At 68.0% G+C, this 57,671-nt stretch carries 46 protein-coding genes (1 of these 46 cut by a window edge); 16 read left to right on the top strand and 30 right to left on the bottom strand.

The window, feature by feature from the left end:
- Positions 1–628 precede the first annotated feature (628 nt).
- On the top strand, positions 629–1,012 hold the full coding sequence (locus tag MLP_RS17240) for a VOC family protein (protein WP_013864439.1): 384 nt from the start codon (positions 629–631) through the stop codon (positions 1,010–1,012).
- Positions 1,013–1,266: 254 nt separating this feature from the next.
- Positions 1,267–1,554, top strand: coding sequence for a hypothetical protein (locus tag MLP_RS17235; RefSeq protein ID WP_013864438.1), 288 nt, complete (start codon positions 1,267–1,269; stop codon positions 1,552–1,554).
- A gap of 12 nt (positions 1,555–1,566) precedes the next feature.
- Here the strand turns inward: MLP_RS17235 and MLP_RS26585 are convergent, their stop codons facing one another.
- The 7 genes from MLP_RS26585 to MLP_RS17200 form a co-directional block, all read right to left on the bottom strand.
- Entirely contained in the window at positions 1,567–2,127 is a 561-nt protein-coding gene (locus MLP_RS26585) for a PIN domain-containing protein (protein WP_013864437.1), read from the bottom strand.
- Positions 2,124–2,510 (bottom strand): helix-turn-helix domain-containing protein, encoded by a 387-nt coding sequence (locus MLP_RS17225; protein ID WP_013864436.1) that lies wholly within the window; start codon positions 2,508–2,510, stop codon positions 2,124–2,126. The genes MLP_RS26585 and MLP_RS17225 overlap by 4 nt, the downstream gene beginning before the upstream one ends.
- Positions 2,511–2,675: 165 nt before the next feature.
- Entirely contained in the window at positions 2,676–3,155 is a 480-nt protein-coding gene (locus MLP_RS17220) for a hypothetical protein (protein ID WP_156821196.1), read from the bottom strand.
- Positions 3,156–3,795: 640 nt separating this feature from the next.
- Positions 3,796–5,616, bottom strand: a complete 1,821-nt coding sequence (locus tag MLP_RS17215; RefSeq protein ID WP_049804579.1) for an ABC transporter ATP-binding protein — start codon at positions 5,614–5,616, stop codon at positions 3,796–3,798.
- A complete protein-coding gene (locus MLP_RS17210) occupies positions 5,613–7,196 on the bottom strand; it encodes an ABC transporter transmembrane domain-containing protein (RefSeq protein WP_156821446.1) in 1,584 nt (527 codons plus the stop codon). The genes MLP_RS17215 and MLP_RS17210 overlap by 4 nt, the downstream gene beginning before the upstream one ends.
- A gap of 5 nt (positions 7,197–7,201) precedes the next feature.
- Positions 7,202–7,657 (bottom strand): MarR family winged helix-turn-helix transcriptional regulator, encoded by a 456-nt coding sequence (locus MLP_RS17205; protein ID WP_013864432.1) that lies wholly within the window; start codon positions 7,655–7,657, stop codon positions 7,202–7,204.
- Positions 7,658–7,768: 111 nt separating this feature from the next.
- Positions 7,769–8,620 (bottom strand): helix-turn-helix domain-containing protein, encoded by an 852-nt coding sequence (locus MLP_RS17200; protein WP_013864431.1) that lies wholly within the window; start codon positions 8,618–8,620, stop codon positions 7,769–7,771.
- 132 nt (positions 8,621–8,752) lie between these two features.
- Here MLP_RS17200 and MLP_RS17195 point away from each other — a divergent pair, with 132 nt between their 5' ends.
- On the top strand, positions 8,753–9,787 hold the full coding sequence (locus MLP_RS17195) for an NAD-dependent epimerase/dehydratase family protein (RefSeq protein ID WP_013864430.1): 1,035 nt from the start codon (positions 8,753–8,755) through the stop codon (positions 9,785–9,787).
- Between the two features lie 23 nt (positions 9,788–9,810).
- Here MLP_RS17195 and MLP_RS17190 read toward each other — a convergent pair whose 3' ends face one another.
- The 3 genes from MLP_RS17190 to MLP_RS17180 form a co-directional block, all read right to left on the bottom strand.
- A complete protein-coding gene (locus tag MLP_RS17190; RefSeq protein WP_013864429.1) occupies positions 9,811–11,094 on the bottom strand; it encodes an RNA polymerase sigma factor in 1,284 nt (427 codons plus the stop codon).
- A 4-nt stretch (positions 11,095–11,098) separates the two neighbouring features.
- Positions 11,099–11,455, bottom strand: coding sequence for a YciI family protein (locus MLP_RS17185; RefSeq protein WP_013864428.1), 357 nt, complete (start codon positions 11,453–11,455; stop codon positions 11,099–11,101).
- Positions 11,456–11,727: 272 nt separating this feature from the next.
- The gene (locus tag MLP_RS17180) at positions 11,728–13,158 is read right to left on the bottom strand and encodes a hypothetical protein (RefSeq protein ID WP_013864427.1); all 1,431 of its coding nucleotides are present in this window, start codon (positions 13,156–13,158) and stop codon (positions 11,728–11,730) included.
- 57 nt (positions 13,159–13,215) lie between these two features.
- On the opposite strand from MLP_RS17180, the gene MLP_RS17175 reads away from it, so the two are divergent.
- From MLP_RS17175 to MLP_RS17160, 4 genes are all read left to right on the top strand, one after another.
- Entirely contained in the window at positions 13,216–15,876 is a 2,661-nt protein-coding gene (locus tag MLP_RS17175; protein WP_013864426.1) for a DUF6493 family protein, read from the top strand.
- Between the two features lie 34 nt (positions 15,877–15,910).
- The gene (locus MLP_RS17170; protein WP_013864425.1) at positions 15,911–16,675 is read left to right on the top strand and encodes a methyltransferase domain-containing protein; all 765 of its coding nucleotides are present in this window, start codon (positions 15,911–15,913) and stop codon (positions 16,673–16,675) included.
- 55 nt (positions 16,676–16,730) lie between these two features.
- Positions 16,731–19,997: an AAA family ATPase gene (locus MLP_RS26580; RefSeq protein WP_013864424.1), complete on the top strand. Its 3,267-nt coding sequence runs from the start codon at positions 16,731–16,733 to the stop codon at positions 19,995–19,997.
- A gap of 148 nt (positions 19,998–20,145) precedes the next feature.
- Entirely contained in the window at positions 20,146–21,267 is a 1,122-nt protein-coding gene (locus MLP_RS17160) for an ATP-grasp domain-containing protein (protein ID WP_013864423.1), read from the top strand.
- Positions 21,268–21,302: 35 nt separating this feature from the next.
- Here the strand turns inward: MLP_RS17160 and MLP_RS17155 are convergent, their stop codons facing one another.
- The 5 genes from MLP_RS17155 to MLP_RS17130 all read right to left on the bottom strand — a co-directional run bounded on the left by MLP_RS17155 (position 21,303) and on the right by MLP_RS17130 (position 27,876).
- Positions 21,303–21,956, bottom strand: coding sequence for a response regulator (locus MLP_RS17155; RefSeq protein WP_013864422.1), 654 nt, complete (start codon positions 21,954–21,956; stop codon positions 21,303–21,305).
- The gene (locus tag MLP_RS17150) at positions 21,944–23,962 is read right to left on the bottom strand and encodes a sensor histidine kinase (RefSeq protein WP_013864421.1); all 2,019 of its coding nucleotides are present in this window, start codon (positions 23,960–23,962) and stop codon (positions 21,944–21,946) included. Before MLP_RS17150 ends, MLP_RS17155 begins: the two co-directional genes overlap by 13 nt.
- Positions 23,963–24,655: 693 nt before the next feature.
- Positions 24,656–26,551, bottom strand: coding sequence for a DUF429 domain-containing protein (locus tag MLP_RS17140; RefSeq protein ID WP_156821194.1), 1,896 nt, complete (start codon positions 26,549–26,551; stop codon positions 24,656–24,658).
- Between the two features lie 56 nt (positions 26,552–26,607).
- Complete coding sequence (locus tag MLP_RS17135) at positions 26,608–26,862, bottom strand: hypothetical protein (RefSeq protein ID WP_013864418.1); 255 nt, start codon at positions 26,860–26,862, stop codon at positions 26,608–26,610.
- Between the two features lie 24 nt (positions 26,863–26,886).
- Complete coding sequence (locus MLP_RS17130; RefSeq protein ID WP_013864417.1) at positions 26,887–27,876, bottom strand: C45 family autoproteolytic acyltransferase/hydolase; 990 nt, start codon at positions 27,874–27,876, stop codon at positions 26,887–26,889.
- A 144-nt stretch (positions 27,877–28,020) separates the two neighbouring features.
- Here MLP_RS17130 and MLP_RS17125 point away from each other — a divergent pair, with 144 nt between their 5' ends.
- On the top strand, positions 28,021–29,058 hold the full coding sequence (locus tag MLP_RS17125; RefSeq protein ID WP_197536428.1) for a protein kinase family protein: 1,038 nt from the start codon (positions 28,021–28,023) through the stop codon (positions 29,056–29,058).
- Complete coding sequence (locus MLP_RS26575) at positions 29,055–29,810, top strand: class I SAM-dependent methyltransferase (RefSeq protein ID WP_013864415.1); 756 nt, start codon at positions 29,055–29,057, stop codon at positions 29,808–29,810. Before MLP_RS17125 ends, MLP_RS26575 begins: the two co-directional genes overlap by 4 nt.
- On the opposite strand, the gene MLP_RS17115 is transcribed toward MLP_RS26575, so the two are convergent.
- From MLP_RS17115 to MLP_RS17075, 9 genes are all read right to left on the bottom strand, one after another.
- Positions 29,797–32,916 carry an ATP-binding protein gene (locus MLP_RS17115; protein ID WP_013864414.1) on the bottom strand — a complete coding sequence of 1,040 codons (3,120 nt, stop codon included), beginning with the start codon at positions 32,914–32,916 and terminating at the stop codon, positions 29,797–29,799. The two genes, MLP_RS26575 and MLP_RS17115, sit on opposite strands and share 14 nt — an antisense overlap.
- 27 nt (positions 32,917–32,943) lie before the next feature.
- Positions 32,944–33,342 (bottom strand): cupin domain-containing protein, encoded by a 399-nt coding sequence (locus MLP_RS17110; protein WP_013864413.1) that lies wholly within the window; start codon positions 33,340–33,342, stop codon positions 32,944–32,946.
- Positions 33,343–33,445: 103 nt separating this feature from the next.
- The gene (locus MLP_RS17105) at positions 33,446–33,916 is read right to left on the bottom strand and encodes a VanZ family protein (protein WP_013864412.1); all 471 of its coding nucleotides are present in this window, start codon (positions 33,914–33,916) and stop codon (positions 33,446–33,448) included.
- A gap of 111 nt (positions 33,917–34,027) precedes the next feature.
- On the bottom strand, positions 34,028–35,098 hold the full coding sequence (locus MLP_RS17100; RefSeq protein ID WP_013864411.1) for a vWA domain-containing protein: 1,071 nt from the start codon (positions 35,096–35,098) through the stop codon (positions 34,028–34,030).
- The gene (locus MLP_RS17095) at positions 35,098–36,063 is read right to left on the bottom strand and encodes a VWA domain-containing protein (protein ID WP_013864410.1); all 966 of its coding nucleotides are present in this window, start codon (positions 36,061–36,063) and stop codon (positions 35,098–35,100) included. The genes MLP_RS17100 and MLP_RS17095 overlap by 1 nt, the downstream gene beginning before the upstream one ends.
- Positions 36,064–36,073: 10 nt before the next feature.
- Complete coding sequence (locus MLP_RS17090; protein ID WP_013864409.1) at positions 36,074–36,955, bottom strand: DUF58 domain-containing protein; 882 nt, start codon at positions 36,953–36,955, stop codon at positions 36,074–36,076.
- A 10-nt stretch (positions 36,956–36,965) separates the two neighbouring features.
- Positions 36,966–37,931, bottom strand: a complete 966-nt coding sequence (locus MLP_RS17085; protein ID WP_013864408.1) for an AAA family ATPase — start codon at positions 37,929–37,931, stop codon at positions 36,966–36,968.
- Positions 37,932–37,986: 55 nt separating this feature from the next.
- Positions 37,987–39,081 (bottom strand): S1C family serine protease, encoded by a 1,095-nt coding sequence (locus MLP_RS17080; protein ID WP_197536427.1) that lies wholly within the window; start codon positions 39,079–39,081, stop codon positions 37,987–37,989.
- A gap of 82 nt (positions 39,082–39,163) precedes the next feature.
- Positions 39,164–40,027, bottom strand: coding sequence for an alpha/beta hydrolase (locus tag MLP_RS17075; RefSeq protein WP_013864406.1), 864 nt, complete (start codon positions 40,025–40,027; stop codon positions 39,164–39,166).
- Between the two features lie 141 nt (positions 40,028–40,168).
- Here MLP_RS17075 and MLP_RS17070 point away from each other — a divergent pair, with 141 nt between their 5' ends.
- Together MLP_RS17070 and MLP_RS17065 are read left to right on the top strand one after the other, a co-directional pair.
- Complete coding sequence (locus MLP_RS17070; protein ID WP_172641589.1) at positions 40,169–42,889, top strand: AAA family ATPase; 2,721 nt, start codon at positions 40,169–40,171, stop codon at positions 42,887–42,889.
- 118 nt (positions 42,890–43,007) lie between these two features.
- Positions 43,008–44,000 carry an ornithine cyclodeaminase family protein gene (locus MLP_RS17065; protein WP_013864404.1) on the top strand — a complete coding sequence of 331 codons (993 nt, stop codon included), beginning with the start codon at positions 43,008–43,010 and terminating at the stop codon, positions 43,998–44,000.
- Positions 44,001–44,021: 21 nt separating this feature from the next.
- Here the strand turns inward: MLP_RS17065 and MLP_RS17060 are convergent, their stop codons facing one another.
- Both MLP_RS17060 and MLP_RS17055 read right to left on the bottom strand, forming a co-directional pair.
- Positions 44,022–45,029: an FUSC family protein gene (locus MLP_RS17060; protein ID WP_013864403.1), complete on the bottom strand. Its 1,008-nt coding sequence runs from the start codon at positions 45,027–45,029 to the stop codon at positions 44,022–44,024.
- 111 nt (positions 45,030–45,140) lie between these two features.
- Complete coding sequence (locus MLP_RS17055; protein WP_013864402.1) at positions 45,141–46,235, bottom strand: AI-2E family transporter; 1,095 nt, start codon at positions 46,233–46,235, stop codon at positions 45,141–45,143.
- A 164-nt stretch (positions 46,236–46,399) separates the two neighbouring features.
- Here MLP_RS17055 and MLP_RS17050 point away from each other — a divergent pair, with 164 nt between their 5' ends.
- Positions 46,400–46,888, top strand: a complete 489-nt coding sequence (locus tag MLP_RS17050; protein ID WP_013864401.1) for a DUF1269 domain-containing protein — start codon at positions 46,400–46,402, stop codon at positions 46,886–46,888.
- Between the two features lie 108 nt (positions 46,889–46,996).
- Here the strand turns inward: MLP_RS17050 and MLP_RS17045 are convergent, their stop codons facing one another.
- The 3 genes from MLP_RS17045 to MLP_RS17035 are packed head-to-tail and all read right to left on the bottom strand — an operon-like array spanning position 46,997 to position 49,961.
- A complete protein-coding gene (locus tag MLP_RS17045; protein ID WP_013864400.1) occupies positions 46,997–47,290 on the bottom strand; it encodes an antibiotic biosynthesis monooxygenase family protein in 294 nt (97 codons plus the stop codon).
- Between the two features lie 46 nt (positions 47,291–47,336).
- On the bottom strand, positions 47,337–48,818 hold the full coding sequence (locus MLP_RS17040; RefSeq protein ID WP_013864399.1) for a mannitol dehydrogenase family protein: 1,482 nt from the start codon (positions 48,816–48,818) through the stop codon (positions 47,337–47,339).
- 6 nt (positions 48,819–48,824) lie between these two features.
- The gene (locus MLP_RS17035; protein WP_041792807.1) at positions 48,825–49,961 is read right to left on the bottom strand and encodes a uroporphyrinogen-III synthase; all 1,137 of its coding nucleotides are present in this window, start codon (positions 49,959–49,961) and stop codon (positions 48,825–48,827) included.
- 216 nt (positions 49,962–50,177) lie between these two features.
- On the opposite strand from MLP_RS17035, the gene MLP_RS17030 reads away from it, so the two are divergent.
- Genes MLP_RS17030 through MLP_RS17015 form a run of 4 tightly spaced genes read left to right on the top strand, consistent with a single transcriptional unit; the run spans position 50,178 to position 56,988 of the window.
- Positions 50,178–52,682, top strand: coding sequence for a molybdopterin oxidoreductase family protein (locus MLP_RS17030; RefSeq protein WP_013864397.1), 2,505 nt, complete (start codon positions 50,178–50,180; stop codon positions 52,680–52,682).
- Positions 52,682–55,228: a nitrite reductase large subunit NirB gene (gene nirB, locus MLP_RS17025; protein WP_013864396.1), complete on the top strand. Its 2,547-nt coding sequence runs from the start codon at positions 52,682–52,684 to the stop codon at positions 55,226–55,228. Before MLP_RS17030 ends, nirB begins: the two co-directional genes overlap by 1 nt.
- Entirely contained in the window at positions 55,225–55,557 is a 333-nt protein-coding gene (locus tag MLP_RS17020; RefSeq protein WP_013864395.1) for a Rieske (2Fe-2S) protein, read from the top strand. Before nirB ends, MLP_RS17020 begins: the two co-directional genes overlap by 4 nt.
- Before the next feature lie 27 nt (positions 55,558–55,584).
- Positions 55,585–56,988, top strand: coding sequence for a nitrate/nitrite transporter (locus tag MLP_RS17015; RefSeq protein ID WP_013864394.1), 1,404 nt, complete (start codon positions 55,585–55,587; stop codon positions 56,986–56,988).
- A gap of 23 nt (positions 56,989–57,011) precedes the next feature.
- Here the strand turns inward: MLP_RS17015 and MLP_RS17010 are convergent, their stop codons facing one another.
- Positions 57,012–57,671: the 3' portion of an alpha/beta fold hydrolase gene (locus MLP_RS17010; protein WP_013864393.1), read on the bottom strand. 150 nt of this gene lie beyond the right edge of the window; 660 of the gene's 810 nt are visible here — the last part of the coding sequence; the start codon falls outside the window, past its right edge; its stop codon occupies positions 57,012–57,014.

Below are 57,671 nucleotides of genomic sequence, written 5' to 3'. Positions count from 1 at the left end.
TCTGCTTGGCGGTGACGCGGGTCCCCTCGGCTGGTGCGTCCAGTTCGTGGAGGCACCCTTCGCAACGACGTTGCCGACACATGTCGCCTGGCGTCGGTCTCTCCTCGCAGGATCGGCGAACAGGCGATCACCGTCTCCGCGCCACGCCCGTACTTCGCGTCCCTCAATGCGCTCCTCCCATTCGAGGACCCGTGGACGCGAGAGCTGTTCCTGCCGCTCGGCCGGTGGACGGGTTACCTGAACAACGGCGGCGATGGTGGCGACCCGACGGCATCCGTTGCGGTGACGGCGCATTCGCGAACGCTTCGACCGCGATCTGCTCCTCGCCTATCTGTCTGCCCTGGGCGTTGACCTGACTGATGACGCGAGGTGGGGAGACGGCGTCATCGTGCAGCAGGAGGTCTCATACCCCCGCCGTACCGTCACCCTCGAGCAGGCGCGCGCCGACCTTGGGCTGCTCGGCACGGGAGACTCAGGCAACGACCGGTGACCTGCCTTCTGACAGTTCCATTCGGGACTGGTCTGGACTAGCGTCAATCTCGAGCGAGCTGGTCCTGATCGAGGCAGCAACGCTCCCCGAGATGCGCACCCGCAGGGGTGCCACACCGGCGGCAGAGGGGAACCGATCATGCGCAAGGTTGTCCACTTCGAGATCCCGGCAGACGATCTCGAACGGGCGAAGAGTTTCTACGGATCGATCTTCGGGTGGGACCTTCAGACGATGTCGATGCCCGGCGGTGACTACACGGTCGTCAAGACCACCCCGGTGGATGAGCAGACGCAGCTGCCCTCCGAGCCTGGAGCGATCAACGGCGGGATGATGCAGCGGGACGATCGCATCCCGTCGCCGGTGATCACGATCGATGTCGATGCGATTGATGACGCGCTAGCGGAGATCGAGGCACGTGGCGGCACGGTCGTCACGCCGAGGACAGCGCTCCCGGGCATGGGTGTGTTCGCCTATTTCACCGACCCCGAGGGAAATGTGCTGGGCCTGTGGGAGACGACGTGAACTGAAGTCGGGGCGAGCGAGGGCTCGCGCTGGCGATCGATCCTGCTGGCTGAAGATTCTGACTGCCGAATGCGCTCGAGTACGCGGTTGCTGTTCTTGATGCGGAGAGCGACTTGCCGCTTGCCCGTGGGGCATGAAGTTGCTGCTCGATCAGAACTTCTCGTGTGGGCGGGCCATGATCGACCGAGGTTGAATCCGTCACGGGCGTTGCGCACCGACCCACGCGAAGTTGTCGTGTTGTGATTCCTTTCCGCATGCCGCAACAACTTCGCACAGGTAGGGCGGTATCGGCCGAGCCCGCTGGTATCGATGAAGACCCGCTGCAGGCGAGGCTGCCGGTTACTCTCCGACTGCGGCGCGCAGCGCTCGGCGGCGACATCCACGACATCCACGACGTCCTGGACGCGGATGCGGCGGTGGCGACTGTTGGGCAGCCCACGGAAGGCGAGTACGCCGTCTTCGCAGAGCCGGTCAACGAACTGGTGGGTGACTCCGAGGATGTCGGCGGCCTGCGCAGGGTGATTTGCCACCGCTGTTCCTGAGCCGACGATCTGTCAGACCGCGATCACACGACGGATCGCATAGAGCGCCGCTGGCCCGGCACTTCGCTCAAGTGTCGCGAGGATGTCTGTTTCGGACTTGGGGGAGCGTCGCACAGTCCTCGCGTGTGCGGCTCGCAGTTCGTTGGGGAAGTGGTCGGCGAGACGGGCAAGGAGTTCACCTGCCGTGAGCAGTTCGATCCCGTGATCGAACATCCAGTCTGCTGGGAAGTGCTTGATGTTGTCTGTCAGAAGGATGTCGGCGTCAGCCGAGAGGGCGGCGGCGAGTACGTGGCGATCGCCTGCGTCCATCTCGACGGCGTTGGCGATGGCGACGTCGGCTGGGCTGATGTCGATGAGCGCGTACTCGATGAAGCTGTTCATCAACTCTTCGAGCCGCGTCGTTGCGTTGCGATCGAGTCCGAGTTCCGTGCGGAGATTCCTCGACATCTCATCGAGGATCTGCTGGCTCCAGTGGATCTCGATGGCGCCGGCGTCGGCGACGTAGAGGAAGTAGTCGCGCAGGGTTCGCGAGAACAGGATGTTCGCGTCGGCGAGGACGACGGAGATCGTCAATCGACCAGACCGATCTGGTTGGAGAACTCCGCGAGCGCCTTCGCGGCCTTGTCGCGGCGCGCCTGGCGTGCTCGTTGGAAGCTGAGGATTGCCTCGGCAGGGATGCGGTGGTGAGTGCCGACCTTCACGTGGTCGATCTCCCCGGCTTCGATGAGCTTCATCAACGTCGGGCGGGACAGGCCGAGCATGGTCGCCGCCTCAGTGGTCGTGAACACCTCCTTGATCGGAATCACGACCGCGCCCGTCGTGCGCTCCGCATCCAGCAACGCGAGCACCTTCTCGGCACTCTTTCGAGGCAGGCTCAGCGTGATCCTTACGTCCTCTGCCGAACTGTCCAGGGCAGCGCGGAGCGTCTGGACATCGTCGTCAAGCAACTCCGACACACTTCCTCCTACATGAGGCGGGTGAATCAACTGCTCCAACTGTAACTCGCTTCACGGGAGCGCCGAGCGAAGCGAGTGCATCCCGGATGCTCAAGACGTAGAGCACCGGCCAGGTCTGGCCGGCGTAGTCGGAGACTCTGTTGGCAGCGAGATCCGACGACGCGGCTACTTGCGTACGTAGATCTCGACTTTGGAACCGCAACGCGCTTCACTGGCGAACATCTCTGCGGAGAGGGCGAAGACTCGACCGCGCTTCACCTTCTTGGTCTTGCTGCGATGGGTCTTGCCCGGTTTGAAGCCAGCCTTCTTGATGATCTTCTTGGTCTGCTTGACCGTCTTGTTCTTGACTGTCTTCGACTTCGGGACGACGCAGCGAGTGGAGGGGACCTTGGAAGTCAGGTTCCACGACACCTTCACGGTGTAGTTGTCGCTTTTCAGGGTCTTTGACGATTGGGAGACCCAGCGTGATCCGACCTTCTTGAAGTTGATCCACTCCGGCGATACGACAACTTTAGGATCGGAGTTGTTCACCATCCAGGAACTGAATAGGCCCTTGCGCGAGGGGTTGAACTGGTCCTGTTTGTCGATGACGTCATAAGTCTCATCGAAGCCGCCGCAGTCGCCGCCGTAGGTGACGATGGCCATGGACCGTGAGTCGTAGAGTCCGGCATATGCCTTGGCTTTCCAGACAGCTGATCGCGGCTGGGCGAGGAGAACGACACACCAACCACCGGCGGATCCCCGCCGATCCACCCGGTGATCGTTCGGTTGCGATGACAGATCGTGTCATCTGGGGTCGGCCACGTTTCCTCGTGGGTGTAGTTGATCGACTTTATGGTCGCATCCACCGACGACATTTCGCTGGACGTGCCGGAATACACCCATTGCATCGGTCCGGGGAGCGCCAACACCATGGAGGCGCGGTGATGGAGCGTATTGTCGCCCGACGCGTAGTCGGCAGTCTCGGTGACAGTTATCGTTCCGGCGACATCCACGGCCGACTTGGCCGCCTGTGCCTCAGGTGCGGTGACCGCGATCAACGCTGGTGCCAGGAGTGCGGCGACTGTCAATCCGAAGATCGTACGTTTCATCTTGTCCTCCCCGAGAGTCACCCGCGCCTCGGAACCGATAGCCCAAACCAGCCGAGACGATGAGCCTCATCGTAGGGAGTCCACACTGGGCCGTGGGTCGAAATCGAGAAGCCGAGAGTTGCGATGTCCTGCGAGATTATCGATAGCCGGCCTATCTGTGGGTCGGACAGGGTCGAACAGGAAATCAGGCGGGATCAGACAGGGTCGGCGTCGAGTTCCCGTCGACCGACGGTCCAGGCGGACCACAGGCGGTGATAGATGCCACCGCGGGCGACCAGTTGGTCGTGCGTGCCCCGTTCGACGATCTTGCCGCCGTCCATCACGAGGATGCTGTCGGCCTGGGATGCCTGGTCGAGACGGTGCGCCACCACCAGCGCCGATCGGCCCTGGGTCACCTCGTCGGCGGCATCCTCCAAGGCTCCGGCACCCGCCGAGCCCGCCTCGGCGGTGGCTTCGTCCATGACGACGATCGCCGGGTCGAGGAGCAGGATGCGGGCCAGCGCCAGTTGCTGCGCGGCTACCGGTTCCAGTTGGAGACCACGAGAGCCGACCACGGTGTCGAGACCCGAGGGGAGGCGATCGAACCACGAGTGGGCGTGAACCCGGTCGAGCGCCGAATGCATTTCCGAGTCGGTGGCGTCAGGTTTGGCCAGCGTCAGGTCCTGGCGCAGGGTGCCGGAGAAGACATGCACCTCCTGGCTGACCGTGGCGATCCGGGCGATGCGCTCGCTGTCGGAGAGTCTGGACACCGGATACCCGTCGACGAGCACCTCGCCCGCGTCGGGCACGCGCAGGCCTGCCAACAACGCTGCCACCGTGGTCTTTCCGGCACCTGATGCCCCGACGATGGCGATGGTCTCGCCTGGGTTGATGGTGAGGTCGACGTTGCGGACGGCCCAGCCGCTGCCGTAGCTGAAGCTGACATCGCGCAGCTCGACGCGCCCGACCGGAGCGTCGGCGCCGCAGTCGGGCACTGGTACCGGCGGATCGGCCACCACGCCGACGATCCGGGCGAGCGAGGCGTACCCGGATTGGATGACGTCGAGCACCCGCATCAGCGTGTTGATCGGACCGCTCAGCCGGATGATCATCAGCACTGCACCGGTCACCGCGCCCACGGTGAGGGCGCCGGTGGACACCAGGTAGTACCCGACCCCCAAGGTCATGGTCAGCATCAGGAACTCGATGCCCAGCATCCAGCTGTTGAGCACGAGCATGGTGGTGCGGGCCGTGATGCCCAGGCGGACGACGCTCCACGAGGCGTTCTCGATCTCGGTGTGCATCCGGTTCTCCATCGAGTACGCGCGGACTGTCGCACGACCGCGGATGGCCTCGAGCACCCGCCGAGCCCGCTCGGCCATCGCGGCCCGTTCGGCGGCATAACGCTTCGGGGCCCGAGCGAGGTACATCCGCGCAGCCAGGTAGTACACCGGCACGACCACGATCGGGATGACGATGAAGTGCCAGTCCAGCGCCGACAGCGCGACCACGGTGGCTGCGATCGAGAACAGCGAGGTGGACAGCGTGGGCAGGGTCTCGGTCACGGCGGCGGAGAGCTCCGCGACGTCATCGGTGGACCGGCTGACCAGGTCGCCGGTGCCGGCGTCCTCGACTTGATGGGTGGGAAGTCCCAGGGCGGTGCCGACCATGTCCTGGCGCAAGTTGGCGATCACGCGCTCGGACAGCCGCGACACCAGATAGAAGCCGACTGCGCTCATAGCCGCGCCGGCGACGGAGGCGACGACCAACTCGGCACCGATCCGCCACATGGCCTGGACCGCACCGTCACCAGTGACCAGGTCGACGATCTGTCCCATCAACTGCGGCACCAGCACGGTGGCGTACGAGCCCAGACCCAGCAGCGCCACCGCCAGCAGAAACCACCACCTCGCCCGGGGGATCGTGCTCAGCTGCCGCGCCAACTCGCGCCGGACCTGACCGACGGTGGCCAGCGGGAATCGCAATCCGGGATCCGCAGCGGGGGAAGGGACGCTGCCCGCGGTCGTCCTACTCATCCGGCGATCTCCCCGTCGAACCCGGCGGTGAGGGCAAGCAGGTCGGCGACGCTCACATGGTTGGTCGCCACCGCGTGCCAGGCAGGCGCCTCGCTGAACACGAGAGTGATCTTGTCGGCCCGTTGCCGCGACAGCCGATCGGCGATGTTCTGTTCGGTCACCGAGTCCACGGCCGTGGTCGGATCCTGCAGGACGAGGACCTCGGGATCGAACGCGACGGCACGGGCCAGTGCCACTCGCTGCCGCTGACCGCCGGAGAGCATGCGGCCACCTTCGCCCACGCGTTGCTGCGAGCCCGCGGGGATGTCGTCGCAGCAGGCGACGCGGAGAGCCTGCTCGGCGACGGCCAGGTCGGGGTACACATTGTCGGCAACGCTGCCGTCGAACAGGTCGGCGGCGTGCGGGGCGACGATGACCCGGGTCCGGGGCAACGCCTCGAGCCGGGCGACCAACTCGTGGTCGACACCGCGTACGACGGTGAGCCCGGTGGGCAGCGCGTCGATGAAGCGGCTGGTCCGCTCCGCGTCGACCTCCGAGGTGTGCTCGAAGCCGGCACCGAGGACCTCACGGATCCGCAGCCCGGACGCCTCCGCCGAGGCCCAGCGCGAGGCGAGGTTCTTGCCGAGCATCGTCATCGGGGTGATCAAGAACTGGGTCAGGCCCACGACGGTGATGAGCTGACCGATCGTTACGAGCCCATGGAACGCCAGTACACCCGCGGCGATGCCGAGAGCGGAAACGAAGATCGCCCCAGTGGCGTCGGTGGCGCCGTTGAGGCGCGCCTCGGCTGCGTTGGCCTCGACCGTCCTGGCGTACGCAACCCCGGACTCCTCCTCGTAGCGACCGCGGACGGTGAGGATCGCGCCCAGCCCTTTGAGGATCCGCAGTCCTTGGACCACATCCGCGGCGGTGGCGGCAGTCTGGGCGAGGGCCTGCTGGCGGACGACCGACCGGCGCTGCAGCGGGCGGCCGACTCGCAGGGCCACGATCACCAGCATCGGTCCGCCGACGAGGACGGCGAGACTGAGCCAGGGATTGATGGTGTACATCATGATCGCGCCGTAGGTGATCGAGGCCGCCTCGGCGACCGGCATCACCGTCATCATCACGATCTCGCCCACCCGCTGAGTGTCGGCGGAGGCGACCAGCAGCAGACCACCCGGCGTACGCTCCCGGCCCGCGAATCCGCGCGGATCCTGGATCCGGTCGGTGACCATGGTGCGCAGGTCGTGGCTGACCAACTGCTGGCTGCGGACCAGCATGAAGCGCGCGATCCAGTTCACTCCGACGGCGACCAGGTACAGGCCCGCCAGCACCAGGATCCAGAATCCCAATCGCTGCCACGACGGCGTCGCGATGGCCTCGTCCACGGCGTGTCCCACCACCACCGGCGTCAGACCGTTGCGCACGAACGCCGCTGCCATCGCGATGGAGGCGACGAAGCTCCACGGACGCTGCGAGAGGGCCACCTTGAGCGTCCATCGCTTGGCGTCCAGCGCGGGCAGCTTGGATCGTCGTCCGCCTGGACCGGGCAAGGCGGCATAGTCGGCTGCGCTCTCCGGCGCCCAGTTCCGAGTCATATCGGTCACGCGTCGTCGCCCATCCGCAGCAGGTCGGCCAATCGGCGCAGCGCGGGTGTCGCGGCGGTCAGGGCCGAGCGGTCGCTCTGATCGAGTTCGGCCCAGACGGACGAGAGCACTTCGGCGCGTCCGCGATGGAACGCATCCTGCACCTGACGGGCCCGCTCGGTGATCGTCAGCAGCACCGAACGTCGGTCGGACGCCGACCGCTCTCGGGCGACAAGACCGGCGGCCTCCAGATCGCGGAGCAGATTGCTGACCGTCGGTCGCGCCAGATCCAGCCGTTGGGCCAGCTCGGCGGGCGTCACCGACGGGTGGGCTCGGAGAGTGTGCAGCACTGCGACCTGTGCCTCCGGCAGTGCTGGCAGTCCTTGCTGTGCTCGGGTGGCCGCGACGGTCGCCCGGTTCACGGCACGTACCGCATCAGCCACGGCGAGGGCTTGCTCCGTCGTACTGCTCATGCCCTCGAGTATCTTAGTTTTGATACAAAACTACAAGCGGAGCGAGGTGTCCGAGCGCGGCGGGCGGATGGTTCGTCCTGACCGACCGGCGGGCAGCCGGTTCCGGCGTTGCTACCTGTCCTGCGTTGACCGATGGGACGGCTGAGCCGTCGGGAGCGCGATCGATCCGAGGACGCGGAGCTTCTCGGCGCTCTCGGTGCCGGGTTGGGCATGGTAGGCGACGAGCATGAGTCCGTCGGTGCCGCTGATGCCGAGCTTCTCGCGGTCCAGGTGGATGGTGCCGACTTGTGGGTGGGCGAAAGTGACGGCGGCCCCGCTGCGTGGGGCGACGTCGTGGCGTGCCCAGAGCTGTCGGAACAGCGGACTCGCCAGGGAGAGCTCACCGACCAGCTCGATGAACCGTGGGTCGTCGATGTCGGTACCGACGGATTGGCGGAAGCCCGCGATGATTGCGCCGGCCGCTCGCTCACCGTGGATGAACAGCGCCTGCTCTTCGGGGTCGAGGAAGACGTCGCGCAGTCGGTTTCTGCCGGTCCGCAGCCGCGGCGAGAGTGCGGCCGCGAGCGGGTTGGCGACCAGGACGTCCAGATAGCGACCCTCGACGAAAGCGGGCACCGGCAGCTCGGCGACAAAGCGCGTCGTGCTCGGCGGAACGGTCTCGCGGCGCGCCCGTCGGTTCCACCGGCGCGGGTGCTCGGTCGCGAGACTCAGGAGGTAGGAGTCGTCGTCGAGCTGCAGTACGCGGCCGATGGCCTGCAGCACTTGGGTTGACGGGTTGCGATCACGGCCTTGTTCGAGGCGGAGGTAGTACTCGGCGCTGATGCCCGCGAGCATCGCGACTTCCTCGCGACGCAGACCCGAGACTCGACGCTGCCCCACGACCGGGATGCCGACCTGGTCGGGCGTGACGAGTTCGCGCCGCGCCCGCAGGTATTCCCCGAGCAGGGACGGTTCGGTCGGCATATCTCCACGGTAGGCGACCGGGCGTTGGGCCTGGGTGTCCCTCTCGCTACCAGGATCGTCGCTACCGGAACCGGCGCCACTAGGACCATGAGGGATCTTGGCCGGAGCTCGTCTCGTACGCACGATCAGGGCATGACCGATTCTCTCGTCCTTGTCACCGGCGGCTCCGGCTTCATCGCCGGCCATTGCATCCTCCAGCTTCTCGACCGTGGCTATCGGGTACGCGCGACAATCCGCAGCTTGGCCAAAGAGGGGAGTGTGCGCGAGGTCTTGGCCCGTGCCGGGATGACCCGCGGCGACGCACTCGAGTTCGTGGCCGCCGACCTCACGCGCGACGATGGCTGGGCGGACGCGGTCGCCGGCGTCGACGCGGTGCTCCATGTCGCCTCTCCGGTGCTGCCCGGCAAGGTGGCCGACGAGGAGGAGATCATCGGCCCGGCGCGCGACGGCACCCTGCGGGTGTTGCGCGCGGCGAGCGATGCCGGCGTGCGGCGGGTGGTGCTGACTTCGGCGTTCCATGCGGTCGGCTTCGGCCATCCGCATGCGCACGACCGATTCACCGAGGATGACTGGTCGCCGGTCGATGGTCCCGGGGTTGATGCGTACGGGCGCAGCAAGATCTTGTCCGAGCGCGCCGCCTGGGAGTTCGTCGCCTCCGAGGGGCGAGGCATCGAGCTTGTCGTGCTGCTGCCGGTAGCGGTGATGGGTCCCCTGATGGGCAGCGAGATCTCCGGATCCAACCAGCTCATCCAACGCTTGCTGACCGGCGCGATCCCCGCACTGCCGCGCCTGTCCATCCCGATCGTCGACGTACGTGATGTCGCCGCCGCCCATGTCGCCGCGATCGACGCTCCGGAGGCGGCGGGGCAGCGGATTCTGCTGGCCAGTGGGGAACCCGCCATCGCGATGAGTGCCATCGCCGCCACGCTGGGTGACCACCTCGGCGAGGCGGCCGCCAAGGTGCCGACCCGGCGACTAGCCGACTTCGTCGTACGCGTCGGCGCCCTGGTCAACGCCGAGCTCCGCACCAGTGCGGCCGAGCTCGGGTTGGTCAAGCACGTCTCGATCGACAAGGCCCGCCGGATCCTCGGCTTCGCACCTCGCCCTTCCGAGGAGGCGATCGCCGCCGCTGGAAGGAGCCTGGTCGCGGCCGGCCTCGTCTCCTGACTTGTCGCTGACTGGACCGTCGGCTAGTCCGCAGTCACCAACTCGCCGCGGCGACGCGACAGGTAGGCGCGCTCGGCGGTGTTGTCGCAGACGGCGAGGGCAGCGTCGTAGGCGTCCCGGGCGTCGGCGCTGCGGCCGAGCCGGCGGAGCAGGTCGGCCCGGGTCGCGTGGAAGGCGTGGTACGACGACAGCGCCGGCGCGGCCCTGAGCAGCGCATCGACCTGGCTCAGCGCGACCTCCGGCCCGTCCAGCTCGGCGATCGCAACTGCCCGATTGAGGGCGACGATCGGCGAGCGGTCGAGGCGGACGAGCTGGTCGTAGAGTGCCACCACCTGCGACCAGTCGGTGGCGTCGGCGGTCGGGGCGTCGGTGTGCACGGCGTTGATCGCGGCCAGCACCTGATAGCGACCCGGCCGGTTGATCGCCAGGCACTCGCGGACCAGGGCGTGACCCTCGGCGATGAGTCCGCGATCCCAGCCGCCGCGGTCCTGGTCGTCGAGGCGGACCAGTTCTCCGGCGCGGACCCGGGCCTCACGCCGGGCCTCGGTGAGCAGCAGCAGCGCCAGCAGCCCGGTCGCCTCGGGCTCGTCGGGCATCAGCCCGTGCAGGATCCGGGCGAGCCGGATCGCCTCTGCGGTGAGTTCGGCGCGTACCGGTTCGCCGTCGCCGCTGGCGAGATATCCCTCGTTGAAGACAAGGAAGAGCACCGCCAGCACGGCCGCCACCCGGGCCGGCAGATCCTCGGCGGCCGGCACCCGGTAGGGGATCCGCGCAGCGGCGATCTTCTTCTTCGCGCGGGTGATCCGCTGCGCCATCGTGGTCTCCGGCACGAGGAACGCCTGAGCGATCTCGGCCACGGTCAGTCCGCCGAGCAGCCGCAGCGTCAGCGCGATCCGGGCCTCCGGTGCCAGCGCCGGGTGGCAACAGGTGAACATCAGCCGGAGTCGGTCGTCAGGCTGGTCCTCGAAGACCCCCAGCGATTCGTGAGGGCTGTCGTCGTACATCTCGGCGGCCTGTCGGTGCTTGTCGTCCCGCAACTTCTCCCGGCGGAGGCGGTCGATGGCCCGGTTGCCGGCGGTGGTGGTGAGCCACGCGCCGGGATTGGGCGGTACGCCGCTCGTAGGCCACTTCTCCAGCGCCGTGATGAGCGCCTCGCCGGCCGCCTCCTCGGCGATGTCGATGTCGCCGAAGCGGCGGACCAGCGAGGCGATCAGGCGGCCGTACTCCTCGCGGAAGACCCGCTCGATCGCCGCCCCGCTCGTCGTGCTCGCTGGGGAGTCTCGGGAGCCGGCGCCGGACAAGGTCACGTCCTCAGGCGGGTTCGGCCTGGAACGGCCGGACCTCGACCGTGCCCTGGCAGGCCTTGGACCCCTCGGCCGCCCACCTCAGCGCCGCGTCGAGATCAGGAACCTCGATGATCCAGAAACCACCGATGTGCTCCTTGGTCTCCAGATAGGGGCCGTCGGTGATGACTGGGCTGTCTCCCGTGCCGTCGACCACAGTCGCGGTGCTGGCCGATTCCAGCCCGCCGGCGAACACCCAGATGCCGGCCTCGCGCACCTTGTCGTTGAAGACGCCCACCGCGGCGTACATCTCCTGCACGGACGCGGGGTCGATCTCGGCGTAGCCCTCATCGCTGCCGTGAACGGAAAGCAGGTACTGCGTCATGTCGGTCTCCTCTTTGGGGAGCGGTCCCGATGACCGCTTCTCACCCACGCTACGAACAGGCTGGGCCGGATACGACAGCCCGGGTCGGAGAAAGTTCTCGCGCGCTTCATCGCGGCCCCGCAGTGATCTAGCGGGGATACTGAAGTGAGTGCTCACTCACTGGTGCGCCAGGGTTGCTTCGATTGCGTTGAAACCACCCCAGCGCACCAGTGGATGAGCCCTGCCACCCACCACACTCGCATTCCGTCAGCGGCCACGAGCGCTGGGGGGGCTCAGAGCTCGTCGTCATCGTGGAAGTCGGCTCGGTCGAAGGGTTCGGTGCGGCCGGCGGCGATGGTGTGGAGGCCCGGGGCGCCGCGGAAGATGTCGGCGACGAGGATGTGCTTGCAAGGACCGCGGGAGGTGCCGTATTGGGCGATCCAGGGGCAGGTGCAGGTCGCGCTGAGTCCGTGGCCGCGAACGCGGTGCCGGCTGTCGCCATGCCTGACCTCGATGACGTCGTCGGACGCGGCCGCCATGGTGACGGATCCATCGGCGACGAGTTTCCGAGCGGCGATCAGGCGCGGATTCAGAGCCTCAGCCCCCTCGATGGTCCACGGGAGTTGACGGTGGAAGTAGCCGCCCAGGGCGGCGTCGTAGCCGACTGTCCCGCTGGCGGCGAGGGCTGTCAGGGCGCCGCGGACTTGTCCGTCTGACAGACTCAAGCGAGTGGCCAACTCCACAGGGTAGAGAAGCTCGCCCTGGTGATCCTCGTCGAGATAGTGGGCCAGGAATTCCACGGACGCAGGTGAATCCTGACCGGCGAGTTGGTGCAGGAGACCGCCCTCACCGGAGAATCCACGCGCGGGAGTAGGGCTCAGTGCGCAGCTGAGTCTCCCGTCGGCCAGATCCAGCTGCCACAGGGAGACGCCCGATCCGACGCCGCTGGCACCGTCGTCTGGACCGTAGATCGTGACCGACGTGGCATAACGGAGCAGCGGCTCGATCATCCGGAGCCGGCTGGGTCCGCCAAGGGGGACGGTGCGCGGGCCGGATGTGCCCGTGAGACCAAGTCCGCGACCGCCGATCGAGACGAAGAGCGCCGATCGGCCGCCGTCGTTGCGGGGGAGTGCCCGCCAGAACCTGCGCGCCTCGGCGCTGCTGACCTGGGCACGTGGTGTGAGGCCGGCGCCGATGGCTTGGGCTTCGGCGAAGCCACGTACCCATCGTTGCGGCAGCGCTGTCTTGGATTCGGAGACCGTAAGGTCGAACGTGGTGAAGGTGACCGCCTCGTCAGCTTCGTCGCTGATGCGCAGGTGGAGTGGATCGATGCCCTGGACGCCGGCGAGGGCTACCCGGGTCGGTCCGGTCAGATCGATGTTCGTACTGCCGTGCCGCAGCGGTGGACTGTCGATACCGTCAGCCGTCACGTCGTAGCGCAGCGCCATTCCGCAGCAGGCGGAGAAGCTCTCGAACCTCAGCTGGTCGCGGGAGGTCGTCACAACCGGATCGGACGACGCGATCTTGGCGGCAACCATGCCCGGTGGGAGATAGAAACGGTGCCGCGCGACCCGGCCCAGCAGCAGTAGCGCCGCCGCTGTCTGCGTGGGATGGCTCAGATAGCCGCCGAACAGCAGTCGTTGGTCGGGCGACGTGCCACGATCGGGAACCTGGGCGAGGTCGATGATCAGGTTCGACGGACCCGGCCTGGCATCGGTGGACACTCGCCCAGTATCGGCGGAACGGGCCCACGCGGGGCGGGTTGTTGGGAAGATGGCGCGGTGGATCACTGCGGACCGCGCCACCTGCAACTGGCTGATCTGCGCCAGATCCCCAGAGGCGTGATCGGCGGCCTGATCGTTGAGCTGGCCGAGCCGGTGCGCGCCGCTCGCTACCAGGAAAGGTGGGAACGCAACCTCGCCCTATGGGAGGCTGTGGGTGATGGGCTGCGTGCCGCTGTCGACGGCCGGACGCCGGTGACCAAGGTCGACCGGCTGCCGTCCTGGCTGTTGCCGGCGTTGGAAGTGCGGCTTTGTGACCATGACGCGAACCGGCTGGGTGACGACTTCGTCGTGATCCGGATGCTCGAGCTGCTGGGGTTGGCGGACTTCGAGCCGGACGACGACTACGTGCTGTCGATGCTGACCGGGTTGGTGTCGGCGTGGTCGCGGATCGGCAGCATTCAGGGCGAGCCGGTCTGGTGGTTCCGGCAGGACCCGGAGCTGATCGAGCGGGCCTACTGGCGCGCCTACGAGATCGAGGGCCAGGGTGTTGTCTCTCTGCGCATCGGCACCAGCCAGGGCTCAACCAGCAACTGGCGTACCGCGACCAAGAAGATGATCGAGCAAGGCATGATCGCCCGAAGCCGGGTGATCGAGGCCTGCCTGGCCGCCCTTGATCGGGACTTCTCCTCAGCCGCATCGCAGTGGTTTGTCGACATGCTGAATGACCTGGACCTGACGAGCGAGGAGCTTGCCGCCCTGCAACCAGCGCTGAGGCGCCAGCTCCAGCACCATGCCCCGGGCGCGGTGAAGAATGCGCTCACCTGGTTGAAGCGTCTCGACCAGGATGGTCTCCTTGACGACGAGTCCACCGCCCCGGCGCTGGAGGCCGCGCTGCTCGCTCCGACGAAGGTCACCGCGATGGCTGGGCTGCGACTGCTGAGCCGGATCCAGACCCGTACGTCCTCCGCCGATGTGGTCACCGCGGCCCGGGCCGGTCTCAGTCATCGACACACCGATGTCCAACGGGCGGCGGCCCGGCTCATGATCGCCGCCGGAGCCTCCGATCAGCTTCTCGCCGACGCCGATCTCCTCGAGCCTAGCGTCCGACGTGAGCTCGGGATTCAGCCTGGCTCGCCCCCGCCGGGATCCGGCAGCCACGACGAGTGCGGCGACGTACGCGAGACCACCGACGGCAACGGCAGGGACGCGCCACGTCCTCCCGCGACCCAACGCGATGTGGCTGAACGGCTGGCCGCACTCCTCGAACACGCGGACGACCCCTTCGAGCTGGAGCTCGTCCTCGACCGGTTGGCCCAGCTTGGCCGGACTGAGCTCCTCCGCCCCCTCGCGAAACGCGCTCAGACGATCGTGACGGCCAACGTGTTCCACCGGCTTGAGCAGCAGCTGGCCGCCCTCGTGCTGGCCTCGATCGGATCGCCGGTCAGCCCGACCGTCGCGAGCTCGCCGTGGGCCCGGTTTCTGCATCGTCGGCTGAGCGATGTCGAGCGGAGCCTCAACGGCACGGACGCTCCTGGATTCCGCTTGGCCACACCGACCGATCCGGGGGGTTGGCTCGATCCGGTCGAGTTCGTTCATCGAGCCCGTCAGGTTGATCTCACCGCACGCCGCACGGACCTGATCGCGGCGTTGCTTCGGCTCGGGCCGACCGGCCGGGGCGAGGCGTTGCGGCTCTGGGAGAAGATCGCATCCGCGGTCGACCCGCAGCTCGATCAGGTGGTCCTGTACGCACTCGGGGGAGTATTCGCACCGGACATCAAGCTGAGTGATCGAGCCCTGGGTGATTCGGTGCTGAGTGATCGGGCGCTGTGGGTTGGCGCGTCACGTGCTCGGTCGCCCCTCGCCGACGATCCGTTCCTGATCGAGGACGGCTTGGGCGGTGCTGGCCAGGGCCGTGCCCTCGACCCCACCGTGTCGCTCGTCGCGAACCCACGTTGGCGACCGTCCCGCAGGGATGACGAGGACGAGCTGCATCTCCTGGTGACCTACGCACACGCGTGTACGCCGGCCTCGTTCTCCGCTTCCGGTCGAGACTCATGGTGGACCAGGAAGAAGCCGTGGGATATCGACCAGCCATCCGCGTCCGCCGATGTCAGCAGTGTCTGGGAGAGTTTCGAATGGCTCGACAACATCTGGTTGTCGTGGCACGGACTCATTTGGCCCGCCGACGCCGAGCACTACGCCGGCGTTGTCGTCGCGCCGATGTACATCGCGCGCCACTGGACCACTCCCGATTCAACGACACGCGACGCCCTCGCCGGGCTCCGCCGTCACCCGGGCAGGTTCGGTCCCACCGCCGCTACGACAGTGGCCCTCGCCATGACCAATGGCACTGTCGAAGGACGCGTACACGCCGGGGATGCCGTCGTCGATCTCGTTTCTCGGCAACGCATCAGCATGGACGACCTAGCCGCCGCGCTCGAGCGAACCGCGCCGGTCGCCATCCTCAGTCGCTGGGCCAATACCCTTCAGCACGTCGCCGCGGCCGGCCGACCCGAGATCGTGATCCGACTCTTGAGCCGGGTACTCCCACTGCTTCCGCGCGATCAGCATGGCCTCCACAGCCTGCTCGACCTGCTCCACCAAGAAGCGCTCCGTACGAACATCGCGGTCGACGAGCCGGCCCTGCGCACATACCTCTCACAGTTCAGCGGCAGCAGCAAAGCAGCCAGATCAGCTCGCGCCATCCTCGCCCTCTAGGGTTGTTCGCTCCACGATCTCAACGAGGTGAGGTATGTCGAGTGGCGATGTTCGCACCGAGATCCGACGGCGATACGCCGCAGCTGCCCGTGTGGTGCTGGGCGGTTTGGGTCCGACCTGGTCGTCGACGCCCAGCCCGGACCCTCTCAGCCTGTTCCTGGAGGAGGGCCCCACGTTCGGGTCCTGTCACTACTCAGCGGCCGAACTGGCAACGATTCCGGCGGCGGCGGTGCGGGCGAGCCTCGGCTGCGGCAGCCCGACAACTGGTGCGCCGCTCGCAGCTGGACAGATAGTTCTGGACATCGGGTGCGGCGGTGGGATCGACTCGATCCTTGCCGCCAAGATGGTGGAGCCGGACGGCCTGGTGATCGGGCTCGATATATCGGCCGAGATGGTCGAGCTAGCCCGTCGAAATGCCGCCGCAGCGCTAACCCGTAACGCGTTCTTCGTCACCGGCCTGATGGAAGAACTTCCCATCGCGAATCAGCTCACGGACGTCGTGATCGGCAACTCCGCGATCAACCTGTCGACTGCGAAGGAACGAACCCTGTCAGAGCTGTTCCGCGTGCTTGCCCCAGGCGGCAGGCTCCACATTGTCGACCTTGTTGCCGACGACAGTCTGTCGCCTGCCGATCGGATGGCTCGCGTGGTCGACACGAACGCCACCGCAGGACTGTTCTCGGTCTCGGAATACGACAACGCCCTGCGGAACGCAAACTTCTCCGAAGTCAGCATTGCGCCACATCACGAGGTTGCCGATCGCGTGATGGCCGCCCAGGTGACTGCCATCCGGGCATGACCATGTCGGGCCGATGAATATTCCGCTGTGTCGATGATTGCGGCATGATGAGCCCGTGACGGCCAGGCGAGCGGTGCAGCAGCCATCGGTCGACGTGCTCTACGTTGCAGCCCTCGACGAGGATGAACTCGAGGTTGCGAAGGCGATAGCCGGTGGCCCCTTTCTGGGCCATCCGGGTGTAGCGAACTGGATCGAACACGATGTTGATGATGCGACGCCTTATGAGCGTGGTGACTTCGACCTCGCAGACGGATCGAGTTTCTCGGTGGCCATCACGTCCCAGCTTCGGATGGGTGCCGAGTCGGCCTCGCGCACATTGGCAACCCTGATCGAACGATTGCATCCGCGCTGCCTCGCCATGTCTGGAGTATGCGCCGGTCGGCCTGGCTCTGCAGCGCTCGGTGACGTGATCGTTGCAGAGACGGCCTACTTCGCCGCGGAGGGTAAGAAGGTCGCTGACGGACTTCGACCAGATATCCGCACCCAGTCGATGCCGGTGAAGTGGCTGCTTGCGGCGAAGCGGATGCGTGCCGCTGGGTTGCCTTCGTATGCCGAGCCCACGTCTCGAGACTCTGAGGACTGGTTCTTGGAGACGCTGTTGCGGGGTTCGGATCCTCAGGATCAGCCGGAACGCGGCACCTATATCGGCGCCCATCAGTGGACGCGATTCGTTGAGGAACTCATCGCGAAGGGTCTGATCAGGAGGAACGCCAAGCATCGACCGGTGCTCACACCTGAAGGTCGCCGACAGGCTGGCGCTCGCCGGTACGACAACCCGGACGGGCCGTTGAACCTCCCGTTCGCCATCCGGGTCGGCCCTGTGACCAGCGAGCCCTGGGTGGATGCGAGCAATCCCTGGGAGGTCGTGACGACAAGCGGTGTCCGCACGGTGATCGGTCTCGAGATGGAGGCCGCGTCGGTCGCCGCATCCGCGTGGGCGCTCGACGTGACCAACTGGGTTGTGGCCAAGGGGGTGATGGATCACGCCGACGGGAGCAAGAACGACAGCTACAAGGGTTTCGCCGCCCGGGCTTCGGCGGAGGTGGTCTGGGGCTTCCTGATCGATCGTCGGCTGAAGGAGCCTGTGTCGATTCTGTCCGGGACAGACGACCAGGCAGCCTTCCACTCAGCTGGACCGAAGGCGTCGGATCCAGTCCTTCCGCCCAGCAACTTGAAGCGACGCGGCAACTCCTTTGTCGACCGAGTGACTGAGCAGAATGAGTGTTCGGGACTGTTGCGGGACGGGTCGACGAGACTTATCACGATCTTCGGTCCGCCGGGCGCTGGCAAGACCCGATTGGCGTTGGAGGTTGGCACAAATCTGCGGGAGTTCTTCGATGACCACGTGTACGTCGTCGACTTGTCAAGCGTTGCCGACCCCGACTTGTTGTTCGCCAGCATCACGGAGGTCTTGAAGGTAGACGCCGGAGATCCCCTGATCGACGCTCTACGAGAGGTCTTTCGCGGCGTACCCAGTCTGCTGATATTGGAGAACTTCGAGCGGGTCGGTCGTGCGGCAACCCGTGTCTCGGATTTGTTGGCAGTGGCCCCGGAACTCCGGATCATGGTGACGAGCGACGCTCCCTTGGACCTCACTACGGAACGACGATTGGAGGCTCGCCGACTCGCCGGCGGGGACGGTCTCGAGTTGTTCCTGGACCGGGCCCAGCAGGAGGTAGACGATCCAGGCATACGTCAAGACATCATCGAGCTGACCGAGAGCTTGATGGGCCTACCGCTGGCGATCGAGCTGGTCGCAGCCAGGGCGAGGACATCGTCGGTAGCAGAGCTCCGAAAGCTGCTCCGGTCTCCGGACTTCATCCGGCTCGAGAATCTGATGCAGGATGTCCCCGATCGTCAAAGATCACTGCAACGGGCGATCGGTTGGAGTTTCGACCTGCTCGAGCCTGCACAGCAGAAGGTGTTCCTGCGACTCTCGGTTTTCGAAGGGAGCTGGACCGAGCGTGCAGGGGCGGCTCTCGTCGGAGATCTGGTGGACAGCCGGCTGGCTATCGAATGGATGCAACCGCTCCTCGACCGAAGGTTCGTGGTGCGTGACGAGGAACGAGCATCGGATCGGCAACCGCGCTATTCGATCTTCTTCGCCATGCGCGACTATGGCCGGCACCGGCTCGCGCAAGACGTCGAGCACGAGCGTCGGGTCCGGGCTATGCACGCAGACTTCTATCGAGACCTCGTCGAGGGCCAGGGCGAACGCATGGCTGGCCGTGATCGTCGGGATGCGCTGGAGGAGTTGTCGCTTGACCACGAAAACATTCATGCGGCTCTGAGGTTTTTCGTCGAGACCGCCGATCGCCATTCCGCACTACGGGTCGCCACAATGCTCGATGGCTACTGGTGGTCACGTAACTATGCAGAGGGGTACGCGCACCTACAAACCGTCCTGGGGCTCGGGCAGCCAGCTGTCGGATCAGAAGGAGCGGAGCGACTGCTGTGGGGAAAAGTGTGTCTCGCCGCAGGCAAGTTGGCGATCCGGCAGTTCGATCTCGAGGAGGCCAGTTCGCTGTTCACCGCCGCAGCGGACGCGGGCCGGGCCGAATTTGATAGCGGCCTGCTGGCGTTGAGTCTGGAGCGGGGAGCGCTTGTCGACCTCGAACTCAATCGCTATGAACAGGCATACGCGGCCTTAACGGAGGCTCAGACGATCTACGAGACCCTTGGTGGTCGGACACGTGCCGAAGGCATGGCCGATTGTGAGGATGGTCTCGGACTCGTGGCCAGCGAGCGTCGCGACTATGCGGCGGCCGATGCTCACTTCGAGCGCGCCCTTGGATTCTATGCGGAGTACTCCGACCCGCAGCTGTCAGCATGGGTGCGCAGCGATCAGTCGCAGGTTGCGTACCTGAACGGCGATCCCTTGATGGCCCGGGTTCACGCCGAGTACGCGCAGCACGTCGGAAGAGCGTACGAAGACTTGGGTTTGCTTACGTGGTCGGCGAACAGCTTGGGGCACATCGCAGCCTTTCAGGGCGATCTCGACGCGGCGCGGAATCATTTCGTCGAGAGCATGACGTTGGCCATGCTGCAGGGGAATCTGCGTCCGAGGCTGCGGGCGCTGGAGGGACTTGCCGTGGTCGCGGCTCGGTCGCAGCAGGACGAGTCGGCTCTCATCCTGCTGTCGGCCGTCGACCGCGAACGCAAGCATCGTGGGCTGCCCCGTGCGGTCAGCGAGACGCAATTGATCGGATCGGCGCTAGCGTCTTCCCGGTCACGGCTATCCGAGTTGGAGATCAAGCGAGCCGCAGACATCGGCATGTTGACGAGCTTGGATCAAGCCACCGAGCTTGCGCGGGAGGTATAGCCGCCCGCGCGTAGCGCTCATCTGCCCGACGAACTGGGATCGGCTGCAGCTTCCGCGGATTCGCGAGAAGCTGAGTCGCAAGATTGAGCTGATTCCATTCGGGCCTGACGCCGAAGCCGATCCGGGGTCGTTTGACGCCGGGCAGTTCTTGGATCAGGCCATCGGCGAACTGACTCGGATGCGGGTGAGCGGCGTGGTCAGTTCCAGCGACTACCCCGGCTGCTTGGTCGCGGCCGTCGTCGCCGAACGGATGGGGCTGCCAGGCCCGCCTCCGGAGGCGCTTCTCCGTGCGACCCACAAGTACGTGGCACGAGAGATTATGGCCGTCAGCGTGCCGGAGGCAACTCCCGGGTTTCACCTGGTTGATCCGGCGACCGTCGACGCGACGGCCACGACGCTGAGCTACCCGGCGTTCGTCAAACCGGTGAAATCGTGGTTCTCGCAGCTTGCTCAGCGGGTCGACTCTGCTGCGGAGCTGATCGACTATGCGCGGTCACCCGAGGTGGTACGCCATTTACGCCATTTCGTCCGCCCTCTGAATCAGATTCTGGCTGGTTACCCAGAGTTCACCCTGGACGGGGCTCATGTCTTGGTGGAGGATCTCCTGGTGGGATCACAAGTCACGCTCGAGGGATATGTCTTCGACGGTAAGATGACTGTTCTCAGCATTACCGACTCCGAGATGTATCCGGGGACAGAGAGCTTCTCTCGGTTCGTGATGCCATCGGTGGTCACTGCCCAGCAGGCGGACGCCATGGCGAGGCTGAGCGAGCGAGTTGTTCGTGGGCTCGGGTTGTCGCACGGGCTATTCAACATCGAGTTCATCTACAATCCTGCGGACGGCAGCTGTTTCATCATCGAGATCAATCCGAGGATGTGTGGGCAATTCGCCGACATGACCGAGCAGATCACCGGGGTCAACACCTACGAGGTTCTGTTTGCTCTGGGCCTGGGAGACCAACCGCCGCCGGTCTGTGGGTCCGAGGTCGAGACTGTGGCGGCAAGTTACCCACTTCGCCGGTTTGCCGATGGGCGTGTTGCCGCTGCTCCGAGTGAAACAGATATCTCTCGCTTGCGGCGATCATCCCCGGCCACGCTGATAAGCGTCTACTACGAAGCGGGAGATCTGCTATCCAGTAGGCCAAAGCACTTCGACGGTGCCAGTTATCGCTACGCTTGCGTCAATCTGGCCGCGGCGGATCGAGAGAAGTTGGATCCCCTGGTACGGGAGATGACGCGACTGTTGGGCGTCGTGATCACCGAACCTTGAGCCGCTGCGGAATGGTCTCTCGACGCTGTGCGACATCAACTGCTGCGCTGGCGTACGCGGAGCCAGGTCAGGACGGCCAGCACTCGGCGGTGCCCGTCGTCGCTGTCGGTCAGTCCGAGTTTGCCCATGATGTTGCTGACGTGGGTCTCGACCGTGCGGTCGGTGAGCCACAGCCGGCGGGCAATCCCGGCGTTGGTCCGGCCCTCGGCTATCAGGGCCATGACCTCTCGTTCCCGTGGTGTGAGGGTGGCGAGCGGGTCGTGCTCGGTGCGGGGGCCGAGCAGGGTGGCGACCACTTCGGGGTCGAGGGCGGAGCCGCCGGCAGCCACCCGGCGCAAAGCGTCCAGGAAGTCGTCGACGTCGAACACCCGGTCCTTCAGCAGATAGCCGAAGTGGCCGCGTCGGACCAGATCGATGGAGTGCCGGGTCTCGACGTGTTGACTGAGCATCACGATCGGCAGGTCCGGCATCCGGTTCCGCAGGTCCCGGGCGGCCCGGGCGCCGTCGTCGGTCCTGTCCGGCGGCATCCGTACGTCGATCACGACCAGGTCCGGATGCTCGCGCTCGACGGCTGTGATCAGGCTTGGGGCGTCGGGAGCGCGGCCCACGACCAGGTGCCCGGCGTCCTCGAGCAGCCGGGCCAGTCCCTCCCGGAACAGCGCCGAGTCCTCCCCGATCACGATGCGCATCGTGGTTCCTCGGCCTCGTTCGGTGGCGCCACCGAGCGCAGGTTCGGGAGCGCGACCGGCAGCATTGCTCGTACCTGGGTGCCGCGACCAGCCGCGCTGTCCACCTCCAGCGATCCACCCATGGCTGCGACCCGATCGGCCAACCCCGACCGCAGCCCCAGGTGGGCACCGCCTCGCCCGTCGTCGCTGACACAGACGAGGATCCGGTCGTCGCGCCGGACGACTTGCAGCACGATCCGCGTTGCCTCGGCGTGCTTGATGGCGTTGGTGATCGCCTCGCTGGCCACGTAGTACGCCGTGGTGGCTACCGTGTCGGGCAACGAGACGTCGTCCACGTCCAGCTCGACGGCGAGCGGCACCGAGCGGACGAGGTTGGACAACGCGGCCGGCAGACCGTCGTCGAGACTGCTCGGCCTCAGTCCGTGGGCGATCTGGCGGAGCTCGGCGACGGCGGCCGCGAGCTCGGCCACGCTGTCGTCCACCAGTTGGTCGACGTTCACCGTGCCGTCGGCGAGGTGCCGCTGGGCGAGCCGCAGGGCCATCCCGAGCGACACGAGGCGTTGCTGCGCACCGTCGTGCAGGTCGCGTTCGAACCGCCGCCGCTCCGCGTACCCGATCTCCACCAGGCGAGTCCGACTCGACTCCGCCTCGCGCAGCGCCGCGGCGACCTGCGCGCGCAACCGGACCACCTCGACCAGGGTGGTGATGCGGGCCGCCGCCTCGCGCAGCAGTTCGGTCGACGCCGGCCCCTCACCCGGGACGAGGATCCCGATGAGCTGGTGATCGGTCGACACCGGCACCGCCTGGTCGGCCGGCACCGGCGACGCGGCCGCGTCCAGATAGCTGTCGGAGCCCGGCGTCCGGTAGCCCACCCGCAACGCCGGGTCCCGGAGTGCCTGGCGGAGAACGTCCTGGAGCGCCTCGGGACGTGCCCGCCCGGCGCTGACATCGCCGTCGAACCGGTCCAGCGACTGCCGCAAACCCCGTCGTAGCGGATACATCCGGGCATCGACGAACCGCTGGGAGGTCTTCCGCACGGGCCAGAGCAACAGCGCGGCGGCGGCCGTCGCGACCGCCACCCGGACAGTGGAGTCACCGCCGACCAGCGCGCCGGTGATGGTCGACGCCGCCGCATAGACGCCCAGCAGCGCCGCGGTGACCATGCCCCAGGCGACCGCGGAGGCCAACGCCCGGTCGACGTCGTACAGGTCGTAGCGCAGCACAGCGATGCCGATTCCCACCGGCGTCGCCACCAGCGAGGCGATCCCGACGGCACCGCTGACCCAGAGCGGTCGGCCCCAGACGAGGATCTCGACCAGGCACAGCAGGGGATAGAGCGGTACGCCGAGCCCGGCGAGCGCCAGCCATTTGAGCTGCAGTCGCTGGATCCGGTCGGCCCGCCGATAGCGCAGCAGCAGCGACACCGTGGCGGCTACGAACAGCCCGAGCATCACGACGAACGGTCCCAGCGATACCGCATCCACCCAAGGCGGTGGCGGTCCGAACGGGCGCTCCAGCCGGTCGAGGGGAGGCCGGAACGCGGTCGCTTCCACCGCCCCGTACGCCTGGACCACGGCGACGCAGCAGAGCAGCACCGGCGGCACCCACCGCCAACGAGGCGACGGCAACCGTCCGTCGGGGAAGTGGAGCAGCAGCAGGGCGAAGGCGGCCAGGACCCACCAGCTGTTCTCGGCGGTGACGGCCACCAGCCAGGCCCAACGATCTGGCTCGCCCGACCTGGCGAGCCAGATCAGCCAGAGTTCCTTGACGACCACCTGGGCGACCGTCAAGGACAACAGTCCGAGCAGTACGCCGACGACGGCGCCGTCAGGTCGCCGAACCATCAGCAGCGACAACGCACTCGACGGCAGCACGACGGCGACAGCGATCCCCAGCTGCGCCCAGGCGGTGGTGCCGGCCAGGCTTGCCGCGAACGCTACCGACGCGGTCAGGGCCACCGCGGAGAGCGCGGCGAACCCGATCGTGAGGACCCGCGACCACCGCATACCAGCCCTTCGCATATCAGCCCCCCGCATATCTGCACTGTAAGGAGGACATCGCCCCGGTGGCCTCCGTACCAGCACGGGGATCGATCGGGTGCTCGCTCCGATGTGGTCGCAGCCTGCGATTTCTAGTGTCTTTTGCAACGAATCCTTAGCGTCCAGGAGGCCGCCATGACCGCCACACCCACCACCACCCAAGCTGACGGATCCACCGTGCTCGCCGATGGCACCGACCCCGCGCGGGCCCGACGCCGGGTCGCCGCCGTCGGCCTCGGTCTCGGCGCCCTGACCATCGCCGGCCTCCTCGTCACGACGCCGTGGGGGGAGCGCAACGCGACCAGCTACGACGAGATCGCCCCGGTGCGCGACGCGGCCTGGGCCGGGATGCTCGCCGACGGCATCGCATTTGCCGTCGTCGGACTGCTGTTCTCGATGACGGTCCTGTCCCTGGTCCGAGGCCGAGGTCGCGTGCCGGCCCTGGTCGGTGCGATCGTCACCTCACTGGGCGGTCTGCTCTTCGCCATGGGCAGCTTCGCCTTCGCTTCTCTCGCCTGGTACGCCACCTCGTCGGCCATCCCGGTCGACGCCGGCAAAGCGTTGATGGCGTACGCCGCAGAGAACCCGCAGCATGGTTTCGTGCCGGCCATGGTCGGCTTCCTGCTCTTCACGGTCGGATCGCTGCTGCTGGCCGCCTCGCTACTGCGCAGCCGGGCCGTGCCGCTCGCCGCCGTGATCGTGTTCGCCGTCTTGACCCTCTCGCAGTTCGCCGGGGTCGAAGGTCGCGGTCTGGACTTCGTGCAGATCGCCCTGATGCTGCTGCTGACCGGGCTGGCGGTCGTCGGCTTCCGCCGGTCCTGAAGCCGCGCGCGCTCTAAGAGCGGGAGGCGCTGCCCGAAGTCGGGCGAGCCGGTGCTCGAGCAAGGCTGCGCGGTCGGCATTCTGGTGCAACGCCACATAGCGCGCGCCGAACACCCAGAGGAGGGCGTCATCGAGGCGGCGTACGGCACCGGGCGGGTGCCGGTAGTCCATCTGCGCGGCGATCGCGGCCTCATCGGCCTCGCGGAGCACGTCTCCCAGCTCGACCAGCGAGGTGACGCCGAGCTCGAGCAGGATGTCGGCGATCCAGCTGTAGTGCTCGGCACGCGACCAGCCGGCCTCCGAGTACTGCCCGGCGAGGTACGCCGCCAGCTCGCGCGGGTCGAGCCGCGGATCGTCTCCGATCGTCTCGTTGACTTCGGGTGCCACGCCCCGGAGTCGCTCTCGGATCTTGGAGAACTCGTGGTCAGCCAGTTCGAGCAGCCCGGCGGCGAGGGTGAAACGGCGGTCGAACTCGCCGACGTGCTCGGCCGGCACGGTTCCTTTGTAGCGGATGTCGTGCTCGAACTCGGCCCACGCATGCTGCAGCACCGTGCGCACCTGGACCTGGGCCGCGTGCCCGCGCAGGTGGGCGAAGTCGGGATGGCTCTCCCGGGCCGGATCCAGGCCGATCATCAGGTGCCGACTGGCGTAGCCGAAGCGACCCTCGTTCGCAGTCTCCAGCCCCCAGTCCCGGTCGTCGTGCACGATCACCTGTTCGGCGAGGACATCGGCCACGGCGTCGACGTCGTCACGGACATAGGTGATCACCCGGACACCCAGCAGATCGGTGATCTGGGTCAGCGGGTCGCTGTAGAGAGGTGTTCCCAACTTCGTCCGTGCGGCCTTCTCGGCGAAGGACGGCACCGACTTGGTCCGTCCGGTCACTGACAGGTAGTTGATGCCGGCCTCGTCGAGCAGTCCCTGCACCAGGGCGACGGCCTCCTGTCCAGCTCGAGTGAGCTCGCTGTGCTGGGCGGCGTACGCCTGCACGGCGCGACGCACCACCTCGGCCCGGGCCGGGGGAATCTCGGCTCCGAGCGTCGGCGTGATGATGTAGCCGGTCTCCAGGTCGCCGTAACAGGTGGTCAGGTCGCGACGGTGGTGGACGAAGTGGGCAAGGTAGGCACAGAGCACGGCGTCGACCTGGTCCTCGACGTGGCGCAGCTCACTCTTCCGAGTGGCGTTCTCGACCTGATGACGTAGCCCGGCCCAGGTCTCCTCGGTCGAGACCACGCCAGCCACCAACGTCATCAGGCTCAGCAGCTCCGAGCGCAGCAGGTCCAGATCGCGACCAGGCTTGGCCTTGTAGCGCAAGACCTTCGGCAGTCCGAACAGCACGATCGTCGCCGGGTGCGGATAGACCTCGATCGCCCGTCGCCGCCGACCCGACCGCGGGTCGATGTCGAGGCCGAGCCGCTTGGCGACTCGCGCTGCCCGGGTGCCGTTCGCGAACTCGGGCTTGCCCGTGTTGGACGGGTGGGTGGCCGCGTCAAAGCGACGGAAGTCCTTGCTGAGCTGTTGCTCGGCCGGCCGCGACCCAGTGGCGTTGGTGACCACGATCGGGGCGTCGATCGCGGCGAGACAGTCATCCTCGGCGTATGCGGCCAGTGCGGCCACGATCTCGTCGTCGGTGCGCACGGCGCTCACCTCGAGCAATCGGGCGTCGTTGTCGATGACCGCGAGGCCGGTGGGTCGCTTGTCGCCCCAGGCGAGGTCGATACCGATGAAGTGCACGTCCACACCCTGCCGTATCAGCGTATTCGCCGACCTGGAGCCGCTCCGGCACCCGGTCAGCTGCTCCAGCGAGACCAGGCCGCCTGCTTGGTGGTGCCGGTGATGTCGGCCACCTGGCTCCAGGATCCGGCAGCCGCCACCTGCCGGGCCGCCTCGCCGAGGCTGACACCGACGTACGTGCTCAGGTCCACCAACAGCTTGAACGAGCTGTGCGTGCCACGTCGCGCTAGCTCGGCCACTGCCTGCTGGGCCATCGTGGCAAGCTGCTGGTCATCCAGCTCCGACATCTGCTGGTAGGGGATCTCCGACATGAGCCCATTGTCGGGCAGGGTGCTTCAGGCGGCCACCAGACCACCCTCGCCCAGGGTCGCCGTGAACGTCTCGTCCCGGGACCCGAAGCCGCGGAGCCACCGCTGGCCGGGCCACCGGTACTCCAGCTGTTTCTCACCCACGTCGTAGACGGCGGTGTACAGCGTGCCGAACCCGGCGGCGTAGTCGGTCGTGTGCAGCGGTGGTCTGAGCAGCTCGGCAGCAACCATGTCAGGTGTCGACCCACGATCGACCAGATCTCGGAGGTGGTCCTGCCGCTCGACGCTGCGGTAGCGCGTCGCATGGTCGCGATCCAGAGGCTGGTCCCAGCGGTGGTTGGTCGCCATTGAGCGGGTGCGCAGCTCCACCTCTCGACCCGGCCCGACGTACGCGGTCGCGAACTGTCCGGAGCGATCCACCAGCGTGAGGTTGTACGACATCGCGACCGGCAGACCCCGCAGCGCCGCACGCGCCTCGTCGACGTCGTGGCAGACCTCCAGCAGGTAGCGCACGACCAGCGGAATGCCGAAGCCTGGGCCCGTACGCCGGTCGCCGCCGAAGGTCAAGGAGACCGCCAGGCCGGAGCCGTTCATGCCGTCGAGCAGCCCCCACAAGCAGTCGCCGGTGCCGATCACCGGCTGGAGGTAGTTGGTGCTGATGCTGACGCACTCGAAGAGATCCGGGTGATAGTCGTAGTTCCGCAGCAGAGTGGGGGACGGCTCGAGAACCGCAACCTGGCTGCAGGCGGCGGGCGCGAACGCGGGGAGGCGCCAGTGACTGAGCATTCTGGTGGCCACGTCGTCGAAGCCGGTCTGCCGCGACAGCCGGGCCCAGGTCGGTAGCAGCTCGGGCATGTGTCGGGCGAGTGACGAGGCGGCTTCGATCAGCGAAGGCCGGGCTTCCAGACCCTCGGACAGATACCAGCGGCGGTAGGCAGGCCAAGTCGCGTCGAACAAGGCACGCCAGCGGGGACCGGGACCAGGTTCGCAGATTCCGTACATCGTCAAGGTTTGCATGACGTCAAGTTGTACTTGACGATAGATCCAGAGTCAAGAGAACCTTGACGGAAAGCCGAGCGCAGCACGGCGACTGCAAGCGGACTGCAAGACTGGGCGCGCAGGCTCGGGTTTGGCAAAATGAACCGAGTCGAGGAGCCTGTGATGTCCCAACCGCCTGTGGTTGATCGCTCGCCGAGAGTGATGCTGCCGATGCCTGAGGTCTTCGGCTCAGTCGAAGATCTGCTGGTCGGCGCCACCAGCCGCCACCTAATCGAAGCGCCCGGTAAATCCGGGGCAGTCCTCGAGCGGGTGACGATCGGCGACACGGCGTACGTGGTCAAATACCTGGACCACGACCGCGACTGGTCGCTGCGGGCGGCCCGGGTGCCCGGCAGCCCGACCGTGGCACTGTGGCGGCGCGGGATCCTCGGCGCGCTGCCGGCCGAGATCGCCCAGCCGATCGTCGCAGTGGCGCACGATGAGCGCCGACCGGCATTGTCCGCATTGCTGATGCACGATGTCGGTCCATGGCTGATCCCGGCCGTCGACGACCCGATCACCGCGGAGCAGAACGAGCGTTTCCTCGACCACCTGGCCGCCCTGCATGCGGCCTTCTGGCAGACCACCCAGGACATCGATGTGGTCGCGCCGATCGATCGTTACCTCGAGCTCTCGCCGCGGATGGCGGCGGAGGAGGCAGCCCTCGAGCAGGAGCATCTGGTCCCACGGCTGGTCGCCCAGGGCTGGCCGCTGTTGGCCTCGGTCGCACCCCGGGCCGCAGCGGTCGTCGTACCACTCGTGCACGATCCGACGCCGTTGCTGGCCGCGCTGGCGACGACGCCGCAGACCCTCGTGCACGGCAACTGGAAGCTCGACAACCTCGGCATCGACGATGCCGGCCGCACCATCCTGCTCGACTGGGAGACCCCGGGGCGGGGAGCCGGCACGGCCGACCTGGCCTGGTATCTGGCGATCAACTGCCGCCGGCTGCCCGTCACCAAAGAGGAGGCCATCGATCTCTACCGCGCCGCACTGGAGCGCCGTGGCATCGACACCTCGCAGTGGTGGGATCGCCAGTTGGCGCTCGGACTGCTCGGCGCCCTGGTGCAGTTCGGCTGGGAGAAGGCCTTCGGTGGGTACGACGACGAATTGGCCTGGTGGGAAACGCGGGCCGTCGCGGCAGCACCGTTGCTGGCGTGACCGGCGCGATCGCGGACGCCTACGATCGTTCCGCCGATGCCTGGCGGCGGGGTCCCGCACGACTGTATGCCCAGCTGGCCGATGCCCTCCTTGATCGCTCGCCGGGCCTCGTCCGAGATCGGGTCGTGCTCGACGCGGCAGCCGGGACGGGAGCGATGGGAGACGCGGCCCGGAAGCGAGGAGCGGCCCGGGTCGTCAGTACGGATCTGGCGCCGGCAATGCTGTCTGCACCAGCCGTCGTTGCTGATCTGGTGCACTTACCGTTCCACGACGGCGCGTTTGACCTCGCCCTCGCCGGCTTCGTGCTGGGCCACCTGTCGAAACCGGAGGCAGGCCTGCGGGAGCTGCGCCGGGTCGCCGCCGGGGTGGTCGCGTCGGCGTTCGCCGAGGGCTGGAGTCATCCGGCCAAGCGAGTCGTCGAGCAGGTGCTCGCCGAGCGCGGCTACCGCCCACCGGCCTGGTATGTCGCCTTCAAGGAAGGCAGGGAGCGGTACGTCGGGGATCCCGCCCGGCTGATCTCCTTGGCCCGGGCCGCCGGCTATGCAGAGGTCAGGGTCGAGCAGTGCGAGGTCACCGTCGGAGCAGTAACGGCCGGCGATCTCGTGGCCTGGCGACTCGGCATGGCGCACCACGCGCCGTTCCTGGCGACCCTGAGCCCCGCCACCCGTCACACGGTACGGAGCGAGGCCGAGCAGCAACTCGCGGACGCACCTCCGGTGGTCGTGCCGGTCCTGGGGCTCATCGCGACCTGACCGCCGCGGCGGATCGCCACCGCTCGAGCTGCCGAGCTGCCCCGGCCCGCAACTCGTCGCCGTGGTCACCGGATCGGCGAGCGAGGTCGGCGACCAGTTCCTCCGACCGGGCCAGCCACCGCTCGTCCCCGAGCGCGGCACCAGTGCTGCCCGCCCACCACCACGCTTCGATCCCGACCGCACGCTCGACCCGACCGAGGTCTCGCCGCACCGCCGTGGTCTCGACCGGCTCGCCCAGCGCGTGCGCGGCCCGATGGACGAGGAGACGGGCACAGGCCTCGTACCGAGGGACAAGAGCTCGCGCCGCGGCGCTCGCCAGTTCCTCTGCCACGCGCAGCGCCGACTCGGGCTCGCCGCGGAGCAATTGGACCTGCGCTTCGAGCAACTGCAGCTTCATCGCCAGCCGCCACCCGAAGACGAGGTCGCCGACGAGCGCTGCCCGAGCCTGGTCGAGGAACCGCGCTGCCCGGTCGGGATCATCGGCTCGGATCCGTTCCTCGGCGAGGTCTTCGAGCGCGGCGACCAGAACCTCCGGGATCACCACGCCGTCGACGGCGTCGGCAGCCGCCTCCTGGTGCGCATCGACGCCGGCCTCGACCGCACCCAGGTTGCGCAGCACCCATCCGGAGAAGTTGACGCCCCGGCCGGCAAATCGCGGCACGTCGCGCCGCGCCACCTCGGCGGTGTAGTCGGCGAAGCAGGCCAGTGCCTCCTGAGCCCGACCGGCGGCGGCGAAGGTGTGCCCGGTGAAAAGCAGCGCGTGCATCGACGCGGAGGTGTGTGCAACGCCGATGCCGGGTCTCGTGGCCGGGCGGAGCAGCATCAGCGCCTGGTCGATCTCGCTGCGATGAGCGTGCAGCACGCCGCGCCAGGCGGCGGCCTCGAGCCGGTCCCCGCCCTTCGCTTCGTGCAGCGCAGCGTCCAGCTGTTGTCCGGCCCGGCTCAGCTCCCCGCGTGCGTGCAGGATCCGTCCGGAGGCGACCAGGCAGCGGGCACGGGAGGCCGCGTCCTCGGCGGCAAGGGCGCCGTCGTCGGCGTAGGACGCGGCGTCGTCGAAGCGTCGGTCGAAATACGCCGCCCAAGCGGCTGCCTCCCACCGCAGCGGGCCGGCATCGCGCGCGGCCACTGCGTCCGCTTCGGCGTCGCGATAGCGCCGCCGCTGGATCCGTACGCGGGCACGGGCGAGCAGGGTGGTGTCGTCCGCGGCCTGGGCGAGCGACTGGTCCAGCAGGTCTTCCGCCGTCGCGTAGTCGAAGCGCTCCGCCGCACGGTCGGCTGCGATCCGCAACCACTGGGCCGCGAGGTCGCGGTCGCCACCGAGCAGTGCGTGCTCGGCGACCATGGCCGGGTCCACGTCCCGGCGGCGGGCGAGGGCCCGCCCGGCCTCCCGGTGCAGGGCGGCGGTGCGGCCGAGACTCGTCCCGGAGACCAGCGCCGTCCGGACCAGGTCATGACGGAACCGCAGTCTGCCGGAGGTCTCCACCAGTAGCCCGCCGCGAACCGCCCGCTCCGCATCGGTGAGCACGTCCAAGGTGCCACGGCCCAGGATGCCCGCAAGCAGGTCGATGTCGAGCTCGTCGCCCAGCACCGCCGCCGTGCGGACCAGCCCGCCCGCCGATTGCAGCTGGTCGCACCGCGCCGTGAGCGCGGCGACGAGGGACTCGGGCAGCTCACCGGAGGGGACGCTCGCGAGCTCAGCGAGGAAGAGTGGGTGCCCGCCGGACCGGGCGTGCAGCTCGTCTGCTCGCTGTTCGCCGACCAGGGCCGCGACATGCGCCCGGTCCAGAGGGCCGAGCCCGACGTGATCGGTGACCGGCAGGTCTGGGCACTCTTCGGGGCGTGCGCCGAGAACGACGACGATCGGCAGGGGACGTCGGCGCAGATAGGTCAGCCAGTCGGCCAGCGTCGGGCCGGCCAGATGCGCATCGTCGATGACCACGACCGCCGCCCGGTCGCCCGCGATCCGGCCGATCACCCGGGTGACAGCGCCGTAGAGCACGGCGGGGCCCAGCGCCGGGTCGACCGATCTGGTGGTCGGCTCTGCCGTTCCCAGCAGCGGCGCGAGGACGGCCGCGTCTGCGCCAAGCAGCGCGCTGGTGTCGACCTCCCGCAGATCTGCGGCGAGCGCCGAGAGCAGGACGTCCAGGGGCGCAGCCCGGTCCAGCGGTCCACACGTCCCGAGGAGCACTCGGTCGCCGAGGGACCGCCGCTTGGCCGCCCAGCTGGTCAGCAACGTGGTCTTGCCGATGCCGGCCTCGCCGGAAACCAGCGCGACCCTGGGCACCCGGGTCGCGGCCGCCCGTGGCACCAACGAGTCGAGGTGGGCGAGTTGGCTGTCCCGGCCGACCAACGTCGGCACGGGCATCGCCGGCCGGGTGACCGGCAGATCGCCACGCAGGATCGCAGTGTGCAGTTCGGCGGTCTCCGCAGCCGGGTCGGTGCCGAGCTCGTCGGCGAGGGTGGTGCGCAGTGTGGCGTACGTGCTGAGCGCCTGGGCGGGTCGCCCACCTGCAGTATGGGCCAGCATCACGGCGCGGGCCGCCTGCTCATCGAAGGGGTCGGCAGCCAGATCGGCCGCGGCGAGGTCGAGCGCGTCGCGCCACTCGCCGGCAGCCAGCAGACCGGCGGCCGCGACCCGCCGGGCGCGCTGGACCAGGCGGGTTGCCGCAGCGTACTCGGCAGCGGCCCAGGTTGTTTCGGATCGCACCTCCGGCACCGATCCACCAAGCAGCGCGAGCACTGCCCGCGCTGCGCTCGCCGTGCCTGTCTCGCCCGCCTCGAGCCGCCGTTCCGCCTCGCGCACCACGACGTCCAACTCGACAAGATCGATCCAGTCGGCGCGCAGCCGGTAGCCCTGATCCGAACGTTCCACTCGGCTACGGCCGAGCAGACGTCGCACCCGGCTGGCGAGAACCGCGACCTGATCGTGGGGCCGGCTGGGTGGGATGTCGCCCCACAGTGCGTCGACCAACGCGTCGACCGGGACCGGACTGCCCCGCGCCAGGGCCAGGAGCAGCAGCAGGCTCCGTGCCTTCCTGTCCAGGTGTGCGACATCGAAGGCATTGACCGACAGTCCCCCGAGAACACGCACCGCGAGTTCGGTCACGTGGCCATCGTAGGACTGCTGAACGGCTCAGTGTTTGGCGTAGTTCGACGCGCCCCACCAGTCGACCACCACCGCCGGCTCGTCGCCGATCACCCACGCATCGTGGCCCTCGGGCAACGATGTGACATCCCCGGGTCGGGCGACCAGCTCGGTGCCGTCCGCCATCAGGATCCCGAGCTGGCCGCTCACGTGGTATTGGAAGTGTGGTGCCTCGCAGAGCTCGGTGCCGGCGATCGGCTTCACGTGCTCCGACCAGCGCCAGCCCGGCTGCAGGGTGAGCCGGCCGATCTCGGCCCCGCCGATGACCACCAGGTCGACGTTGCCGTGCTCGAACGACCGGGTCTCGTCGGGCCTTGCGAAGGTCTTCTGCTCGGTGTGCTGGTGGGTGCCACGGAGATCGTGGTCGTGGTTGTTCTCGGTGCTCATCGGGAGCCTCCTCGAGGTCAGTGACGACGCATCTCGCCGTCGTTCCCATGAGCCTGCACCCGCCGATTTGCAGCCACTTTGCAGCAGTTTCGACGATCTGGGCTCAGCCGGCGGCGACCCGTCCGACGGAGCCTGTTTTCGCGCGGCGCAGGCGACGCCGACGCAGTGCGGCGGGTGTGGTCAGCACGAGCGCGATGAAGACTCCGATGACGGCGCCCAGTCCGTTGGCGAGCAGGTCCCGTTCGTCGGGTACGCGGCCCGGAATGCTGCGCTGGGCGAACTCGATCGCGCTGGTCATCGCGAACGATGCCCCGAGGGCGACCCACCACAGGCGTGTGCCGAACAGCAGCATCAGGAACATCCCGACCGGCACGAACAAGGCGATGTTGGCCAGGAACTCCAACTCGCGGTCGTCGATCGACTCCAGGTAGCCGCGCCGGTGGAGGGCATCGAGAACCCGGTAGATGATGGAGATGTGCTCGGCCGCATAGGCCTGCGGGGTCAAGGTCAGCCAGGCGACGAACGCGAGGTATCCGCCGGTCAGCAGGCTCAGCAGGGGATGTCGGTGGAGCATCAGTCCAGTATCGCCAGTCCCGCGGGTCGGCACCTGGGGTGATGCTGTGAGTTTCGTCCCGTTGCCGTGGCTCGACCCCTCGTAGCCTCCGACGGCCACGATGCCGGTCCGTCACTGCGATGAACGCAGTCGATTCCACCACATCGACAGCCCGAGTGCGGTCGCGACCAGCAGACCGCCGGCCGCGGCGAACCACGACGCAATGTCCACCTGCTGGGTCACGACCGTCACGTGGCTGGGCAGGTCGCCGAGGGCATCGGCGAGCTGATCGGCGCTCTCGGCCCGGTAGTACTGTCCACCGGTCTTCTCGGCGACGGCTTGCAACGAGTCCTCGTCGATGACCAAGGGATTGCCGCCACCCGGTCGGCCGCCACCGCCGCCGCGCCAGCCGCCGCCAGTGCCCCAGCCACCTCCGGGTCCCCACCCGCTGGCCTGCTGCCCGGTGCAGACCAGCTGCGTCGGGGTGGTCGTGCCGAAGCCGATGGTGAAGACGCGCAGACCCCGAACGGCGGCGGCCTCCGCGGCCTCTTCCGGTTCGACGCCCTGGGTGTTCGCCCCATCGGTGAGCACCACGATGACGTCGGCCGCGTAGCCCACGCGCTGGGCATACTCGGCGTCCACGCCGCTGGGTGCCACCGTCGGGTCGACGTCGGCGATGCCGTCGATGGCGGTCAGGATGGCCGAGCCGATCGCCGTACCGCGCGAGGTGGTGAAGGCGTTGATCGCATCGATCAGCTGGTCCGGATCATTGGTCGGCGGGACCTGCATCGCGGCGAAGCCGGAGAAGGCGACCAGCCCGATCTTGACCTGGCCCTGCTGTGACTCGATGAAGGAGATCGCGGCCTGCTGGGCGACGGTCAGCCGGTTGGGCTCCACATCGGTGGCGCACATCGATCCGGACACGTCCATCGCGAGCATGATCGTCGTCGAGTTGGAGGCCACCGGCACCGTGGCCTGCGGCCGGGCGGCGCCGATGCCGAGCGCGGCGAATCCGAGCATCAGCAGCAGGGCTGGGAGCAACCGGGTCCAGCGGGTACGCCGGGGTAGGGCCGACCTCACCAGCGCGATCGAGGTCACCCGGACCGCGGACCGGCGCCGTCGCCGTCGCAGCAGCCAGGTCGCGATCAGGACGATCGGGATGATCAGCAGCGACACCAGTGCCCAGGGCCAGCTGAACGTCATCAGACCAACCTCCCCGTCGAGACGGCGGTGAGCAGGGTGCCGACGACCAGCAACGCCAGCGCGACACCGCTGAACCCGCCGGCCAGTGGCACCGGCTGCTTGGCCACGGTCAGCCGGAGGTCGATGTCGGAGGCGACGCCGTTGAGCGTGGTGCCGTCCAAGGCCGCGTGGTAGCTGCCGCCGGTGGTCTGGGCGATCGTGGTCAGCCGTGGCGTGTCGAGAGCGGTGTGCACCCGGAAGCCGTCGACCTCGACCGTCGTCCCGTCGACGGTGCCCACACCTACTGTTTCGATGTGGACGCCGGCATTCTGGGCGATCGTCGCGGCGGCGGCGACGTCGTCATCGCGATCGGTCCCGCCGGAGTCCTCGCCGTCGGAGAACAGCACGATCGTCGCGGAACTCCACGAGCCCAGGTCGGGGAGCTCACCGTCCTTGCCGATCGTCACCGACCTGCCGGTGATCGCGCTCAGGGAGCCGAGGATCGCGGCCGTGAGCGAGGTGCCGCCGGAGATCCGGAGGCTCTCCACCGCAGCCTTGGTCACCGTACGATCCTGGCCGGCGGCCGAGGAGGTCAGGGCGCCCTGGTCGAAGCCGACGACCCCGATGTCCACACTGTCCGGCTGGGCGTCGATGAACGCCAGCGCCGCCTCCTTCGCTGCGGTGAGGCGGTCCGGGGTGACATCGGTGGCCCTCATGCTGTTCGAGACGTCCATCGCGAGGATCACCGTGCCGGCGCTGCGCGCCACCGGGAGGGTGGCCATCGGACCGGCTGCGGCGAAAGCCAGCACGAACACCCCGGCCAGGGAGAACCACCGACCCAGGTGCCGTGCGCGCCGGCCGGTGATCGTGACCCCGGCCGCCGCCATGGCCGCCGATCGGCGCCGGCTCAGCAGGACAGTGCCGACGGTCAGCCCGATCGCCAGCAGCAGGCTGATCGCGAGAACGAGGGGATAGGAGACTCTCATGGGCCGAGCTTCACCGTCTCCGCCGCCGAGTCTCGCCGATCACCGCGAGCAGGGACTCGACGAGGTCGCTGTCCGTACCGATCCGATGCAGGGGCACCCCAGCCCGTCGCATCCCCGAGGAGAGGGCTGCGTCCCGCTCATCCACCCCATCGCGGAACCGCTCGCGGAACATGGGATCGGCCGAGTCGACCAGCAATTGCTCGCCGGTCTCCGCATCCTGAACGACGATCAGGCCGACCTCCGGCAGTGCATCGTCGGTCGCGTCCACCACCCGCAGCGCGACGACCTCGTTGCGGTGCGCCAACCGGATCAGTGGTCGCTGCCACTCGCCGGTGCCGATGAAGTCGGAGATCACCAGCACCAGGCATCGCCGGGCCAGCGTGGTGACCGTCTCCAGCATCGCGGCCAGATCGGTGGTGGTCGATGCCTTTCCTGGCAGAGGCCGGTCGAGCTCTCGGCCGATCCGTAGCGCCTGGTTGCGCCCGCTGCCCAGCGGCACGATCCGCACCTCGGCGGCGTCGTACAGCACCGCGCCGACCCGGTTGCCGTTGCGGCCGAGCATTCGGGCCAGGACCAGCGCGAGTTCGGCCAGCACCTCCTGCTTGCCCCGACCGGTGCCGCCGGCCGCCATCGAAGCCGACCGGTCCAACACCAGCCAGGTGGTGAGCTCCCGGTCTTCGGTGAACTCGCGTACCTGCGGCTCGTCCAGCCGTGCGGTGACATTCCAGTCGATGTGCCGGGCGTCGTCGCCTTCCTCGTACGCCCGCAGCCCGTGGAAGTCCCAACCGATGCCGCGCCGTGCGGTCCGGTATCCACCCTGCAGCCGCCCGTCGAGTCGGCGGACGATCCGCCACTCGAGGCGGTGCAACAGGCGATCCGGCGCGGTGAGCATGGTCTGTCGATCACCCCTGCAGCGCGACGTCGGGGGACGGTACGGCGCGGAGCACTCGGACCAGGATGGCGTCGGCATCGAGATCGTCGGCCAAGGCCTCGTACGAGAGCACGATCCGGTGCCGGAGCACATCCAGGGCCAGTTCGTCGACGTCGTACGGCAGCACATAGTCGCGGCCACGCAGGAAGGCCAGGGCACGGGCGCCGGTGACGAGGGCGATGCTGGCGCGCGGACTGGCACCGTAGGTCAGGTACTTGCTCAGGTCGGCCTGGCCGATGCTCGCCGGTGTTCGGGTGGCGGTGACCAGCCGTACGGCGTAGTCGACGATCGCCGGGTCGACGTAGGTCTGCTCGACACGACGGCGCATCTCGAGCAGGTCCTGCGGCGTGAGCATCACCTGCGGCTGCTCGGGCGGGACCAGGGCCCGCTCCACGATCGCGTGCTCCTCGGGAGAGGACGGGTAGCCGACGACGACCTTCATCATGAACCGGTCGACCTGCGCCTCGGGCAGGGGATAGGTCCCATCGGATTCGATCGGATTCTGGGTCGCCATCACCAAGAAGGGCTCCGGCACGGTGAAGGTCTCCCGGCCGATCGTCACCTGCCGCTCCTGCATCACCTCGAGCAGGGCGCTCTGCACCTTGGCCGGCGCACGGTTGATCTCGTCGGCCAGCAGCAGGTTGGTGAGCACCGGACCCAGCACGGTCTCGAACTCGCCGGTCCGCTGGTGATAGACCCGGGTGCCGACGAGATCGGCCGGCACCAGGTCCGGGGTGAACTGGATCCGCTGGAACTGTCCACCGATGGCGCCGGCCAGCGACTTGACGGCAAGGGTCTTGGCCAGGCCTGGTACGCCCTCGACGAGCAGATGGCCGCCGGCGAGCATGGCGATCGCCATCCGCTCGAGCAGGATGTCCTGACCGACGATGACGCGCTTGACCTCGTACAGCACCGGTTCCAGAGGGTTCGACGTCATGGCTTCCCTTCGTTGGTCGGGTTCATCTCGTTTGGTGGGCTGGTCTCGGATTGGCTCATAGCTGGGGACCTCTGTTGCCGGGGCCCTCGTCACCGTCGCCGCCGGCGAGCGCGGTGCCGATCGGCACCGCGAAGCCGATGCCGGCGAACGCGTCGTCCTTGCCCGGGTCGGCGATGGACACCACGACGCCGACGACGAGGCCCTGGGCGTTCAGCAGTGGGCCGCCGGAGCTGCCCGGATTGACGGCGGCGTCGAACTGGATCAGACCCGACAGGGTTCCGCCGGACGTCGTCTTCGTGGTCCGACCGAGACCCGACACCACACCGGTGGTCGTGCTGTCCCGCAGGCCGAGCGGGTTGCCGATCGCAACCACGTCGGAGCCGACGGCGATGCCGCCGCCGAGCACGGCAGGGACCACGACCTCGGGCAGCTTTGCCGGCATCAGCGTGGCGATGTCGGACTTCGGATTGGTGGCGGCAACCTTCGCGGTGGCCTTGGTGCCGTCGGCGAACAGGATCGAGATCCTGCCGCCGCCGGAGATCACGTGATGGGCGGTGAGCACGAGACCGCTGTCGTTGACGATCACCCCGGAGCCGAGCGATCCCTTCGTCGTGGTGATCAGCACCACCGACGGTGCGACCTGCTGATAGAGGACAGGGACTGGGAGCGGGGTGGCCGTCGACGGGGTGGGCGCCGGCGTGCTCGCTGTGTCGGCCGCAGGCGCGGTCGTGCTGGAACCCAGCTTGAACGCCAGCGTTGCGATGACGGCCATGGCGACCACGAGGGCGGCTGTTGCGGCGATCGTCCAGCGCCAGCTGGCTGGTCGGGCGACCCGGTCGCGTGTCGTGGTCCTGCCGACCTTTTGAGGGGGGTGCTGTCTCTGTGGTTTAGGTGTTCTCCGGGAGCGGCGTGGCGGGGATTTGCCGATCGTCATGACCTCGCCGGCGTACGGACTGTCTTCCCGGTCTCCGGCGTACGGAGTGTCTCCCAGGTCTGGTGAGGCCGGCGCGGAGGAGGCGGAGGAGGAAGGCGCGGCCGCGGAGTCGCCGCGGTCGGTCGGATCGGGGTGCTCAGCTGGGTCGGTGCGCTCCGCTGGGTCGGCGCCGGGCGCGCGGAACCCCCGCAGCCGCCCGGTGCCGACGGGGTCCATGAAGAAAGCGTAGGCACCTCGGATAAGGACGCCCTGTGTATGACCTGTGCATCTGCCGCCCGCGGGCCACGAACCTGCGGCGTCAGGTTCCGGAGGCGGGCGCCACTCCCGCTCGGGCAAGGAACTCCAGAGCGGCGGTCGCGACCTCGCGCCAGCCGTGATCGATGGTCAACGAGTGGCCACGGTTCGGCAGCTCGACGAACTCGGTGATCGCCTCGTTGTGCTTGGCCTGGATCTTGTAGGCGCTGTGCGCGATCGCGTACGGGACGGTGTGGTCCCGTTCGCCGGAGATGATCAAGAGCGGTCCGCGGTCCGGATTCTTGGTGTCGACCTTGGTCTCGGAGAACGGATTGAGGTTCGCCGTGACCGCCTGGAAGATCGGGAGTCCGGCGGCCGGTACGTGGAAGGTGTCGTACAGCTCATGCGCCTCGGCCTCCTCGAGCGCGTTGGCCCAGCCGAAGGTGAACTGTTCGAAGGTGAGGGTTACGGCCCGCCGGGTGTTGGCCGGGTTCCCCACCACGGGGAAGGCGCTCTTCAGCGCATCGGCCGGGATGGGGAGCACCCCCTGGAACGGTGCGGGATCGATGGCGACCGTGGCTGCGGCCACTCCCTCGCCCGCCACCTTCTGCGCCACCAGTCCGCCGAAGGAGTGACCGACCACCGCCGGTTCCTGCTGCAGGGCGGCGGCCGCCTCCAGGTAGTGATCTGTCACCTGTTGGACCATCTTCTTGGCGAACACCTCCGGTGTCTGCCGCGCCTCGGCGACGGTCTCCGGATCGTCCGGCCAGCCCGGCGCGATGGTCGTAAAGCCGGCTTCCTCGAACACACCACGCCACCGATCCCAGCTGCTCGACAGCAGCCACAGTCCGTGGATGAACATCACCGGACGCAGCCCGGCCCCGTTCGCCCGCTCGATCTCCGCCACCTCATGCTCCGTGAGAGTCATCAGGTCTCCTTCCGTGGTTCTCGCGTCGAGCGGAACAGCCGCCGACAGCCGGAGCGTAAGTCGAGGGCGGTCGGAGAGGCATCGGTCACGGGTACTCAGATTGTCTGGCGGTGCGACGTAGAGCGATGGGAAACTGTGCGGGTGCTGACGCCGCAGATCATCGGTCGTCGCTCCGAGCTGTCGCTGTTCGACTCCCTCTGCTCCGAGCTGCCCGACCGCGGTGCCGCGCTCCTGCTCGAGGGAGACCCGGGGTTGGGCAAGACCGCTCTCGTCGAGGAGTTCGCCCGGCGAGCTGCGGCTCAGTCGATGCAGGTGCTCAGGACCTCGGGCACGATCGTCGAGTCGGCGGTTCCCTTCGCCGGCCTGCATCTGCTGCTACGTCCGCTGCGGGACCGTTTCGCGACGCTTCCGCTGCCTCAGCGAGACGCCTTGGAGGTGGCATTCGGCGTCGTCCCCGGCAGCCCGCCGGCGCCCTTTCTCGCCGGGCTGGCGACGTTGACGCTGCTCGCCGAGGCTGCGGCGGAGCGGCCGGTGCTGGTGATCGCCGACGATCTGCACTGGCTCGATCCTGCCTCGCAGTCCGCCCTGCTGATCGCCGCCCGACGGATCGCCTTCGACCCGGTGATCGTCGTCCTCTCCGCCAGGCCGGGTCGGCGTGATGAGCCCGTGGGGCTGCGCCGGCTCACTCTGGCGCCACTGACCTTCATCGATGCCAACGCGCTTCTCGACCTGAGACCCGACCACCCTCACGGGGCCGCCCGGCGGATGCTGCTGGAACTGGCGGCCGGCAACCCGCTGGCCCTGGTCGAGCTGCCCGCCGCAGCCTCCACCGCGAACCCGCTGGAACCGGTGCCGCTCACCAGCCGCCTCGAGCGGGCCTTCGTGGGCCGGTTCACACAGCTCGAGCGCCCAGCGCGCCTCGCGGTCCTTGCCGCGGCACTCGATGATGCCTGCTCGGCCGCGGACGCGATCGCTGCCGCCGCCCGGACCGCGGGTCACGATCCCGATACCGCATGGCTCGACGCCGCTGCCGCTGTCGGGCTGATCGAGCAGCGGCCCGGCAGCTTCGGCTTCCGACATCCGCTCGTCCGCTCCGCCGTGCTCACCGCCAGCGGATCCGGCGAGCGCACCGAGCTGTATCGCGCCCTCATCGCGATCCACGCCGGCGATCCGACCCGTACGATCTGGTGGCGCGCGGAGCTCGCGGAAGCCGATGACGCTCAGCTGGCCGACGAGCTGGACGACCTGGCCGGGGTGGGTCTCGCCGGAAACGCCCCTGCCATGGCGCTGCGGGCCCTGCGGCGCTCGGCTGACCTCACCGCCGACCCCGATAACCGGTCCCGGAGGCAGCTCAGCGCGGCAGCTGCGGCGGCTCGGATCGGGGCGTACGACGTGGCCGAGGAACTGCTGGCGCGAGTCGAGGGCGACTCCGATGATGCGGCCATCCGGGCACAGGCCGCCTGGCAGCGAGAGCTGTTGCCCATCGAGCAGTCCGCGCTGGCGTCCGGCGACTTCGGTCCGGCGCTTGCCGCGATCGAGACGATGCAGAGTGTCGGCCAGCCCGACCGTGCGCTGGACGCCGTGCTCCATCTCGCCTCGATCGCGTGGCATCACTCCACGGCGCCCGAGCCGGGGGAAGTCCTGATTCCGGCGGTCCGCAGCCTGAACCTCGATCCGGACGATCCCCGCATGCTGCTGCTCGCCGCCGTCACGGACGCGCCGGGTCTGGGCGTCGAGATCATCGACCGGATCCGACGACGCGACCGCACGGCCGTCATCGATGCGGAGACGGCTTGGTTCCTCGGCTACGCGCTCAATCTGGCCGGGGAGATCGAGCACTCCCTTGCCTACTTGCGTGAGTCGGTAGGGCAGCTGCGAGAATCCGGACAGATCAACCTCCTTCCCCATGCGCTGATGGGCCTCTCATGGACCTGCTTCGTCGGCGGCAACCTCGTCGAAGGACGGGCTTACGCCGAGGAGTGCGTCACGATCGGCATCGATCTCGACGATCCGGGTCTCACCGCCGCCGCCGAGGCCGCCATCGCGCTGTTCGACGCCGTCGACGGAACTCCGCCCGACCCCGTGACGATTGCCGGTCGCTCACCACTTGCCGCGCATGCCCTCGACAGTCGCTCGATTCGCTCAACCCTCATCGCCGCTCGGGGTACGGCCGCACTGGTCGAGGGGCGGCCCGGCGACGCTCTCGAGCAACTCACCAAACTCACGAACCCGAGTGACCCGGCCTACCACGTGACCTTCGGCGTCGTCACAGCTCCCGATCTGATCGATGCCGCGCTGCTGGCCGGCGAGCGACCGCTCGCTCAGTCCAGGACCGAGGCCATCGAGACGCTTGCTCGGCGTTGGCACGCACCGCTGGTGCGGTCTGCCCTCCGCTACGCGCACCTCGCGCTGGTCGACGGGGCGGCCCTCGACAAGGCGGCGGATCAGCTCGATACCGACCCGCTGTCGATGCCCCTGGTCGACGCACGGGCTCACCTGAGCGCAGGAACTCGGCTGCGCCGGGCTCGTCACATCGCCGGCGCGCGTCATCACCTGCGCCGTGCTCTCGACGTATTCGACCAGGCGGGTGCGCGCCGGTGGGCCACCCGCTGTCGTGACGAGCTCCGGGCCACCGGGGAACGACTCTTGGATGAGCAGCCCTCGGGCCGCCACGTGCTCACGCCCCAGGAACTCCTCGTCGCGCAATTGGCCGCCGGGGGCCTGACCAATCGGGTCATCGCGGAGCGGCTCTTCCTGTCCCATCGCACCGTCGGGAGTCACCTGCACGCCGCCTACCGGAAGCTGGGTGTCGCCTCCCGCGACCACCTCAAGGTGGCGCTGGCCACCGCCGACGGCGGTTGAATCCGCCGACTCCCTCACTCTGACCAGCCAGCCACTTCGTCGTACTGAATCACGATCGGTACGGTGCAGATCGACACGCACGAAACACGCGGAGAACTGCGCAGAGACGAGGGATGAGATGGCCGAGGTCGTCCGGGGCCGGAACCTGCTGTACCTCTCCAAGGCGGATGTCATCGGCCTGGGGCTGTCCCGCCAGACCATCCTGGATCGGGTCTTGCAGGCGCTCGTCGAGCACGGGCACAAGCGGTACGAGATGCCCGCCAAGATCGGGGTGCACCCGTACCAGGACGTGTTCTTCCACGCCATGCCGGCGTATCTGCCGAGCATGCAGTTGGTCGGCATGAAGTGGATCGAGTGCTATCCCCGCAACCCCACGGAGTTCGAGCTACCGCAGACGACCGGGCTGCTGTGCCTCAATGACGTCGAGACGGGAGTTCCCGTCTGCCTGATGGATTCCGCGTGGCTGACCGCGATGCGTACGCCTGCCGTCACCGTGCTGATGGCCAAGCATCTCCACCCGGGTGCGCGGAGATTCGGAATGTTCGGGGCCGGCGTCCAGGGTCGTGAGCACGTGCTCTTCGCAGCCCACTATCTGGAGGGCCTGGAGGAGATCCTGGTCTACGACCGCTTGCCGGAGGTCGCTCACCGGATGGTCGAGGAGATCCAGCCAGGTGTCGACATCCCGATCAGGGTTCGCGGATCGGTCGAGCAGGTGGTCAAAGAGTGCGAGGTCCTGAGCTCGGCCACGATCGTGTTGCGTGAGCCGCTGTCGATCGCGAAGGACGAGTGGGTGTCGGCGGGTCAGACGATCCTCCCGTGCGATTTGAACACCTTCTGGGCGCCGGAGATCTCGCGTCGGGCGGACGCGTACATCGTCGACTCCACCGAGGAGCACGACCTGTTCGTGGAGATGGGCTACTACCCGGGCGGCAGCCCCCGGATCACCGCCGAGACCGGTGAGGTGCTGGCCGGTCTCGCGCCGGGCCGGACCTGCAGCGACCAGCTGGTCGTCAACAGCAACATCGGCATGGCTGTGGTCGATATCGCGGTCGCCTCGGCGATCCACGAAGCCGCTTTGGCGGCAGGTGTCGGTGCGCTGCTCGACCTGTAGCACCGGCCTGCTCGGTCCCGGCTATCCCGTCGGCTCGCCGGTCTGCCGAGTGAGTCGCGAGCGCAGCACAGGAATCGCCCACCCGAACAGATAGGCAGCCGCTACGCCGAGGACGGTCTCGCCCACCCGCTCGTTGACCTTGGCGACGGTCTCGTCGGTGTGACCGTTGAGGAGCATGACGAACACGAGCAGGGTGGTGAAGGCCGAGGTGATGTACCACCGGCTGCCGGCGGTGCCGGCGATCGCGCCGAGCATCGCAACACACACAAAAGCGAGCGTCGCATTCGATGGCTGAAGCCAGAGCAGGAGAACGGCGGCCAGGGCGCCGACGGTGACGGAAAGCACGCGGGCGACCCCGCGCTGCTGGAGCAGGTCCAGCTGAGGGCGAGCCACCAGCAGGCAGGCGGCGGGTGCCCAGCCGGGATGATCGAGACCGAGCGACGCGGCGATCGCGTACGTGAGTGCAGCGGCCACCCCCATCCGCGCGCCGTACCCCAGCATCGCGTGCCGAGGGGGCAGCGGTGTCTGGGGCCGCTCGGGTGCGGCGCGCTCGGGCCAGCACAGCGCGACGACCCAGGCGAAGGCGGCACCGGCGGTGAGGAGGGCGAACGTGGCGATGGACTCGGCGTAGTCGCCGTAGGACAGGCCGACGCCGACCATGGGAGCGCACAGGGCGAGGACGACACGTCCGGCGGATGCCATCGAGGCGGTGAGAGCCGCTGCCGCCACCGTGGCTGCCAGCAGCACCGCCGTTGCCGGCATCGGCAGGTGCGACAGCAGTCCGCCTACGAACACCGAGGCGCCGGCCAGCGTGCCGATCAACAAGATCCTGATCCGCTCGCGGCGTCGAGCGGGGATGCCGATGATGGCGGCAGGGAGCACACCCACCGCCAGCGGTACGCCCAGTGCGGGGTCGATCATCGCCACCACGGCAGCCGGAATCGCGTACACCGCACCGACCAGGGCGTGTCCCCACGACCAGGTCAGCCCTGGCGGCTGACTCCGCTGCCCCGGTTCGCTGGTGCTCATCCGACGGGACCAACCTCGCCGACGGGCGTTGCCATACCGGAGAGCATAGTGATCCCGACCTCGCTCTCCTCGGTGCCGGGCCGGCCCGCGGGCTGCCAGTAGGGAAATGATTCAGGCGGGCTCGAGTGGCTCTGCCTGGTCGCCGGTCAGCCAGCGTGCCCAGAACGCCCCCGGATCGCCTTCGAGCAACAGGGCGCGGACCAGCAGGGTCGCCGGAATGGCCAGCACAGCGCCGATCGGCCCGAGAACGATGCTCCAGAACACCACCGAGAAGAAGGTCAAGGTCAGACTCAATCGGACTGCGTCGCTGACGAACTTGGGCTGGATGAAGGTCTGCATCACCATGTTGATCACGCAGTACGCGATGACCACCGCCAGAGCGTCAGCCCAGCCCCCGGTCAGCAGCGCGAGCAGCGCCGGTGGAATCAGCGCGATGACGAACCCGATGTTGGGGATGTAGTTGGTGACGAAGGCCAGGATCGCCCAGAGCATCGGGGCCGGCAGCCCCAGAACGACCAGCACGATGCCGTCGAGAACCGCGACCACGGCCCCGAAGACGGTGTTGACCAGCAGATATTTGCGGACAGACTGAGAGAACCGCGTCAAGGTGTCGATGACGCCGGCCTTGGTGTCGGCGAAGCGTCGGTAGAGGGCGCCGAACGTCCCCGCGTCCGCCGCCATGAACACGATGTAGGCGAGGACGAAGAAGAACGCCGTGCTGGCGCCCAGCACGGCGCTGCTGACTGCGCCTGCCAGTCCCAGCAGCTTGGCCGGGCTGATCGACCCGAGCATGGTGCGGGCGCTCTCGGCGTCCAGGCCGATCTGGCTGATGATCGGCACCAGCTGTTCCTCCAGTGCCGTGAACCGGTCCGCGTACTGGGGGAGCAGATCGACGAACTGGGCCACGGCGATGACCAACAGCAGTCCCATGATCACCAGGATCAGGTACGCGACCACGATCACCGCCGCCGTGGCAAGCCAGGACGGGACGCCGCGGCGCTCGAGCGGACGGCGAACCGGGTGCGCCACCATGACCACGAGTGCCGCGACGGCAAGGGGGCCGATCACGCCGCGGGCCAGATACAGCCCGGCGATCGTGATGGTCGCGGTGGCCAAGGTCAGCAGCACGCGGCTGGCTGGACTCAGCCCGGTATGGCTGGCCGGTTCACGGTCAGCGCGCTTGGCTGCCGTCGTGGGATCGGTCATCTCCTGGCTGCGCCCTTCGTACGTAGGGTCCGGTTCCGGTTCGATGGGAACGCTACTCATGGCGTGCCCTGATCGATTCACCCTGCGAAGGTGATTCCGTTCACCGGCGGGTCGGTAGGGTGCTGAGAAAGGTGGCCCTTGTCGACGTGGAGAGTGAGGCTGCAATGGCGACGTTGACGGCGTGGAAGTTCGATCGACCAGACGGTGCGTCCCTGGCGATGCGGACGTTGCGGGAGTTGGACGATGAGGGTCTCATCAGAGTCCAGGAGGCGGCCATCGTGGAATGGCCGGTCGGGCAACGACGGCCCAAGACCCGCCAGATCGGTGACCTGACCGGCGAGTACGCGCTGGGCGGCATGTTCTGGGGATTCCTGTTCGGCATCTTGTTCTTCATGCCGGTGATCGGCGCCGGAGTCGGTGCCGCGGCGGGAGTGATCAAGGGCAAGCTGGAAGACGTCGGCGTGGACGACGACTTCATCGACAACGTGAAGGAGCAGGTGACCGAGGGAACCTCCGCGCTGTTCCTGCTGACCTCGGGCGCGGTCGCCGATCGGATCCGGCAGCGTTTCGTCGGCACCCACCTGGAGTTGATCGAGTCCAATCTGAGTGCGGAGGACGAAGCGGCGTTGCGGGAGCGACTCGGCCTCGACTGAGGGTCCGATAGGTCAGGTGTGACAAATGTGCGGCTCAACGACGCCAGAGGTCGCGACACGCCGTGTCACGCTGGTTGAGCCGCAGGTTTGGCCCGACTGCCGACCTCGTCAGTCGTCGAGATCGACAACCTCGAAGCCCAGGATCTCGACGTTCATGCCACGACGCTTGTCGTCGTCATGACCGCCGGTGGGACGGGCCGAAGACCACGCCTGGTAATCCTGCTGAGAATCCCACCTGGTCACCACGAAATAGCGGTCCTCGCCGACCGTGGGACGCAGCAGCTCGAACCCCTGGAACCCCGCAGCGGCGTCGACCGCCTTCTTGCGAGCCCCGAACCGCCGTTCGATCTCCGCCTGGGCCCCAGGCGGGAAGCTCAGGGCAGTGATGTTGACGTACGCCACGATGGTCCTCTCTGATCACGGCTGGTTAGGCCACCCTAATTCGACACTAGTCCAGGTCAGCCGGTGGCCACTGTTCGAGGGTGGCTCGGGCGCCGTGGGTGTGGAGTTCACGAAGGGCTGCGGTGTAGAGAGCTGTGAACCTGGCGTCCTCGCGCAGGGCGCCGAACAGGCTCTCGTCCGCCAGGAACAGCAGCGGCTCATCCAGATTGTGTTCGGCCCGGGCCTGGACCGCGGCCCGTCGCTGATCGACGACGTCGATCGGCTGGCCCTGCTCGTCGACGCCTTCGGCATAGCGGGCCCAGGAGGCCACCACGAGTGCGGACCGGTGCACCGGTCCGCCGTGGGCGAGTTGGTACTGGATCACCGGCACCAGGAACTTCGGGATCCGGTCCGAGCTGTCCGTGCACAGCCGGGCCAGAGTGTCGGCGACGTACGGGTTGGCGAACCGCTCGATCAGCTGGGCTCGGTACGCCGCCAGGTCCACACCCGGCACCGGATCCAGGCTCGGCGTGGCCTCCTGCTCCATGTAGCCGAGTAGGAACTCCGCAAACAGCGGGTCCTGGGCGGCCTCGTGGGCGTAGCGATAGCCCGCCAGGTAGCCGAGATAGCCCAGCGCCTGGTGACCGGCGTTGAGCAGTCGCAGCTTCATCAGCTCGTACGGCGCAACCTCGTCCACCACCTGGACGCCGGCGACCTCGAACGGCGGCCGCCCAGTGCAGAACTCGTCCTCCAGCACCCACTGCAGGTAGGGCTCACACACCACCGGCCACCGGTCCTCGAGGTCGAACTCGACCGTCAGCAGCGCTCGGTCGGTGTCGGTGGTGACCGGGGTGATGCGGTCGACCATCGAGTTGGGGAACGCGACGTTTGCCTCGATCCAGGCTCCGAGCTCGGGGTCGCGCAATCGGGCGAAGTCGGTGATGACGTGGCGGGCCAGCGTGCCGTTGCCTTGGATGTTGTCGCACGACATCACGGTGAACGGCGCGATGTCGGCCGCCCGCCGGCGGGCGAGCGCCTCGACGATGAAACCGAATGCGGTCGCCGGCACCGCCCCGGGAACGAGATCGGCCCGCAACGCATCGTCGAGGTCGAGCTCACCGGTGCTCTGGTCGACGTGATAGCCACCCTCGGTGATGGTCAACGAGACGATCCGGATCGCCGGGTCGGTCAGTGCCGACAGCACCGCCTCCGGGTCGTCGGGTGCGAACAGATAGTCGATGATCGAACCCACTACGTGTGGTTCCAGGCTGCCGTCGGCGTGCTTGACCAGGACGGTGTAGAGATAGTCCTGATCGCGGAGCGCGTCTCGCATCGCCGCATCGGGTGGCAGCAGGCCTATCCCGACGATGCCCCAGTCCATCGCCAGCCCCTGGTTGAGCAGCCGATCGACATAGACAGCCTGGTGGGCTCGGTGGAATGCCCCGACGCCGATGTGGGCGATCCCTCCTCGCACGGCCGCGAGATCGTAGCCAGGCACCTTCACTGCGCTGTCCAGAGAAGACAACGTGCTGCGATTGAGCTTGCTCATGGCCGATTAGCGTACGGCGCCCAGCCGGTAGCCACGCTTGACCACCGTCTTCACCAGACCGGGAACGCCGAGGGATCGGCGGAGTCGGCTGATCGCGACATCGAGTGCGTGCTCATCGGTGCCGTCCGGGAGACACCGCTGCAGGTCGGCTCGTCGGGCGACCCCTTCCGTGCCGGCCAGGGTCCGGAGCAGAGCGAAGGCGTTGGGGCTGAGGGTGATCAGTCGTCCGTCCACCAGCACCGCCCCGCCGCGCAGCTCCAGTTCGGCTGCGCCGCAGCGAAGACGGCGTACGCGGTGCTCGGCCAGCTCTTCGCTGACCAACCGGATGAGTGCACCGAGCCGATGACGGTCCGGAGCCAGCACCGTTGCGCCGGCGTCGCGCAGCGGTCCGGCGGTCACCGGACCGACCGCGACGGCAAGGACGTCGGTTTCCAGTGCTGCGACGAACTCGTCCAGCAGGCCGATCTCCCGAGCCACCGCCACGGTGGCCTCGGCGCCGGGTGCGCTGGTGAACGTCACGGCATCGAGGTGCCTGGCGCAGGTGGCCTCGATCAGCCGGGTCAGCCGGTCCGGGGCGGCCGGCGGCACCCAGCGGTAGGGCGTCACGGTCCACACGCGGGCGCTGAGGTCGCGCAACCGGGCGAGCTGGATCTCGTCGGTGTAGCCGTGCAGCTGGATGGCGACGCGCCGGCCGGTCAGGCCCGCCTGATGCACCGCGTCGATCAGGGATGCGGTGGTGTCGCTCGCGCTGGCAGCTTCCTCTTCGAGCCCGGCGGCCCGGATCGCACCCACTGATTTTGGTCCGCGAGCGAGGATCAGCGCATCCTCCAAGACCTCGGTGAGTCGTGCCCCGAGCCCGACCGTGTCCGCAACCTCGAGCCAACGACGCATCCCATATCCGGTGGTGATCAAGACCACCTCGGGACGAGCCTCGATCAGCGCCCGCGTCTCGGCGACCAGGATGGTGTCCTGGTCGTGGGGCGCGATCTTCAGTGCCGGAGCGTGCAGCACCTCGGCGCCCCGGCGTTCCAGGGCCGAGATCAGGTCCTGGGACCGGCGATCGGAGGTCACCCCGACCCGGAATCCGGTGAGCAGCTCAATCGGACTCTGCCGGCGGTCCGCAGGACGGGACGCTGCGCTCACGAGTCCCACGCGCTCGGATCGAACAGCATGCGGACTCTCCTGCGCCGAGGACTGGTGCGACGACCCTAGACCGACGCACGTTAAGGCCGGGTCCCGATTGTGTTACCGGTTGTTTCGGCTGATCTCACCTCGGCCTTGGCCGGGTGAGAGAGAACGCTTACCCGCCGTTACCGGGGATCGCCGCAGGCTGTAACACGCAGTTTCGACGATGGTTGCATGCTTGCCGACCGAACCCGGACGCACTGTCCGTACTGCTCTTTGCAGTGCGGGATCGTGCTGACGGCCCGAACCCGGCCGGTCACCCTGCAGCCGCAGCTCGACTTCCCGACCAACCGGGGTGGTCTGTGCAGCAAGGGCTGGAACGCGGCGACCTTGCTGGATCATCCGCAGCGGCTGCTGCACCCGTTGGTGCGCACGGTGCCTGGGGATCGGGCCAGCGCTTTCCGGCCGGCGAGCTGGACCGAGGCGCTGGCGGCGATCGTCGACGGGATCACCGCCACCCAAGCGAAGTACGGTCGCGACGCGGTCGGCTGCTTCGGCGGTGGCGGCCTGACGAACGAGCAGGCGTACGCGTTCGGCAAGTTCGCCCGGGTGGTGCTGCGCACCGCCATGATCGACTACAACGGCCGGTTCTGCATGAGTTCGGCGGCGACCGCGAGCAACCGAGCCTTCGGCATCGATCGCGGGCTGCCGTTTCCGCTGGCCGACATCGCCGAGACCAAGGCGATCCTGCTGGTCGGTTCGAACCCGGCCGCCACGATGCCGCCGGCGATGCAGTATTTCGACGCCGGTCGTGCCGCCGGGGCGACGCACATCGTCGTCGATCCGCGCCGGACCGCGACGGCAGCAGGCGCCGATCTGCACCTGCAGCCCGTGCCGGGCACCGATCTCGCGCTGGCCAACGGTCTGCTCCACCTGGCGATTCGGGAGGGCCTGGTCGACGAGGAGTATGTGGCCGCCCGCACCTCCGGTTTCGCCGCGGTGCGGGACGGGGTCGCGTCCTATTGGCCGGACCGGGTGGAGCGGATCACCGGCGTACCGGTCGAGTCCATGATCGCCGCCGTCCGTGCGCTCGCCGAGGCCGAGAGCGCGATGATCTTGACCGCCCGCGGAGCCGAGCAGCACAGTGCCGGCACCGACACCGCGCAGGCGTTCATCAACCTGGCGCTGGCGCTCGGACTGCCCGGCAGGCCGTGCTCCGGCTACGGCACGATCACCGGCCAGGGCAACGGCCAGGGAGGCCGCGAGCACGGCCAGAAGGCGGATCAGCTGCCCGGCTATCGCAAGCTGGCCGACCCGGAACACCGCGCACACGTGGCGAAAGTCTGGGGGATCGACCCCACCGAGCTGCCCAAGCCGGGGCTGTCGGCGTACGAGATGCTCGACCGGATGGGCACCGACGGTGGGGTCCGCGCGCTGCTGGTGCTGGCGTCCAACATCGCCGTCTCCGCCCCGGACGTGAACCGGGTCCGCGACCGGCTCGCCGCCCTGGACCTGCTGGTGGTCTCCGACCTCTTCCTCTCCGAGACCGCCGAACTGGCCGATGTCGTGCTCCCCGCCGCCCAGTGGGCGGAGGAGGAAGGGACGATGACCAACCTCGAAGGCCGCGTCATCCGGCGCAAGCGGGCGCTGCCGCCGCCCGAAGGAGTGCTCGACGACCTGCAGCTGTTGAAGGCCCTGGCCGACGGACTCGGCCGGGGTGCCTATCTCAGCGCCGATCCGGCCGAGATGTTCGCCGAGCTGCGCCGCGCCTCGGCCGGCGGTATCGCCGACTATGCCGGCATCAGCTGGGAGCGGATCGAGGCCACCGACGGAGTGTTCTGGCCGTGTCCGAGCGAGGACCATCCCGGTACGCCACGCCTGTTCGCCGGCGGCTTCCCGACCCGCGACGGCCGAGCCCGCTTCATCCGGGTCGACTACACCGCACCCGCCGAGACGCCGGATGCCAGGTTCCCGTACGTGCTGACCACCGGTCGGCTGATGGCGCACTACCAAAGCGGCACCCAGACGCGGCGGGCGCTGAGCCCGGCCCAGGCCCGTCAGGAACAGGCCCATCAGGAACAGGCCCGTCAGGAACAGGCCACCGGGGAGCCGGAAGCTCAGCTGCACCCGGACCTGGCCCGCTCACTGGGTGTGCAGCACACCGACCTCGTCGAGCTGAGATCGCGCCGCGGCACCGCGACCTTCCGGGCCAGCGTCAACGACGACATCCGGCCCGACACCGTGTTCGTGCCGTTCCACTGGGGCGGGGCCTCGGCGGCCAACAACCTCACCAACCCCGTGCTGGATCGGCACTCCAAGATGCCCGCCTTCAAGGCCTGCGCGGTCGACGTCGCCCGGATCGGCAACTCGTCTCCTCGGAAGGAATCTCCCGTGATCGCTCGCAACCATTTCCTGCAAGGCGTCTATCCCTTCCACGGCGCCGGGATGGACAAGCAGACACCGATCAGCGACGAGCTCAGCCGGCTGGTGCCCGATGGCGTGGTCAGTCAGGCGCTCTATTTCCGCGGCGGCAACTCCACCGACGAGCTGATCACCGTCGTGCTGCTGCGCGACGGAGTGCCGATGCGCTACTTCCCGATCGGCGCCAAGGGTGACGTGCACGTGCCGCTGCGGGTCGTGGAGGACATCGAGGGTGGCTCGCTGATCGAGCTCGCCCTGGCCGCACCCGCCGGACTGATCGGCACGGTCGTGGTCGACCTCGGACTGGTAGAGCACTGATGACAGATCTGCTTGCGCCTCCCAGTTCAGCGAGGGAGAGCTGGCCGACGAAGCAGCGGCTGGTGGTGATCGGCAATGGCATGGCCGGTGCCCGCACGGTGGAGGAGATCCTCAGCCGCAACGGTGCCGAGCTGTTCGAGATCACCATGTTCGGCGACGAGCCGTACGGCAACTACAACCGCATCATGCTCAGCCATGTGCTGTCCGGCGAGGACAGCGAGGCGGACATCTTCCTCAACAGCCTGCAGTGGTACGCCGACAACGCCATCGACCTGCATGCCGGCGTCCGCATCGAGCGAATCGATCGGTTCGCCAAGGTGGTCTTCGGCGATGACGGGTCGATCACGCCCTACGACCAGCTGATCATTGCCACCGGCAGCCGCGCTTTCGTGCCGCCGACGGAGGGCATCTATCGCCCAAATGGCTCGATGCTGCCGGGCGTCTTCTCCTTCCGCACCCTCGACGACACCCGGGCGATGGTCGAGTACGCGCGGCGCGAGGATCATCACCGGGCGGTGGTGATCGGCGGTGGCCTGCTCGGTCTGGAGGCCGCCCGCGGCTTGCAGACCCATGGGGTCCAGGTCGACGTCGTGCACTCCGGCAAGCACCTGATGAACGCCCAGCTCGGCCGCGCCGGCGGTGAGATCCTGCGCCGCAGCATGGCCCAGCTCGGCGTCGGGGTTTTCACCGGCACCCGGGTCACCGAGGTCTGGGGTCCGGACCGGGTGCGCGGCGTCAAGCTGCGCGATCTCACCGAGATCGATTGCGATCTGGTGGTGATCGCCGCCGGTATCCGGCCGAACACCGATGTCGCCACCGTCTCCGGTTTCACCGTCGAACGGGCGATCGTGGTCGACGACCAGCTGCGTACCGTCGAAGACCCGTCGGTGTTCGCGGTCGGGGAGTGCGTGCAGCACCGCGGCGAGGTCTACGGACTGGTGGCACCCCTGTGGGAGCAGGCGGTGGTGCTTGCCGATCAGATCACCGGCGCGAACCCCGCGGCGCGCTATCTCGGCTCGCGCACCGCGACCAAACTCAAGGTGGCCGGAGTCGAGGTCGCCTCGATGGGTGTCGCCGAGCCGGAGCGAGACACCGACGAGCACATCGTGTTCTCCGAGCCGAGCCGGGGCGTCTACAAGTCGGTCGTGGTCCGCGACGGCAAGGTGATCGGCGCGACGCTGCTCGGTGACAGCTCCAAGGTCGCCTTCCTGCAGCAGGCCTTCGACCGCGGGCTGCCACTGCCGGACGAGCGGGTGGAGCTGCTGTTCGACCTGGGTGGGCCCACGGAGGACGTCGGTGTCGCCGAGCTGGCCGACGACGCCCAGGTGTGCAATTGCAACGGCGTCTGCAAGTCGACGATCGTCGACACCGTCAAGGGCGGCTGCAAGACCGTCACCGGCGTGATGGACGCGACCCGGGCCGGCAAGGGCTGCGGGTCCTGCAAGGGGCTGGTGGCCAAGCTGGTGGAGTGGGCCGCCGACGGTGCGGTCCAGGAGGATCCGTCGATCCACTGGTATGTGCCGGGCATCCCGCTGGACAAGCCGACCCTGATGGCCGAGATCCGGGAGCGCAACCTGCGCTCGGTGGCCGAGGTGTTCGCGGCCTTGGCGCCGGGCGGCGCGGAGGACGCCAAGTCCAAGATGGGTCTGGCGTCACTGCTGAAGATGATGTGGGGGAGCGAGGCGCCCGATGATCGTGAGGGCCGATTCATCAACGACCGGGTGCACGCCAACATCCAGAAGGACGGCACCTTCTCCGTCGTGCCGCAGATGCGGGGCGGGGTCACGACACCCGAGCAGCTGCGCCGGATCGCCGACGTCGCGGAGAAGTACGACGTGCCGATGGTCAAGCTGACCGGCGGTCAGCGGATCGACCTGCTGGGCATCAAGAAGGAGGACCTGCCGGCCGTCTGGGCCGACCTCGACATGCCGTCCGGCTACGCGTACGGCAAGTCGTTTCGCACCGTGAAGACCTGTGTCGGGCAGGAGTTCTGCCGGTTCGGCACCGGCGACTCCACCAAGCTCGGGATCGAGCTGGAGACGCGGCTGCAGGGCATGGAGGGTCCGGCCAAGATGAAACTGGCCGTCTCGGGCTGCCCCCGCAACTGCGCCGAGTCGTACGTGAAGGACGTCGGCATCGTGGCGATCGAGGGCGGCCGCTGGGAGATCTACATCGGCGGCGCGGCCGGCGCGCACATCCGCAAGGGCGATCTGCTCTGCACCGTCGACGACGCCGAGACCGCCAAGCTCCTCACCGGCCGGTTCCTGCAGTACTACCGGGAGAACGCCAAGTGGCTGGAACGCACGTACGCGTTCGTTCCCCGAGTCGGGCTGGAGCACATCCGCGCCGTGGTGGTCACCGACAGTGAAGGGATCGCGGAGCGGCTGGACGCGGAAGTGGCCAAGCATGCCGAGAACCACCGCGATCCGTGGCAGGACGGGAAGAACCCGGCAAGCCCGGGGCAGTTCCGGGCATCGCTGCCGCTCGAGGTGCTGCCGCACGTGCCCAAGAATCGGGCCGAGATCTTGCTGGGCGGGTCCTGGTGAGCACCGACCTGAGCGACGCCCGCGTGGGCATGCGGCACGTCCTGGGCAGGCTCGACCAGGTCCCGTACGGCGAGGGCCGGGCCTTCGCGGTCGCCGGGGAGCAGATCGCGGTCTTCCGACTGCGCGACGGCAGCCTGCGTGCGGTGTCCGCGGTCTGCCCACACAAGGGCGGCCCGATCGCTGACGGGCAGATCGACTCGACGGTGGTGCTCTGTCCGCTGCACCTGAACGCGTTCGACCTCACCACCGGCTGCTCGACCAGCAGTGACTACACCCTGCGCACCTACGACGTGCAGGTCATCGACGACCGCATCGTCCTCGACTGTTGATCCACCACCGTTGAAGGACTCGCAATCATGAGTACGTCCGATACCTCGACCACGGCACCTGCGACCTCGAGCACTCTGGCCACCACAGCCGCCAAGCACCGCCTCGGGGGCAGGTGGATCGAGGACTGGCGCCCGGAGGACCCGGAGTTCTGGACCACCAGGGGCAAGCCGATCGCCCGCCGCAATCTGATCTTCTCCGTCGCCAGCGAGCACATCGGGTTTTCCATCTGGAGCCTGTGGTCGGTGCTGGTGCTGTTCCTCGGCCCGGAGTACGGCTTCGACCCGGCGCAGAAGTTCCTGCTGACCGCACTGCCGACGCTGGTGGGGGCGGTGCTGCGGTTGCCGTACACGTTCGCGGTCGCGATCTTCGGCGGCCGCAACTGGACCATCGTGTCAGCGTTGCTGCTGCTGGTGCCGACGACCCTGATCGCCATCTTCCTGCAGCCGGGTGTGGAGTTCGGCACCTTGCTGGTGGTGGCCATGTCCGCCGGCGTCGGTGGTGGCAACTTCGCCTCGTCGATGACCAACATCAACACCTTCTACCCGGTCCGGCTCAAGGGTTGGGCGCTCGGCATCAACGCCGGTGGCGGCAACCTGGGCGTGCCGGTCGTGCAACTCGTCGGCCTGGTCGTGCTCGCCACCCTCGGCACGCAGCACCCGCGCGCGATGGTGGTCATCTATCTGCCGCTGATCCTCCTGGCCGCGAGCGGCGCCGCGGTGTTCATGGACAACCTGGCGCAGAACTCCCAAGCCAAGGGCGCCATCCGGGAGGTGATGACCCATCGCGAGACCTGGATCATGTCGCTGCTCTACATCGGCACCTTCGGTTCCTTCATCGGCTTCAGCTTCGCGTTCGGACAGGTGCTGCTGGTGCAGTTCCCCGAGCAGTTCCCGACCCCGGTCAAGGCTGCGGCGCTCACCGTCCTCGGACCGTTGCTCGGCTCGCTGATCCGTCCGGTCGGCGGTGCGCTGGCCGACCGCTACTCGGGGTCGCGGGTCACCTTCTGGAACTTCGTGGCGATGGCCATCGGCGCCGGCGTCGTGTTGGCGGCCTCCCAGTTGCACTCGCTGCCGATCTACATCGTCGGGTTCACCACGCTGTTCGTGTTCAGCGGGCTGGGGAACGGTTCGACGTACAAGATGATCCCGGCGATCTTCCATGCCAAGGCGGTCGTCGAGGCAGGCCGCGGCGAGGAGGTGGACTTGACCGAGAAGCGGGCCACCCGACGCGCCGGTGCGCTGATCGGTCTTGCTGGTGCGATCGGCGCCCTCGGCGGAGTCGGGGTCAACCTGGCGTTTCGACAGTCGTTCCTGAGCTTCCAGACCGGCGACGGGGCCTACCTGATCTTCATCGCCTACTACGCCGTCTGTTTCGCGATCACCTGGACGGCGTTCATCCGACCGCAGGACGGCCGACCGCCCGGTGTTTGAGGGCCGCGTCCGGTGCAGCTCGGTCAGTGCACCGTCTGTGCCGCGCTCAGGATGACGTCGGCCACGAGCTTGGGGCTGGCGGCCGGCACGTCATGACCGGAGTGTGTGGTGACGACCCGGGCACCGGCACGCTGCGCCATGAACCGCTGGGTGACCGTGGGAATGGCGTTGTCCTCCAGTGCCACGATGGCCCACTTCGGTGTCTTGGCCGGCGGATTCACGGTGGTGGCCTCGCCCAGAGCGGCCGCGGCAATGGGCCGTTGGACGACGGCGGCCACGGCTGCCTCGGAACGGGACAGACCGCCTGCGTAGACCTTCTGGAAGGTGGCCGGATTGACGTACAGATCGGTGCCACCGGTCGGCTCGGACCGGCCGACGAGGTTGTCTCCACTCAACAGCGAGCCCGGATCCTTGTAGGTCAGGTCTGCCGGCGACTCCCCGGCCCGTGGGATGTAGGCGGCGACATAGACGAGTGCCTTCACGTCCGGATCGTTCGCTGCCGCCGCGCTGATCAAGAAGCCGGCGTAGGAGTGCCCGACGAGCACGATCGGGCCCGGAATGGTGGCCAGCACGCTCGTCAGGTACGCCGTGTCGGAAGCGACACTGCGCAGCGGGTTCGCGACGGCGATCACCTGATAGCCGCGATTCTGGAGTCGCTCGACCTCGCCGCTCCAACTGGACGA

The organism is Microlunatus phosphovorus NM-1 (assembly GCF_000270245.1).
GTDB classification, from domain to species: Bacteria; Actinomycetota; Actinomycetes; order Propionibacteriales; family Propionibacteriaceae; genus Microlunatus; species Microlunatus phosphovorus.
Note: the sequence above shows the minus strand (reverse complement) of the source record. Positions and strands in the feature narration are given on the sequence as shown.

Excerpts from the sequence above, each read along its gene's own strand:
- MLP_RS17240 (WP_013864439.1), top strand. The coding sequence starts at position 629 with ATGCGCAAGGTTGTCCACTTCGAGATCCCGGCAGACGATCTCGAACGG.
- MLP_RS17235 (WP_013864438.1), top strand. The coding sequence starts at position 1,267 with ATGCCGCAACAACTTCGCACAGGTAGGGCGGTATCGGCCGAGCCCGCT.
- MLP_RS17220 (WP_156821196.1), bottom strand. The coding sequence starts at position 3,155 with ATGGCCATCGTCACCTACGGCGGCGACTGCGGCGGCTTCGATGAGACT.
- MLP_RS17215 (WP_049804579.1), bottom strand. The coding sequence starts at position 5,616 with ATGAGTAGGACGACCGCGGGCAGCGTCCCTTCCCCCGCTGCGGATCCC.
- MLP_RS17210 (WP_156821446.1), bottom strand. The coding sequence starts at position 7,196 with ATGACTCGGAACTGGGCGCCGGAGAGCGCAGCCGACTATGCCGCCTTG.
- MLP_RS17205 (WP_013864432.1), bottom strand. The coding sequence starts at position 7,657 with ATGAGCAGTACGACGGAGCAAGCCCTCGCCGTGGCTGATGCGGTACGT.
- MLP_RS17200 (WP_013864431.1), bottom strand. The coding sequence starts at position 8,620 with ATGCCGACCGAACCGTCCCTGCTCGGGGAATACCTGCGGGCGCGGCGC.
- MLP_RS17195 (WP_013864430.1), top strand. The coding sequence starts at position 8,753 with ATGACCGATTCTCTCGTCCTTGTCACCGGCGGCTCCGGCTTCATCGCC.
- MLP_RS17185 (WP_013864428.1), bottom strand. The coding sequence starts at position 11,455 with ATGACGCAGTACCTGCTTTCCGTTCACGGCAGCGATGAGGGCTACGCC.
- MLP_RS17170 (WP_013864425.1), top strand. The coding sequence starts at position 15,911 with ATGTCGAGTGGCGATGTTCGCACCGAGATCCGACGGCGATACGCCGCA.
- MLP_RS17155 (WP_013864422.1), bottom strand. The coding sequence starts at position 21,956 with ATGCGCATCGTGATCGGGGAGGACTCGGCGCTGTTCCGGGAGGGACTG.
- MLP_RS17150 (WP_013864421.1), bottom strand. The coding sequence starts at position 23,962 with ATGCGGTGGTCGCGGGTCCTCACGATCGGGTTCGCCGCGCTCTCCGCG.
- MLP_RS17135 (WP_013864418.1), bottom strand. The coding sequence starts at position 26,862 with ATGTCGGAGATCCCCTACCAGCAGATGTCGGAGCTGGATGACCAGCAG.
- MLP_RS17130 (WP_013864417.1), bottom strand. The coding sequence starts at position 27,876 with ATGCAAACCTTGACGATGTACGGAATCTGCGAACCTGGTCCCGGTCCC.
- MLP_RS17125 (WP_197536428.1), top strand. The coding sequence starts at position 28,021 with ATGTCCCAACCGCCTGTGGTTGATCGCTCGCCGAGAGTGATGCTGCCG.
- MLP_RS17110 (WP_013864413.1), bottom strand. The coding sequence starts at position 33,342 with ATGAGCACCGAGAACAACCACGACCACGATCTCCGTGGCACCCACCAG.
- MLP_RS17105 (WP_013864412.1), bottom strand. The coding sequence starts at position 33,916 with ATGCTCCACCGACATCCCCTGCTGAGCCTGCTGACCGGCGGATACCTC.
- MLP_RS17100 (WP_013864411.1), bottom strand. The coding sequence starts at position 35,098 with ATGACGTTCAGCTGGCCCTGGGCACTGGTGTCGCTGCTGATCATCCCG.
- MLP_RS17095 (WP_013864410.1), bottom strand. The coding sequence starts at position 36,063 with ATGAGAGTCTCCTATCCCCTCGTTCTCGCGATCAGCCTGCTGCTGGCG.
- MLP_RS17090 (WP_013864409.1), bottom strand. The coding sequence starts at position 36,955 with ATGCTCACCGCGCCGGATCGCCTGTTGCACCGCCTCGAGTGGCGGATC.
- MLP_RS17085 (WP_013864408.1), bottom strand. The coding sequence starts at position 37,931 with ATGACGTCGAACCCTCTGGAACCGGTGCTGTACGAGGTCAAGCGCGTC.
- MLP_RS17080 (WP_197536427.1), bottom strand. The coding sequence starts at position 39,081 with ATGGACCCCGTCGGCACCGGGCGGCTGCGGGGGTTCCGCGCGCCCGGC.
- MLP_RS17075 (WP_013864406.1), bottom strand. The coding sequence starts at position 40,027 with ATGACTCTCACGGAGCATGAGGTGGCGGAGATCGAGCGGGCGAACGGG.
- MLP_RS17065 (WP_013864404.1), top strand. The coding sequence starts at position 43,008 with ATGGCCGAGGTCGTCCGGGGCCGGAACCTGCTGTACCTCTCCAAGGCG.
- MLP_RS17060 (WP_013864403.1), bottom strand. The coding sequence starts at position 45,029 with ATGAGCACCAGCGAACCGGGGCAGCGGAGTCAGCCGCCAGGGCTGACC.
- MLP_RS17055 (WP_013864402.1), bottom strand. The coding sequence starts at position 46,235 with ATGACCGATCCCACGACGGCAGCCAAGCGCGCTGACCGTGAACCGGCC.
- MLP_RS17050 (WP_013864401.1), top strand. The coding sequence starts at position 46,400 with ATGGCGACGTTGACGGCGTGGAAGTTCGATCGACCAGACGGTGCGTCC.
- MLP_RS17040 (WP_013864399.1), bottom strand. The coding sequence starts at position 48,818 with ATGAGCAAGCTCAATCGCAGCACGTTGTCTTCTCTGGACAGCGCAGTG.
- MLP_RS17030 (WP_013864397.1), top strand. The coding sequence starts at position 50,178 with ATGCTTGCCGACCGAACCCGGACGCACTGTCCGTACTGCTCTTTGCAG.
- nirB (WP_013864396.1), top strand. The coding sequence starts at position 52,682 with ATGACAGATCTGCTTGCGCCTCCCAGTTCAGCGAGGGAGAGCTGGCCG.
- MLP_RS17015 (WP_013864394.1), top strand. The coding sequence starts at position 55,585 with ATGAGTACGTCCGATACCTCGACCACGGCACCTGCGACCTCGAGCACT.